This window comes from Ketobacter sp., assembly GCF_003671495.1.
GTDB lineage: Bacteria > Pseudomonadota > Gammaproteobacteria > Pseudomonadales > Ketobacteraceae > Ketobacter.
The window spans coordinates 1-57,671 of sequence record NZ_RCHN01000032.1 but is presented as its reverse complement, the minus strand read 5'-3'; the positions used below and the strand labels follow the sequence as shown (position 1 = coordinate 57,671).

49 protein-coding genes (1 of these 49 running past the window's edge) are annotated in these 57,671 nt (G+C 58.3%); 31 read left to right on the top strand and 18 right to left on the bottom strand.

The window, feature by feature from the left end; genetic code table 11:
• Window positions 1-686: the start of a PhoU domain-containing protein gene (locus tag D9N14_RS15315; RefSeq protein WP_290581242.1), read on the bottom strand. 970 nt of this gene lie to the left of the window's left edge; only the first 686 of its 1,656 coding nucleotides appear in the window; it begins with the start codon at window positions 684-686; its stop codon lies beyond the left edge, outside the window.
• Between the two features lie 202 nt (window positions 687-888).
• On the opposite strand from D9N14_RS15315, the gene D9N14_RS15310 reads away from it, so the two are divergent.
• On the top strand, window positions 889-2,082 hold the full coding sequence (locus D9N14_RS15310) for a GAK system CofD-like protein (RefSeq protein WP_290581240.1): 1,194 nt from the start codon (window positions 889-891) through the stop codon (window positions 2,080-2,082).
• A gap of 37 nt (window positions 2,083-2,119) precedes the next feature.
• On the opposite strand, the gene phoU is transcribed toward D9N14_RS15310, so the two are convergent.
• From phoU to D9N14_RS15285, 5 genes are all read right to left on the bottom strand, one after another.
• Entirely contained in the window at window positions 2,120-2,851 is a 732-nt protein-coding gene (phoU, locus tag D9N14_RS15305; RefSeq protein WP_290581238.1) for a phosphate signaling complex protein PhoU, read from the bottom strand.
• Between the two features lie 22 nt (window positions 2,852-2,873).
• Window positions 2,874-3,659: a phosphate ABC transporter ATP-binding protein PstB gene (pstB, locus tag D9N14_RS15300; protein ID WP_290581437.1), complete on the bottom strand. Its 786-nt coding sequence runs from the start codon at window positions 3,657-3,659 to the stop codon at window positions 2,874-2,876.
• A gap of 91 nt (window positions 3,660-3,750) precedes the next feature.
• Complete coding sequence (gene pstA / locus D9N14_RS15295) at window positions 3,751-5,412, bottom strand: phosphate ABC transporter permease PstA (RefSeq protein WP_290581236.1); 1,662 nt, start codon at window positions 5,410-5,412, stop codon at window positions 3,751-3,753.
• Window positions 5,413-5,426: 14 nt separating this feature from the next.
• On the bottom strand, window positions 5,427-7,694 hold the full coding sequence (locus D9N14_RS15290) for an ABC transporter permease subunit (RefSeq protein WP_290581234.1): 2,268 nt from the start codon (window positions 7,692-7,694) through the stop codon (window positions 5,427-5,429).
• 109 nt (window positions 7,695-7,803) lie between these two features.
• Window positions 7,804-8,802, bottom strand: coding sequence for a PstS family phosphate ABC transporter substrate-binding protein (locus tag D9N14_RS15285; RefSeq protein WP_290581232.1), 999 nt, complete (start codon window positions 8,800-8,802; stop codon window positions 7,804-7,806).
• Between the two features lie 218 nt (window positions 8,803-9,020).
• Here D9N14_RS15285 and D9N14_RS15280 point away from each other — a divergent pair, with 218 nt between their 5' ends.
• From D9N14_RS15280 to D9N14_RS15270, 3 genes are read left to right on the top strand one after another with little or no spacing between them, the layout of a single operon-like run.
• Window positions 9,021-9,581, top strand: a complete 561-nt coding sequence (locus D9N14_RS15280) for a TRAP transporter small permease subunit (RefSeq protein ID WP_290581230.1) — start codon at window positions 9,021-9,023, stop codon at window positions 9,579-9,581.
• Entirely contained in the window at window positions 9,578-10,948 is a 1,371-nt protein-coding gene (locus tag D9N14_RS15275) for a TRAP transporter large permease subunit (RefSeq protein WP_290581228.1), read from the top strand. Before D9N14_RS15280 ends, D9N14_RS15275 begins: the two co-directional genes overlap by 4 nt.
• A gap of 42 nt (window positions 10,949-10,990) precedes the next feature.
• On the top strand, window positions 10,991-11,401 hold the full coding sequence (locus D9N14_RS15270; RefSeq protein WP_290581435.1) for an acyl-CoA thioesterase: 411 nt from the start codon (window positions 10,991-10,993) through the stop codon (window positions 11,399-11,401).
• Between the two features lie 88 nt (window positions 11,402-11,489).
• On the opposite strand, the gene D9N14_RS15265 is transcribed toward D9N14_RS15270, so the two are convergent.
• Both D9N14_RS15265 and uvrD read right to left on the bottom strand, forming a co-directional pair.
• Complete coding sequence (locus D9N14_RS15265) at window positions 11,490-12,593, bottom strand: TRAP transporter substrate-binding protein (protein WP_290581224.1); 1,104 nt, start codon at window positions 12,591-12,593, stop codon at window positions 11,490-11,492.
• 155 nt (window positions 12,594-12,748) lie between these two features.
• Window positions 12,749-14,920 (bottom strand): DNA helicase II, encoded by a 2,172-nt coding sequence (gene uvrD, locus D9N14_RS15260; RefSeq protein ID WP_290581222.1) that lies wholly within the window; start codon window positions 14,918-14,920, stop codon window positions 12,749-12,751.
• Between the two features lie 340 nt (window positions 14,921-15,260).
• Here uvrD and D9N14_RS15255 point away from each other — a divergent pair, with 340 nt between their 5' ends.
• The 4 genes from D9N14_RS15255 (at window position 15,261) to D9N14_RS15240 (ending at window position 21,017) form a co-directional block, all read left to right on the top strand.
• A complete protein-coding gene (locus D9N14_RS15255; protein WP_317622631.1) occupies window positions 15,261-17,204 on the top strand; it encodes a DUF1302 domain-containing protein in 1,944 nt (647 codons plus the stop codon).
• A gap of 21 nt (window positions 17,205-17,225) precedes the next feature.
• Window positions 17,226-18,608 carry a DUF1329 domain-containing protein gene (locus tag D9N14_RS15250; protein WP_411267945.1) on the top strand — a complete coding sequence of 461 codons (1,383 nt, stop codon included), beginning with the start codon at window positions 17,226-17,228 and terminating at the stop codon, window positions 18,606-18,608.
• Window positions 18,609-18,932: 324 nt separating this feature from the next.
• Window positions 18,933-20,489 carry a hypothetical protein gene (locus tag D9N14_RS15245; RefSeq protein WP_290581218.1) on the top strand — a complete coding sequence of 519 codons (1,557 nt, stop codon included), beginning with the start codon at window positions 18,933-18,935 and terminating at the stop codon, window positions 20,487-20,489.
• Between the two features lie 18 nt (window positions 20,490-20,507).
• On the top strand, window positions 20,508-21,017 hold the full coding sequence (locus D9N14_RS15240; RefSeq protein WP_290581217.1) for a hypothetical protein: 510 nt from the start codon (window positions 20,508-20,510) through the stop codon (window positions 21,015-21,017).
• Between the two features lie 9 nt (window positions 21,018-21,026).
• Here the strand turns inward: D9N14_RS15240 and D9N14_RS15235 are convergent, their stop codons facing one another.
• Together D9N14_RS15235 and D9N14_RS15230 are read right to left on the bottom strand one after the other, a co-directional pair.
• Window positions 21,027-21,548: a hypothetical protein gene (locus tag D9N14_RS15235; RefSeq protein ID WP_290581215.1), complete on the bottom strand. Its 522-nt coding sequence runs from the start codon at window positions 21,546-21,548 to the stop codon at window positions 21,027-21,029.
• A 102-nt stretch (window positions 21,549-21,650) separates the two neighbouring features.
• Window positions 21,651-22,931, bottom strand: a complete 1,281-nt coding sequence (locus tag D9N14_RS15230) for a hypothetical protein (protein WP_290581213.1) — start codon at window positions 22,929-22,931, stop codon at window positions 21,651-21,653.
• Window positions 22,932-23,085: 154 nt separating this feature from the next.
• Here D9N14_RS15230 and D9N14_RS15225 point away from each other — a divergent pair, with 154 nt between their 5' ends.
• The 10 genes from D9N14_RS15225 to D9N14_RS15180 all read left to right on the top strand — a co-directional run bounded on the left by D9N14_RS15225 (window position 23,086) and on the right by D9N14_RS15180 (window position 33,545).
• Window positions 23,086-24,882, top strand: coding sequence for a diguanylate cyclase (locus tag D9N14_RS15225; protein WP_290581211.1), 1,797 nt, complete (start codon window positions 23,086-23,088; stop codon window positions 24,880-24,882).
• A 112-nt stretch (window positions 24,883-24,994) separates the two neighbouring features.
• The gene (locus D9N14_RS15220) at window positions 24,995-26,611 is read left to right on the top strand and encodes a methyl-accepting chemotaxis protein (RefSeq protein WP_290581209.1); all 1,617 of its coding nucleotides are present in this window, start codon (window positions 24,995-24,997) and stop codon (window positions 26,609-26,611) included.
• 12 nt (window positions 26,612-26,623) lie between these two features.
• Window positions 26,624-27,673 carry a cytochrome-c peroxidase gene (locus D9N14_RS15215; RefSeq protein WP_290581207.1) on the top strand — a complete coding sequence of 350 codons (1,050 nt, stop codon included), beginning with the start codon at window positions 26,624-26,626 and terminating at the stop codon, window positions 27,671-27,673.
• Between the two features lie 19 nt (window positions 27,674-27,692).
• Entirely contained in the window at window positions 27,693-28,010 is a 318-nt protein-coding gene (locus tag D9N14_RS15210; RefSeq protein ID WP_290581205.1) for a plastocyanin/azurin family copper-binding protein, read from the top strand.
• Window positions 28,011-28,014: 4 nt separating this feature from the next.
• Window positions 28,015-28,713 carry a c-type cytochrome gene (locus D9N14_RS15205; RefSeq protein ID WP_290581203.1) on the top strand — a complete coding sequence of 233 codons (699 nt, stop codon included), beginning with the start codon at window positions 28,015-28,017 and terminating at the stop codon, window positions 28,711-28,713.
• A 3-nt stretch (window positions 28,714-28,716) separates the two neighbouring features.
• Window positions 28,717-29,661 carry a protein-methionine-sulfoxide reductase catalytic subunit MsrP gene (gene msrP, locus D9N14_RS15200; protein ID WP_290581201.1) on the top strand — a complete coding sequence of 315 codons (945 nt, stop codon included), beginning with the start codon at window positions 28,717-28,719 and terminating at the stop codon, window positions 29,659-29,661.
• Window positions 29,661-30,350: a sulfite oxidase heme-binding subunit YedZ gene (locus D9N14_RS15195; RefSeq protein ID WP_290581199.1), complete on the top strand. Its 690-nt coding sequence runs from the start codon at window positions 29,661-29,663 to the stop codon at window positions 30,348-30,350. The genes msrP and D9N14_RS15195 overlap by 1 nt, the downstream gene beginning before the upstream one ends.
• A 96-nt stretch (window positions 30,351-30,446) precedes the next feature.
• Entirely contained in the window at window positions 30,447-31,610 is a 1,164-nt protein-coding gene (locus D9N14_RS15190; RefSeq protein WP_290581197.1) for an iron-containing alcohol dehydrogenase, read from the top strand.
• Between the two features lie 29 nt (window positions 31,611-31,639).
• Window positions 31,640-32,092, top strand: coding sequence for an acyl-CoA thioesterase (locus D9N14_RS15185; RefSeq protein ID WP_411267944.1), 453 nt, complete (start codon window positions 31,640-31,642; stop codon window positions 32,090-32,092).
• A gap of 19 nt (window positions 32,093-32,111) precedes the next feature.
• Window positions 32,112-33,545, top strand: coding sequence for an aldehyde dehydrogenase family protein (locus tag D9N14_RS15180; RefSeq protein WP_290581195.1), 1,434 nt, complete (start codon window positions 32,112-32,114; stop codon window positions 33,543-33,545).
• 11 nt (window positions 33,546-33,556) lie between these two features.
• Here D9N14_RS15180 and D9N14_RS15175 read toward each other — a convergent pair whose 3' ends face one another.
• Window positions 33,557-35,740 carry an ATP-binding protein gene (locus tag D9N14_RS15175; protein WP_290581193.1) on the bottom strand — a complete coding sequence of 728 codons (2,184 nt, stop codon included), beginning with the start codon at window positions 35,738-35,740 and terminating at the stop codon, window positions 33,557-33,559.
• Window positions 35,741-35,831: 91 nt separating this feature from the next.
• On the opposite strand from D9N14_RS15175, the gene D9N14_RS15170 reads away from it, so the two are divergent.
• The gene (locus D9N14_RS15170) at window positions 35,832-38,525 is read left to right on the top strand and encodes a cation-translocating P-type ATPase (protein WP_290581191.1); all 2,694 of its coding nucleotides are present in this window, start codon (window positions 35,832-35,834) and stop codon (window positions 38,523-38,525) included.
• Here D9N14_RS15170 and D9N14_RS15165 read toward each other — a convergent pair.
• Entirely contained in the window at window positions 38,514-39,146 is a 633-nt protein-coding gene (locus tag D9N14_RS15165) for a TetR family transcriptional regulator (protein WP_290581189.1), read from the bottom strand. The genes D9N14_RS15170 and D9N14_RS15165 overlap by 12 nt on opposite strands.
• Before the next feature lie 126 nt (window positions 39,147-39,272).
• Here D9N14_RS15165 and D9N14_RS15160 point away from each other — a divergent pair, with 126 nt between their 5' ends.
• From D9N14_RS15160 to D9N14_RS15140, 5 genes are all read left to right on the top strand, one after another.
• On the top strand, window positions 39,273-40,550 hold the full coding sequence (locus D9N14_RS15160) for an efflux RND transporter periplasmic adaptor subunit (protein ID WP_290581187.1): 1,278 nt from the start codon (window positions 39,273-39,275) through the stop codon (window positions 40,548-40,550).
• 2 nt (window positions 40,551-40,552) lie between these two features.
• A complete protein-coding gene (locus tag D9N14_RS15155) occupies window positions 40,553-43,669 on the top strand; it encodes an efflux RND transporter permease subunit (protein ID WP_290581185.1) in 3,117 nt (1,038 codons plus the stop codon).
• 90 nt (window positions 43,670-43,759) lie between these two features.
• On the top strand, window positions 43,760-44,515 hold the full coding sequence (locus D9N14_RS15150; RefSeq protein ID WP_290581183.1) for a dienelactone hydrolase family protein: 756 nt from the start codon (window positions 43,760-43,762) through the stop codon (window positions 44,513-44,515).
• Window positions 44,508-45,515, top strand: a complete 1,008-nt coding sequence (locus D9N14_RS15145) for a prenyltransferase (protein WP_290581181.1) — start codon at window positions 44,508-44,510, stop codon at window positions 45,513-45,515. Before D9N14_RS15150 ends, D9N14_RS15145 begins: the two co-directional genes overlap by 8 nt.
• A 176-nt stretch (window positions 45,516-45,691) precedes the next feature.
• Entirely contained in the window at window positions 45,692-46,738 is a 1,047-nt protein-coding gene (locus D9N14_RS15140) for an AraC family transcriptional regulator (protein ID WP_290581179.1), read from the top strand.
• Here the strand turns inward: D9N14_RS15140 and D9N14_RS15135 are convergent, their stop codons facing one another.
• On the bottom strand, window positions 46,739-47,176 hold the full coding sequence (locus tag D9N14_RS15135; protein ID WP_290581177.1) for a nucleoside deaminase: 438 nt from the start codon (window positions 47,174-47,176) through the stop codon (window positions 46,739-46,741).
• A 237-nt stretch (window positions 47,177-47,413) separates the two neighbouring features.
• Here D9N14_RS15135 and D9N14_RS15130 point away from each other — a divergent pair, with 237 nt between their 5' ends.
• Window positions 47,414-47,959 carry a nuclear transport factor 2 family protein gene (locus tag D9N14_RS15130; RefSeq protein ID WP_290581175.1) on the top strand — a complete coding sequence of 182 codons (546 nt, stop codon included), beginning with the start codon at window positions 47,414-47,416 and terminating at the stop codon, window positions 47,957-47,959.
• Here D9N14_RS15130 and D9N14_RS15125 read toward each other — a convergent pair.
• Entirely contained in the window at window positions 47,956-49,095 is a 1,140-nt protein-coding gene (locus D9N14_RS15125; protein WP_290581173.1) for a CaiB/BaiF CoA transferase family protein, read from the bottom strand. The two genes, D9N14_RS15130 and D9N14_RS15125, sit on opposite strands and share 4 nt — an antisense overlap.
• Before the next feature lie 35 nt (window positions 49,096-49,130).
• Complete coding sequence (locus tag D9N14_RS15120) at window positions 49,131-50,171, bottom strand: helix-turn-helix transcriptional regulator (RefSeq protein ID WP_290581171.1); 1,041 nt, start codon at window positions 50,169-50,171, stop codon at window positions 49,131-49,133.
• A gap of 159 nt (window positions 50,172-50,330) precedes the next feature.
• Between D9N14_RS15120 and D9N14_RS15115 the strand changes: the two genes are divergently transcribed.
• Window positions 50,331-51,251: a metal-dependent hydrolase gene (locus D9N14_RS15115; protein WP_290581169.1), complete on the top strand. Its 921-nt coding sequence runs from the start codon at window positions 50,331-50,333 to the stop codon at window positions 51,249-51,251.
• On the opposite strand, the gene D9N14_RS15110 is transcribed toward D9N14_RS15115, so the two are convergent.
• Complete coding sequence (locus tag D9N14_RS15110) at window positions 51,248-51,790, bottom strand: DUF4334 domain-containing protein (RefSeq protein ID WP_290581167.1); 543 nt, start codon at window positions 51,788-51,790, stop codon at window positions 51,248-51,250. The genes D9N14_RS15115 and D9N14_RS15110 overlap by 4 nt on opposite strands.
• Window positions 51,791-52,074: 284 nt before the next feature.
• On the opposite strand from D9N14_RS15110, the gene D9N14_RS15105 reads away from it, so the two are divergent.
• Both D9N14_RS15105 and D9N14_RS15100 read left to right on the top strand, forming a co-directional pair.
• Complete coding sequence (locus D9N14_RS15105) at window positions 52,075-52,545, top strand: Dps family protein (RefSeq protein ID WP_290581165.1); 471 nt, start codon at window positions 52,075-52,077, stop codon at window positions 52,543-52,545.
• Between the two features lie 152 nt (window positions 52,546-52,697).
• Entirely contained in the window at window positions 52,698-53,363 is a 666-nt protein-coding gene (locus D9N14_RS15100) for an outer membrane protein (RefSeq protein WP_290581163.1), read from the top strand.
• A gap of 59 nt (window positions 53,364-53,422) precedes the next feature.
• Here the strand turns inward: D9N14_RS15100 and D9N14_RS15095 are convergent, their stop codons facing one another.
• Window positions 53,423-54,253 carry a peroxiredoxin family protein gene (locus D9N14_RS15095; RefSeq protein WP_290581161.1) on the bottom strand — a complete coding sequence of 277 codons (831 nt, stop codon included), beginning with the start codon at window positions 54,251-54,253 and terminating at the stop codon, window positions 53,423-53,425.
• Between the two features lie 84 nt (window positions 54,254-54,337).
• A complete protein-coding gene (locus tag D9N14_RS15090) occupies window positions 54,338-55,099 on the bottom strand; it encodes a class II aldolase/adducin family protein (protein WP_317622630.1) in 762 nt (253 codons plus the stop codon).
• Window positions 55,100-55,319: 220 nt separating this feature from the next.
• Between D9N14_RS15090 and D9N14_RS15085 the strand changes: the two genes are divergently transcribed.
• The 3 genes from D9N14_RS15085 to D9N14_RS15075 form a co-directional block, all read left to right on the top strand.
• Window positions 55,320-56,402 carry an AraC family transcriptional regulator gene (locus D9N14_RS15085; RefSeq protein ID WP_290581159.1) on the top strand — a complete coding sequence of 361 codons (1,083 nt, stop codon included), beginning with the start codon at window positions 55,320-55,322 and terminating at the stop codon, window positions 56,400-56,402.
• Window positions 56,403-56,520: 118 nt separating this feature from the next.
• The gene (locus D9N14_RS15080) at window positions 56,521-57,099 is read left to right on the top strand and encodes a DUF6931 family protein (RefSeq protein WP_290581157.1); all 579 of its coding nucleotides are present in this window, start codon (window positions 56,521-56,523) and stop codon (window positions 57,097-57,099) included.
• 252 nt (window positions 57,100-57,351) lie between these two features.
• Window positions 57,352-57,671, top strand: a 320-nt coding sequence (locus D9N14_RS15075; protein ID WP_290581155.1) for a type VI secretion system tube protein Hcp, incomplete at its 3' end; no start/stop codon positions are given.

Sequence of the window (57,671 nt, the reverse complement as noted above, 5' to 3'; positions counted from 1 at the left end):
TTTTCATCCTGGGATTCAAACGTCTGCACCAATGACTGCAGCGAGAAATAACGCTCGAAATTCACCGGCTGGCCCAGGTTGGCGGAGATGATGGATTCACTGATATGGCGCAGCGCATCCCCCATCTGCTGCACACTGTGGGCAACGAACAGTATCTGCGCCAGATCCTCGGTTTGATGCTGGCTTTTAAGCGCGCCGATATAGTGTCGGTAGAGGCGGGCGTACTCTTTTTCCACCCGGTTTTCCAGTTTGCCGATGTCCAGCGCCAACTGGGTATCCCGGGCCTCGATGGCGGCATAAACCTGATTGACCCCGTGGGCGATGCGCTCCAGCGCTGGCTGAAAGCGCTGCGGTTCCAACAGTTCCGGCTGCCGCACAAAGCTCATCTGTTTGACGCATTCCCGGGCCAGCTCGGTGATGCGCTCCAGGTCCGTTGCAATGAATTCGGCACAGCGCAACTGCAGACGCTGCAATTCATTCTGTTTGCGGCTGGTCAACGTGTTGATACAACTGGTGTGAATGCGGGTTTTCAGATTGAACGAATAGCCGCTGCGATCGACGATGCGGCGGGCGTTGACCGAGGTGGGAGCCGCCAGATATTCCTGCAACGCGGTGAGCTGTGACTCCACCTCCACGCACAGAAACCTGAGATTTTCGCCCACACTTTTCGGGAGTGCCAAGGTCATGAACAGGTTCCAGGTCGTTAAACGGATCTGGCGCTGACCGCCTCCGGACGGACACGGACAACACGCACTGCATTTCTTATTCGCGGAATCAGGGTTAACATAACCACGATGCCTGCGACATTACGGTTCCGATTGTGACACAGTGCCGCGGGAAAGTCCGTATCGTGGCCACCAGAACCTGTTTACTTGGGAACCTCGCGTTTTGACTAAAATCCGGATCACCCGCACTGTTGATATTCCTGATCCCCTGCGGATCAGCCGCTACCGGAAGAACCCTGAGCTGGGGCCCAAGGTATTGTTTTTCAGCGGTGGCTCAGCCATCAACAGCCTGTGTCGCACACTCAAGGATTACACCCACAACTCCATTCATCTGGTTACGCCGTTCGACTCCGGCGGCAGCTCAGCGGAGTTGCGGCGCGCCTTCGCCATGCCCGCCATCGGCGATCTGCGCAACCGGTTGCTGGCCCTGGCCGATGAATCCCTTCTCGGCCACCCGGACGTATACCAGCTGTTTAATTTTCGCCTGCCCACCGACAAACCCCAGAAGCAATTGTGGGAGCTGCTGCAGGACATTGCCAGCGGCCGGGCTGACCTGATCGCCAACATTCCCAACCCCATGCGTCAGCTGATTCGCAACCAATTGGGGTTCTGCATCGAAGCCCTGCCGGCGCAATTCAATCTGCGCGGCGCCAGCATCGGCAACCTGATTCTGGCAGGCGGTTACCTCAACAACCACCAGCATCTGGACCCGATCATTTTCCTGTTCAGCAAGCTGGTCAACGTATTGGGCACGGTGCGCGCCATCGTCAATCGGGACCTGCATCTGGGGGCGCATCTGGAAGACGGCAGCTGCCTCATCGGCCAACATCTTTTATCGGGCAAGGAAGTGGCCCCCATCACCTCGCCCATCCAGGATATTTTTCTGAATGCACATCCCAGTGAGTATCAACCAGGCCAGGCCCAGCTGCGTAAAAAAAATCGCAAACTGATCCAGAATGCGGATCTGATCTGTTATCCACCTGGCAGCTTCTACAGCAGCCTGATGGCCAATCTGTTGCCGGAAGGGGTCGGCACGGCGATCGCTAACAACGATTGCCCCAAAATCTACATCCCCAACCTGGGCCATGATCCCGAGCAGGTGGGCATGAGCTTTGAGCAGGTTATACTGCGGTTACTGGAACAACTGAAAGCGGACAGTCCTGCCGTGAAGAGCAATGGGCATTTCCTGAATTTTGTGCTGATCGACAGTAACCGCGGCGAGTATCCCTGGCACATACCGGTTGAGCTTCTCACCAGCCTGGGCATCACTCTGGTGGATACCCACCTGGTGAGTGACCGCAGCGCGCCGTATTACGATGAGCAGTTACTGGTGTCCGCCCTACTGTCGTTTACCTGAACGGAACAGCGGGCGGAGCTGATTCTGACGGGGCGCGTTAAACCCCTTCGCCGTCGTTCACCAGGTCATTGTCATCCAGGGTGGACAACGGCAGGTGGCGAATATCCTTACCCTTCACCAGATAAATCACCTGCTCGGCAATGTTGCGGGCGTGGTCGCCGATGCGCTCCAGGGCCCGCAGGCTCCACATTACGTTCAGCGCCCGTTTGATGTAGCGGGGGTCTTCCATCATGAAGGTCACCAGCAGGCGCATGGCGGACTCATATTCAACATCGACGGATTTATCCTCCCGCACCACGTCCACCGCCTGCTCCACGTCGAAGCGGGCAAAGGCATCCAGCGACTGCCGCAACATGGCATTCACATGGTTGCCGATGTGGCGGATCTCGATGTATCCGCGGGGAATGGCGCCGTCCTCTGACAGGCGAATGGCCATCTTGGCGATTTTGTTGGCTTCGTCGCCGATGCGCTCCAGGTCGGTGTTGGCTTTGGTGGCCGCCACCAGCAAACGCAGATCGCTGGCCGCCGGCTGGCGCAGGGCGATGATGCGGGTGCACTCTTCATCAATGCGCCGCTCCATGCCGTTGACCTGCTTTTCGTTGCTGATCACTTCGCTGGCCAGTCCGCTGTCGCCTTCCACCAGCGCCTGTACCGCATCCACCACCTGTTTTTCGACCATGCCGCCCATCGCAAGAATGTGGCTTCTTACCTCTTCCAGGTCAGCATTGAACTGTTTGGAAATATGATGGGTAAATTCTTCGCTGCTCATCCACGTTCTTCCTCTGCGTGCATCAGCCGTAACGGCCGGTGATGTAGTCTTCAGTCTGTTTCTGTTCCGGATTGGTGAACAGGGTATCCGTATCCTTGTACTCGATCAGGTCACCCAGGTACATAAAGGCAGTATAGTCGGAAACCCGCGCCGCCTGCTGCATGTTGTGGGTAACAATGACGATGGTGTAACGATCTTTCAGCTCATTGATCAGCTCTTCCACCTTGAGGGTGGAGATCGGGTCCAGCGCGGAGCAGGGTTCATCCAGCAGCAACACTTCCGGCTCCACCGCGATGGTACGGGCGATCACCAGACGCTGCTGCTGACCACCGGACATGCCCAGAGCGTTGTCCTGCAGCCGGTCCTTCACCTCATCCCACAGGGCCGCGCCTTTCAGGGCCCATTCCACCCGCTCATCCAGAATCCGCTTCTTGTTGATGCCCTGGATACGCAGGCCATAGGCCACGTTTTCATAGATGGTTTTGGGGAACGGATTGGGCTTCTGGAACACCATGCCCACCCGTCGCCGCAGATCGGTGACGTCCACGGTACGATGAAAAATGTCATTGCCGTCAAACAGGATTTCGCCTTCGGTACGGCAGATGTCCACCAGATCGTTCATGCGATTGAAGCAGCGCAGAAGGGTGGATTTACCACAACCGCTGGGGCCGATGAATGCCGTCACGCGCTTTTTCGGGATCTTCATATTAATATCATGAAGCGCACGCTTGTCACCGTAGTAGAGGCGGAAATTTTTCACTTCCAGACAGACTTCTTCTTCCTCAAGCTTGTGAGGAACAAAATCCATATCCACCACTTTCTGTCCGACTTTGGGCCGGGGTCTTTCCGCTGCAGTCATGGTTGCACCTTTTCTAACATCTGAATTCGTTTCACTCATATCAATTCTCCAGTGACCGGTACTTCTCACGCAACCGGTTGCGGATCATGATGGCCGTCAGGTTCAGTATTACGATCACCAGCACCAGCAGGGCCGCGGTGGCGTAGACGAGCGGTCGCGCCGCCTCGACGTTGGGGCTCTGGAATCCCACATCATAGATGTGGAACCCGAGGTGCATGAATTTGCGTTCCAAGTGCAGGTAGGGGAAGTTGCCATCCAGAGGCAGCGACGGCGCCAGTTTCACCACCCCCACCAACATCAGGGGCGCCACTTCACCGGCCGCCCGGGCGATGGCCAGAATCAGGCCGGTCATCATGGCCGGGCTGGACATGGGCAGGATCACCTTGGTGATGGTTTCAAACTTGGTGGCCCCCAGGGCCAGAGAACCCTCGCGCAGGGATTTGGGAATGCGGGTCAAACCTTCTTCCGTGGCCACGATCACCACCGGCAGGGTCAACAGCGCCAGGGTAATGGACGCCCACATCAGGCCCGGCGTACCGAACACCGGCGAAGGCGCCGCCTCGGGATAAAACAGCGCATCCAGGCTGCCCCCCAGAAAATACACAAAGAAGCCCAGGCCAAACACGCCATACACAATGGAAGGCACCCCGGCCAGGTTGTTCACCGCCACCCGGATGGTACGGGTAAGGGGGCCCTGCTTGGCGTATTCCCGCAGGTAGACCGCGGCAATCACGCCAAACGGCGTCACGATCACCGACATCAGAATCACCATCAACACGGTACCGAAAATCGCCGGGAACACACCACCTTCGGTGTTGGCCTCCCGCGGATCATCCGACAGGAACAGCCACAGTTGATGGAAATAATCGCCGATCTTTTCGAACAGGGACATTTTATTGGGCTGCTTGTACTGCACCACGAGTTTTAGTGGGATTTCCTTTTCCACGCCGCTCATGGTGGTGGCCACCAGGCTGTCACGGCTGATCTCCACATTCAGCTGATCCAGATCCGCTTTCAAGGTCTGGTATTCGGCGTCCAGGGCGGCGCGTTCGGCGTCCAGCTCCATCCTGACGGCATCCGTAAGTTCACCTTCCAATTCCAGGCGCCGCTCCTTCAGGCGTAAGCGTTCCACCTGGTAGTTGATGGCTCCGATATCTTTGTTCTCAATATCGTGAATGGCATCCGACAGATCCAATGCCCGCTCCAGTCGGGCATCCAGCGCCGGCAACGCCTCAGCACCGGTCGCAACCACCTGGCCGTTCTCCTTCATGGCGGTGAGGTAGCCATAAAAATTACCCCACTCACGCCGCTCCACCACCATCAACTCTTCCGGAGTGGACACATTGGTGAGCTTGTCCGCCACCAACCAGCGGAAGTCGAGGCCGGTGACATCCCGGTTACCGGTCTTGATCAGCATGCGCTGCACGACTTTCACGTCTTCCGGAATGGCCACCCCAGTGCCCCGCACCCGGGAGGCCGCCACCCATTCTTCATCCGCCACCTCACCGATCAGGGTGTAGGTGGAACCGTCCGCTTCATGGTAGGTGCCTTCGATGATGGTATGGGGCCAGAAATGGGATAAGCCCCGGAACGCCACCAACAGCAGCAGACCCACCACCATGACCACGCTGATGGCCACGGCGCCGCCATTCAGCCAGACCCAGGGATCCCCTTTTCGGAACCAAAGTTTGATCGAGTTCATCGTGTTTCCCCCAACTACAGCGAGCCGTATTTTTCACGCAGACGTTGACGCACAACCTCTGCGGTGGTGTTGACCATAAAGGTGAAGATAAACAACACCAGACCCGACAGGAACAGAATGCGGAAGTGGGTGCTGTCCACCTCTGCCTCCGGCATTTCCACCGCGATATTGGCGGATAGAGTGCGCAGACCTTCGAAAATATTCATGTCCATGATCGGCGTGTTACCGGTGGCCATCAGCACAATCATGGTTTCACCCACAGCCCGGCCCAGGCCGATCATCAGGGCTGAGAAGATACCCGGACTGGCGGTGGGCATCACTACCCGCACCAGGGTTTGCCAGGGCGTGGCGCCCAGCGCCAGGGAACCCTGGGTGAGCCCTTTGGGCACCGCAAAGATCGCGTCTTCCGTGATGGAAAAAATGGTGGGGATCACCGCAAAGCCCATGGCCAGTCCCACCACCAGGGAGTTGCGCTGGTCAAAATCGATACCCAGGTCATGGGATACCCAATCCCGCATGCTGCCGTTGAAGAACGCCATTTCGATGGGATCGCTGAGCCACATGGAGAGGGCGCCGGCCAGCACCACCACCGGAATCAGAATCACCGGCACATAACCGTCGGGAACACGGGTACTGATTTCACGGGGCAAACGGGACCAGAGAAACGCCGCCGTGATAATAAAGATCGGCGTCAGCACCAGGATACTGGTTACCCCCGCCAGGTGCGCCTCCACCAGGGGGGCAAGCCACAACCCCGCCAGAAAGCCCAGGATTACCGTGGGCATGGCTTCCATCAGCTCGATGGTGGGCTTGACCTTGGTGCGCAGTGACGGTGCCATGAAATAGGCGGTATAGATCGCGCCGCAAATGGCCAGGGGCACCGCCACCAGCATGGCATAGAAGGCAGCTTTCATGGTGCCGAAGGTGAGCGGCATCAGGCTGAACTTGGGTTCAAAATCGTTGCTGGCGGACGAGCTCTGCCAGGTGAACGTGGGCTCCTCATAACGCTCGTACCACACCTTGTTCCACATGGAGTGCCAGGACACTTCCGGGTGCTCGTTATGGATATAGAAATTGCGTGGGGCTTCCTGCTGGGCTTTAAACAGCACCGAGTCACCACGGGGTGACATGGCAATCCAGCGGATCGGCTCAGCGGAAATTTTTTCGTCCTTCACCTCCCGCTCGGCGGTGGTGTTGAACAGGCCAACGTTGCCCGCAGCGTCACCGGCAATGAACCCTTTGCGACGGTGCTCGGTTTGCAGGGTAGTGATGGGAGTGCCTTCCTCCAGGGTCAGGGATCGCACCTTCACCAGGTGCGGCGCATTGGCTTCGTTATAGGTGACGAACCACTGACTGATGACCCCTTGGGTATCCGCCAGCAACAGGGAGAAGCCACCCAGCAGAAAATCGCTGACGGTGATGCGGGTATCCCCACTCACCACTTCGGCGATGTCCACCCGCATATCCGCCACCGGATTGCGCAGGTCCATCACTTCCACCCGCCGCTGGTTTTCCACCAGGAACAGCCAGCGCTGATCCAGGCTCAACAATACTTTATTCAATGTACCCGACGCCGAGGGCAGCTGCACCCGGTCGATTTCCTCCAGCTCCACTTCATCGGAGAGGAAACTTTCGGTTTTGGCAAAATCTTTCATGAACAGTTCGCCGGCGGCGTTGGCGGCAACGATCCGCACGCGATCACCGGACTCACGATAGGCCAGGTGGGCCACCGCCTCACCTTCCAGCACGCTGATGGGCTCCTCACCCAGCGGGTAGGTGATGCTGGGCACCACGGTTTTATCCTGGGTGGTGGCGCCGTATTCAATGTGGTAACTGGGTTTTTGAATCAGAACACTGCCGTCAGCAAAGCCCAGGGCAAAAGAACGGGTGCCCGGCGCATCCTTGGAAAACGCAGTGATCGGCTGATCCACCGGCAACTGCGGCTGTTCCACCAGCTCGCCGCTACGGGCGTTATAGAACACCGGGCCACGCACTTTATCCACCGCCAGTGCCACCTGGCCCTGCTCTTCCAACACGGTAAAGTAAGGGTCTTCCACCTGATAGTGGGTCAGGCTGCTGCGTTCCTCCATGGAGGCCGGCAAGAAGAGCGGCAACACTTCATAGAGCAGGTAAAAAAAGATCAGACAGATGGCGAAAATCACCCCCACGCCACCGGCGCTGATGGCCTTGGCTGCTACCTGGTCTTTCAACTTGCGATACCGTCGCATCTTGGTCAGACGCTCTGCGGACACCCCAAACAATGCTTCGCTGGTTGATTCCATGGACTCTAAACCCAATACTTTCTGATGACAAAACGGGGCCACAGTAAATTGCCTGTAGCCCCGTCCATGGTTTTCCTTCTTACTGCGTTGTTACTGCATCAGGAAGGAATTATTTTGCGGCGATTTCGGACTTGATGCCCAACTTGCCCAGAGTCTTGGCAACCAGGGAGGAAGGCAGCGGAATGTAGCCGTCCTTAACCACGATTTCCTGACCTTCTTTGGACATGATCAGTTTGACAAACTCACGCTCCAGAGGAGACAGTTCCTTGCCAGGCGCCTTGTTCACGTACACATACAGCGCACGGGACAGAGGATAGGAGCCGTCCAGGGCCGCTTCCGGGGACGCTTCTACATACTTGGTGCCTTTCTTGGCCAAAGGCAGAGCGCGTACGCTGGAAGTCTTGTAACCGATACCGGAGTAGCCCACGCCGTTCAGGGAAGTGGCAACAGACTGCACCACAGATGCAGAACCGGGCTGTTCGTTTACGCTGCTCTTGAAGTCACCTTTACACAGGGCTTCGTCTTTGAAGTAACCGTAGGTGCCGGATACGGAGTTACGGCCATACAGCTGAATGTCACGGTTGGCCCACTCACCGGTCAGACCCACCTGACCCCACTTGGTGATGTCATTGGCGCCACCACAGGTACGGGTGGAAGAGAAAATGGCATCAACCTGTTCGATGTCCAGGCCCTTGATCGGGTTGTCCTTGTTCACGAATACCGCCAGGGCGTCGATGGCAACCGGGATCGCGGTGGGCTTGTAACCGAATTTCTTCTCGAAGGCTTCGATTTCCTTGTCCTTCATCTTGCGGCTCATGGGGCCCAGGTTGGAAGTGCCTTCAGTCAGAGCCGGCGGCGCTGTGGAGGAACCGGCGGCCTGGATCTGCACGGCCACGTTGGGATACTGCTTTTTAAACTCTTCCGCCCAGAACGTCATCAGGTTAGCCAGAGTATCGGAACCAACGCTGGAGATGTTACCGGAAACGCCACCCACCTTGCTGTAGGCAGGCAGTTTAGGATCGACTTTGGCTTCAGCCTGAGCACCGGTTGCAATCAGGGCAGCACTGGCCGTCATTGCAACAGAAGCAACTAATTTCTTGAAATTCATGGATTTTCTCCGAGATTGTTGGCTTTGTATCGGGGTACTATCGCTGTCTTTGCCCCCATGACCTCGGAACTATAGGGGCAGCGTGTGACAATTATATTACAATTTCGTTTCGACCGGACGCGCCCATGGGATATTTATCCCGCAGGGATGCTTTGCCCAGGCGGGTCCCCTGCCGCTATAATGCGCCGCGACTGTTCCGGGGACATTAGCGCACCAAGATGACAACCATAATTTCCTACCTGGACCGGGTCAGTGAGGCCTTGGGGCGCCTGCTGGCCACTGCATCCATCGCCATTATGGCCATCACCTTCCTGGTGGTGGTGCTGCGCTATGGTTTCAACACCAGCGGCCTGACCATCGGCGGCGTCCGCCTCAGCGCCATCGCCCTGCAGGAAAGTGTCATGTACCTGCACGCCATCCTGTTCATGCTGGCCAGCGCCTATACCCTGAAGCACAACGCCCATGTGCGGGTGGACGTGTTCTATCGGCGTTTCAGCCCCCGTATCCGGGCCTGGGTGGACTTGCTGGGCACCTTACTGTTGCTGTTTCCCATGGCCGGCTTCATGCTCTGGTCCAGCCTGGATTTTGTGGCCTTCTCCTGGCAGATCCAGGAACGCTCCGGCGAGGCCGACGGCCTGCCCTATATCTACCTGCTGAAATCCCTGATCCCCCTGATGTGTGGCCTGTTGCTGGCCCAGGGCAGCATTGAAGCCCTGCGCAGTATCGCCATTCTCAGCGGCAAGCTGGCTCCCACCCCAGGGGAGTCCGAGTTGTTATGATTCCTTTATTAATGTTCCTGGTGGTGTGCCTGGCGCTGATGCTGGGTTACCCGGTGGCCTTTACCCTGGGTGGCGTAGCCCTGATATTTGCCGGACTCGGCGTGCTGCTGGGGGGCTTCGACCCCACCCTGTTACATGCCCTGCCCAACCGGCTTTACGGCATCATGGAAAACCAGACCCTGCTGGCGGTGCCGTTATTTGTATTGATGGGCGTGACACTGGAGAAATCGAAAGTAGCGGAAAACCTGCTCAACACCATGGGACGCCTGTTCGGCCGTTTCCCCGGTGGCCTGGGGCTGTCGGTGACCCTGGTGGGCATGCTGCTGGCCGCCAGCACCGGCATCGTCGGCGCCACCGTGGTCACCATGGGCCTGCTGGCCCTGCCCACCATGATCAAGCGGGGCTACGATCCGGCCCTGGCCACCGGCAGCATTGCCGCCACCGGTACGCTCGGGCAGATCATTCCACCCTCCATCGCCCTGGTGCTGCTGGGGGACGTGCTGTCCAACGCCTACCAACAGGCCCAGCTCAACATGGGCATTTTCAATGTGGATACCGTGTCGGTGGGGGACCTGTTCGTAGGCGCCCTGGTACCCGGATTGCTGATGGTATTGCTGTACATGGGCTACATTATCAGTCGGGCAGTGCTGAACCCCACCTGCGCACCGGCGGTGGAACCGGATGAATCCCAGCAGGGACCGCTGTTGCAGCAATGCATCAAAGGCCTGTTGCCGCCCCTGCTGTTGATCGTGGCAGTGCTGGGTTCCATCCTGGCGGGGCTGGCCACCCCCACCGAAGCCGCCGCAGTGGGTGCCGTCGGTGCCACCCTGCTGGCCCTGCTGCAGCGACAACTGACCTGGTCCAACCTGCAGGACATCATGACCTCCACCACCAAAGTCACCTGCATGGTGTTCGCCATTCTCATTGGCGCCACCCTGTTCTCGCTGGTGTTCCGTGGCTTCAATGGCGATGACCTGATTCACGAATTCATCAATAACATGCCCGGCGGTGTGTTCAGCGCCATGCTGCTGGTGATGGTGGTGATCTTTCTGCTGGGTTTCATTCTGGACTTCATCGAGATCACCTTTGTGGTGGTGCCCATTGTGGGGCCAGTGCTGCTGGCCATGGGCATTGATCCGGTCTGGTTCGGGGTGATGATCGCAGTCAACCTGCAGACCTCCTTCCTGACCCCGCCCTTTGGCTTTGCCCTGTTTTACCTGCGCGGCGTCACCCCGGACAGCATCCCCACCGGCACCATCTACCGCGGTGTGGCTCCCTTTATATTGATCCAGATTGTCACTTTGTCACTAATTGCAATTTGGCCTTCACTTGCCACATGGTTGCCAGATATAGTCTATAACTCTTAAAGACCGACCACTTTCCCCAATAACAGGAAGAACATGAACGATATCGTGGAAATCGACGAAGACAACGACGACGTACCCATGCCGGTGGGTGAATTGTCCCTGCAGACCATTGCCATGCCCGCCGACTCCAATGCGGACGGTGATATTTTCGGTGGCTGGCTGGTATCGCAGATGGACCTGGCCGGCGCCGTTTGCGCCAATCGCCTGGCCCGCGGCAGAGTGGCCACCGTCGCCATCGATTCCATGGTCTTTTTACGCCCGGTGGCAGTAGGCTCCGTGGTGAGCTGCTACACCACCGTTAAAGACATTGGCCGCAGCTCCATGACCATCGTGGTGGAAGTCTGGGCCCGGCACCACAGTGACGCCGAAGCGCGCAAAGTCACCGAAGGCCAGTTCACCTTCGTGGCCATCGACGAAAACCGCCGTACCCGCCCGGTGCCCCGCACCTCCTGAGGTCTGTTCGCCACCGCAATCAACAAGGCCGCACGAATGCGGCCTTGCGTTTTTATGGGGATGGCAACAACCTGTTTACAGCCCGCGGCTATTTCCCATCCCGGATTTTGAGAAACGCCTCTTCGGAGATGGCGGTGTAGGGCATTACATTGTCGCGGAAAGCTTTAAAGGAGGCGTACACCTTCTTCGCCATGGCATCCTCGGCAATGGTCTCCTGAATCACCTGCTCTGAGGCAACCCGCAACGCCTCCACCACATCGTCCGGCAGCTTGCGCAGTTGCACACCGTGTTTTTCCACCAGCTCTTTTAATGCGGTGTTATTGCGGGCGGTGTATTCATCCAGCATATCCTGGTTGATGGCGCGGGTGGCGTAGGTGACGATGGCCTGCAGATCCGGCGGCAGCTTGGCCCAGGCTTCCTTGTTGATGATGAACTCCAGCATGGCCCCGGGCTCATGCCAGCCGGGGTAGTAGTAATAGTCGGCGGCTTTGTACAAACCGAAGGTGAGATCATTGTAGGGGCCCACCCATTCGGTGGCGTCAATGGAGCCGGTCTGCAGGGCGGTGAACAGCTCTCCCCCGGGCAAAGTCACCGGTACCCCCCCCAGACGCTGGAATACCTCACCGGCCAGTCCGGGAATGCGCATTTTCAGCCCCTTGAGATCATCCACACTGTGGATCTCCTGTTTGAACCAGCCTGCCATCTGCACACCGGTGCTACCGCCGGCAAAGGGCACCAGATTAAACGGGGCGTACACTTCCCGCCACAATTCCAGGCCGCCGCCATAATGCAGCCAGCCATTCATCTCCTGTACGTTCAGGCCAAAGGGCACTGCGGTAAAAAACTGGGCTGCCGGGCTCTTGCCTTTCCAGTAATAGGCCGCACCATGACCCACTTCCACGGCACCGCGGGCCACCGCATCAAACACCCCCATGGCGGGCACCAACTCGCCGGCACCATGCACCTTCACCTTCAACCGCCCGCCGCTCATTTCATTGACCGCTTTGGCGAAGTTTTCCGGGGCCATGCCCAGGCCGGGATAATTGCGGGGCCAGGTGGTGACCATCTTCCATTCAAATGTTTGTTGGGGAACGGCTTGCGCCGCATCGGTGGATTCTGTGTCTTTCCCGCAAGCGGTGAGGGCGAGCAATCCTAGGGTCAGCCAGACCAGCTTCGTGAGCATCCGCGTCATCTGTAGGCTCCTGCAGATTTCTTGTTGGTGTTATCGATTGGTGTTATCGGATGGTATTCTAATTTGGTGTCGATTGTTGATCTGTTTTTTGGTGCCTGAAAGGCTCTCTATTTCAGCGCCGGGAGTCAAGCCCCGGATGCGAGCGAAAATCCCCGTTACAGCAACTCCAGGCGAGCGTACTGGGCCACCAGCCACTTCTCCCCAGCCCCGGCGAAATTGACCCGCACCCGGGCATTGGGCCCCAGGCCCTCGCAACCCATGATAACCCCGTCACCAAATTTGGGATGACGCACCGAACGCCCCAGACGATAAGGTGCATCCGGCTCCTGCACCCGGTAACCGCCGCTGGGCGCAATGGGGCGGGTGATCTTGGCCGCCGCCCGCACCTCCTGCAGGCAGTGCGGGGGGATCTCGCGGATAAACCGCGACGGTGCATGCAGGGCTTCCGAACCGTAGATGCGTCGGCTTTCCGCATGGGTGATAAAGAGTTTCTTCATGGCCCGGGTAATGCCGACGTAGGCAAGCCGGCGTTCCTCCTCCATGCGACCCAGATCCTCTGCCGACTGCATGGACGGAAACAGCCCCTCTTCCACCCCGGTCATGAACACCACGGGAAACTCCAGGCCCTTGGCGGAGTGCAGCGTCATCATCTGCACGCAGTCTTCGTCCGCCTCTGCCTGGGTGTCCCCCGCTTCCAGCGCGGCGTGATCCAGAAACGCCGCCAGTGAGGCGCCGGTTTCCTCGCCGCTGTTACCTGCACCGTTGATTTCGAATTCACGGGTGGCACTGATCAGTTCTTTGATGTTTTCCACCCGCGCCTCACCCCGGTCACCTTTCTCGTTCTGGTGATAGGGAATCAGGCCCGACGCCTCGATCACCCGCTCTGCCTGTTCCGACAAACCCAGGCCGCGGACTTCCTGGTCGAGCTGTTCCACCATGGCCATGAATTCCGCCAGGGATTTTCCCGCCTTGGTGGACAACTCCCGATGCTGCAACACCATCAGGCTGGCCTGCCACAGGGGAATCTTGAGCTCGCGGGCCGTGAGCCGGATGCGCTCCAGGGATTTTTCCCCCAGGCCCCGGGGTGGCGTATTCACCACCCGTTCGAACGCAGCGTCGTCATCCCGATGCTGGATCAGCCGCAGATACGCCAGGGCGTTTTTGATTTCCAGCCGCTCAAAAAACCGGTGGCCACCGTAAATTCGGTAAGGAATCCCGGCCCGCAGCATAGCCTCCTCCAGCACCCGCGACTGGGCATTGGAGCGATACAGGATGGCCATGTCGCTGCGCCGCATTCCCTGCTGCAAACCCTGCTGAATGCGCTCCGCCACAAAGCGGGCTTCGTCCACTTCGTTAAACCCGGCATACAGGAAAATGGGTTCGCCGTCATCACCGGAGGTCCACAGCTGTTTGCCAAGGCGATCCCGGTTGTTGGCGATGACGCCATTGGCGGCGTTCAGGATGGTGGCGGTGGAGCGGTAGTTCTGTTCCAGCCGCACCACTTCCGTCCGACCGAAGTCATCGCCGAAGGAACGAATGTTCTCGATGCGGGCACCGCGCCAGCCGTAAATGGACTGGTCGTCATCGCCCACAATGGTGATGGGTACCGTGTTGCCCGCCAGCATCTGCAGCCAGGCATACTGAATGCGGTTGGTGTCCTGAAACTCGTCCACCAGAATATGACGGAAGCGCCGTTGGTAATGGGCCAACAACTGGGGTTGCTGCAACCACAATTCGTGACTGCGCAACAACAACTCGGCAAAATCCACCATGCCACCCCGCTCACAGGCCTCCTGATATTGCCGGTAAACCGTGACCAGGGTTTTCTGATACAAATCGCCGTAATCGTCTATGTGATCCGGTCGCAAACCTTCATCTTTATTGCTGTTGATGAACGCCTGGGCCTGCTTGGGAGGCCAACGGGATTCATCCAGCTCCAGTTGCCGCATCACCCGCTTGACCAATCGCAACTGATCTTCGGAATCCAGAATCTGAAAGTTCTGCGGCAAACGGGCTTCTTCCCAATGCATACGCAGCAAACGATGCGCAAGACCGTGGAAGGTGCCCACCCACATGGAACCGCTGGGCGCCCGCAACAACCGTTCGATGCGGTGCCGCATCTCGGCGGCGGCCTTGTTGGTAAAGGTCACGGCCAGAATGCTGTGCGGCGATAAATGTTGTTCCTGAATCAACCAGGCGATGCGATGCACCAGTACCCGGGTCTTGCCGCTGCCGGCGCCGGCCAACACCAGCAAACGATCGGCCTCGGAGGTCACCGCTTGCGCCTGCGCACTGTTAAGAGACTGAACTAAAGAGGAATTTTGCATTGCCGCATTCTACTGTATTTGTTCCGGCAAGTGCCAAACATAATAAAAAACCGTCGGGGCTGGCGGTTTTCTCTATAAAACGCGCTAACTTTGACAAAAATCCATCAAATAGCGGCCATTTTGTAAAAAATGTCACAAGAAAATTTCACGTATTGTGTTTTTACGTATATATTTTTTGCTAACCAAAGTGCGAAGGTGCGTCTATCGAACTGGTATAACGATAACAATAAGAAAAACCCAATTTTGAAGCCCAAACCTTATTGTTGTCCCTCCTTTAATCGATTCCTGCACGGCTTGGTCTTCCATATAAAAATACCTACTTAAATGGAGTTCGACTCTAATGGCAATGAACAAACGTTTTAAGGTGACTGCTTTAGCCGCTGCCATAGCAGCTGCTGGGTCGGTTATACCGGCGTATGGTTTCGAATATGAAAAAGATGATTTTCGAATGCAGGTGGATACCACGGTTTCCGTAGGTGCGTCCTGGCGGGCCGATGATCGCGACTATCGGGGTGTGGGCGTAGCAAACGCAGCCGCTGCCGGCGAATCGCAAGCCCACCTGCACGGCACCAGCTCCCAGGACAACAGTAACCTGCTATGGCAAAAAGGCTCCACCTTTTCGGAAGTCGCCAAAGTCACTGTCGATATGGAGTTGAACTACAAAAACTACGGTGCGTTTGTGCGTGGTAAAGCTTTTTATGATCATCGCATTGTCAACGGCGATGGCCGCACCGACGAGCCGCCATTTTTTCCAGACAACCAACCCGCCCAAAGCGCCGGCACCAGTGCGGACATTCTGGATGCGTTCGTCTGGGGAGACTGGTGGTTGGGGGACAAGCCCCTGAACGTACGCCTGGGTAAACAGGTCATCAGCTGGGGCGAAGGCCTGTTCTTCCCCAACGGGATCAACTCCGTCAACCCGGTGGACGTCAACGCCCTGCTGGCACCCGGTTCTGAAGTCAAGGATGCGCTGATTCCGCTGAATGCATTGTATGCCTCCATTGGTTTGACTGAAGCCCTGACTCTGGAGGGTTTTGTTCTGTTTGAATGGAAAGAAACCCTGCTGCCCGAATGTGGCACGTTCTTCTCCACCACCGACCTGGCCGGCCCCAACTGCTATGGCGGCTTCTATCCCAGCGGTCTTGAAGTAGGCGCCCCGGGAGCCTCAACTGTGCACCTACCACGAGACAGCGACATGACGCCGGATGACGATGGTCAGTTCGGTATTGCGGCTCGTTACTTTGTGGATTCCATCGAAACGGAATTCGGCCTCTACTACATGAACTACCACTCCCGCCTGCCCATTGTATCCGGACACATGCCGGTACCCTCGGAACTGAACCCGGGGCTGACGGGACTGACCTTATCCCAGGTGCGAAACTTCCTGATCACTGGAAACCCGTTCGACTCAGGTACGCCTGCAGACGCTGGCAACCAGACCAACACTGCTGGCCTGTTCCCGGTCGCGGATATCGTGTCTGAGTACTCCGAAGACATCCAATTGCTGGGCGTCAGTTTCAACACCACCGTAGACTTTGGCCTGCCCGGCGGCGCCACCGCGTTCTCCGGAGAATTCAGCATGCGTAAGGATCAACCGTTCCAACTGGAAGACGGTGACACCCTGGCGGGTCTGCTGGGCTTGCCGTCACTGAGCTGTGCGGACGCCCCCACACCATACGATTGTTATACCAAGTATGAGCCGGGTGATTTTGCCTCCGGTGGTATCAAGCTGGACTACTATCAGGCGGAAATTGCCTTCATCCACTTCTTCGACCAGGTACTGGGGGCTTCCCGCTGGACTGCCATCCTGGACATCGCAGGTTCTTACGTGGATATGCCCAGTAAGGATGAAGCGCTGCTGAACAGCAGCTACAACGCGACGCTGTATCATCCTTATATCCCGGCCACTACGGTGTCCACCGGCTTGCCCTATGAAACTCTGCTGCAGCTGAGCCCTTCCCCTGCCACCAACTATGAAGATGAATATTACCCAACGAGTGGTGCCTGGGGTTACAAACTGCGCTTCAGCGGTGATTACAACAACGTCTTTGCAGGCATCAACCTGAGGCCCACCATCAGCTTCAGTCATGATGTGTACGGTACCACGCCAGGCCCAATCACCAATTTCCTGGAAGACCGCAAAGCCCTCGGCCTGGAGCTAGAAGGTGTGTATCTAAACACTTACTCCGTATCTGTAGCCTACACAGATTTCTACGGCGCCGAACCATATAACCAGATGGCTGATCGTGACTACTACACCATCAGCGCTCAAGCCTCATTCTAAGTTGTGGGGGGAAACAAGGATATGAATATGAAATCAACGCACAAATTGAAACTCCTGGCCGGCGCATTGTTGGCCACCTCTTTGGTAACAGCCCCAACCTTTGCCAAAGTACCCCAGGCAGAAGCCGATAAACTGGGCGGCAGCACCCTGACTCCCAGCGGCGCGGAAGTGGCGGGTAACGCCGACGGCACCATCCCCAAGTGGGATGGTGGCATGAAGGGCAACCCGGACTGTTACAAGGGGGGTGAATTCCTGTGTAATCCATTCCCGAACGACAAGCCCCTGTTCACCATCACAGCCGGCAACCTGGACCAGTATAAAGACAAACTGAGCCCGGGCCAGATCGCCATGTTCGAGAAATACCCGGATACCTATCGCATGCCGGTGTACCAGACCCGTCGTCCTTTTGTGATGCCTGACCGCATTGTGGCCCTGACCAAGAAAAACGCCCTGGAAGCCGAAACCGTGGGTGCCACCGGTCTGCGCGGCCTGAACCTGCAGGGGTTCCCGTTCCCGATTCCGCAAAATGGTCTGGAAGCCATCTGGAACCACATCGGCCGCTGGCGCGGTGATGCCCTGGAGCGCACCATCGGCCAGGTCACGCCCCAGGCTAACGGTGCCTACAGCATGGTCATGTTCAAGGATCAGCTGTCGATCACCAACCAGCTGACGGACTACACTCCCGGGGAAGATGACAACGTCATGTTCTACTTCAAGCAGCAGGTGACTGCGCCGGCGCGTCTGGCCGGTAACGTACTGCTGGTACATGAGACCATCGACCAGGTGAAAGAGCCCCGTCGGGCCTGGATCTATAACGCCGGCCAGCGTCGGGTACGTCGGGCACCCCAGGTGGCCTATGACGGTCCGGGTACCGCCTCAGACGGGATGCGTACCGCGGACAACTTTGACCTCTACAACGGCTCTCCCGACCGCTATGAGTGGACACTGAAAGGCAAGAAAGAGATGTATATTGCCTACAACGCCTACAAACTGGACGAGAAAGGGCTGCCTTATGACGACATGGTGAAACCCGGCCACATCAACCAGGACCTGACCCGCTATGAGCTGCATCGGGTTTGGGAAGTGGAAGGCAACCTGCGGGAAGGTACCCGTCACATCTATGCCAAACGGGTCTTCTTCCTGGATGAAGACACCTGGCTGGCGGGCGTGATCGACCACTACGACGGTCGGGGCAACCTGTGGCGGGTGGCGGAAGCGCACCAGATGTTCTACTACAACGTGGACGTCCAGGGTTACGCCATCGAGACCCTGTATGACCTGAACGCCGGTCGCTACCTGGCCCTGGGCTTCGAGAACAACGAAGCCAAAGGCACCAACTTCGACGTCAAGTTCTCCAAGACGGAATTCCAGCCTGCCGCCCTGCGCCGCAGTGGTGTTCGCTAGTCTCCTATCTTGGGTATAATGAGGGGGTGCTCTAAGCACCCCCTTTTTTATGCCTGACCGTTTTTTGTACAAACCTTTTACAGGGACGCCACAGTCTGTAACAGGCTGATATGGCACTATTAACGATGGGAAAACCCCAAACGGGTGAATTCCGTGGGGTTGCGCAGGAGAGAGAACCGTCTTATTCTGCCTTGTGAACCTGATCACATTCTGACTACACACAATCTGACTTGCCATATACTGCGAGCAACCAGGTCCGGGGCCGGAACAAGAATAAGAACGGTAGATTCGTTCAGGGAATAACTATAAGAAGTGTTGATACACATGGTGAGCTTTACTTTTTCTAACTTATTCAAGGTATTGGTACGCAATCAATACCGCTGGATCATCTTTCTGAGCTGCATGCTGTGGGGCACCGCCCACGCGGTGACACAGGCGCAAATCAACACCAGTGCGTCCACCGTCAAGCAGCTGAAACAGGAAGTCGCCAACACGGAAACCGCCATCCGCTCCCAGGAGAAAAACCTCTGGAGCCTGGACAAGCAGATTCTCGACAAGCGTAAATCCGTGCGCGAAGAACGCACAGAAGAACGCAAACTGTTTCACGAGGCCAAGCGCCAGCTGAAACTGCAGAATTTCGAGGTGGAACGGATTGAGAAAGACATCTCCCTGGTGGACTTTGATATTGATATCGTGCGTCGCGACCAGGAGCGGGACCAACAACGCCATGCCGCACTGAATGTGCTGAAGCAACGGCTGGCCCAGAGCGACTACGAAGCCCGGCAAAAAGACTACCAAAAGCAGATCGCGGACCTGGACAACAAAAAGCAGCCATTGCTGGCGGAATTGGAACGGGCCAAAACCAAACTGGCTGAACTGCAACAACAGCTCCAGACCCAGAAAGACGATGTGGATGACCACTCCATGGACGCGGACCCCCGCATCGCCTCCCTCATCAGCAAACGGGACAGTACTGCCCAGGAGCTGAACAATCTGCGTGCCCAACTGAATAATCAGCAAACCCGTTTACGCCAGGCCAACGACACCTTCAATCAACTGGTGACCCAGTTCAAGCAGGAACAAAGCGCACAGCAGAAATCCGCGCAGGCCAAAGCTGCAGTACCCAAAGCGGTAAGCGCTCCGGTGCGCCCCAAGGTGGCACTGGAAGGGGAGTTTGCCTCCTATGTGTTTGTCATCTCCGGCGACCAGGAGCCCAATATCGAAAGCACACTGCACCTGAAAAGCTGGGTGGAATCCTACGGCGCCAAGTACATCGAAGCCAACTGGAACGGTTTCGGCCAGGGTACCGGCCCCAATAACAGCCTGGGGTTCCAGGAGGCATTCCGTGAGTACGTACGCCAGATCCCCCAAAACAGCAAAATCATCCTGATCGGCCATGGCCTGGGCGGCGGTGCCGCCATCGAAGCCGCCACCCGCGTGGCCTACAGCGAGAAGCGCACCATCGATTTCCTGGCAGTACTGGACCCCATGGGCAGTGCCGGGCTGCGCGCCAATATTGTGTACGACACCCGCGGCGCCTGTGTGCGACCGGATCCCGGCAACACCATGACCAACGCCGAATACATTGCGTGCATCAAATCCGCCAAGAAGCGCATGATCACGTCCAACATCAAGTATTTCTATAACCGCTGGCAGAAAGACGCCCAGGGCCCGCTGGATTACCAGCGGCAGATTGCCAGCATCGACGCCAAAGGCAACGTGGTGAGCGTGCCCACCGCGTCCGGCCGATTCACCATTGAAAACGGCACCGAGGCGGATCAACGCCGGGTGTATTTCGCCGGTGACAAGGATGCCCATAAATTGCTGTTGGCCGAAGAAGCCAAGGTATTACCCAAACTGCTGGTTCAACACTTACGTTAAACAACGGGAGACGGTGTTATGAAAACAATAACAACAGGACTATGTTTAGCCGCTCTGCTGGGCTCCGCCACTGTCGCCATGGCGGACAGCACCATTGTCAAAGTGCCGCGGGAAAACGGTGCCGTACACCAGGAGTTCAAGAACCTGTTGAACGAGACCCTGAGTAAGTTCCGCTCCGGCATCGGCCGGGTGGAATTGGTGGGTAAAGCCGGCTCCAACACCACCTGCAACGCCAACTTCTATACCTCGGGAGAAACCACCTTTGTGACCATGGCGGTGGCGGACGGGGATTTCTACAACGAGTTTTACATCGATCACCCCCATCAGTCTTTCAAAAAGATCCTGTTCCAGAATCTGATCATGAGCGACGAGAACGTGGAACTGAAAGTGGTGCAGAGGGACGGAGGCTACTCCATCGTGACCGACGGCAAGAGCCTCAAGCTTTCCAGCAAGTCCCAGGGGGTGGAGAGCCCAACCTGCCAGTTTTCCCTGGCCCAGGCCACCCTGCACGAAGGGGAAACCGAATAGGTTTACCGGCTATTTAATGTCGTTGGGATCACCCACGAAATAGTAGGTTTTCCATTCATTGTGGAACACCGTGGGCGAGGATGCCGCCACCACCGTGATGACCGCGCTTTCGCCGGCCTTGGCGAACTCCGCTTTCACGCCCTCCCCCATATCCCGCTTGCCTTCTGTCAGCACCCACTCCGGCCCCAGGCACTGACGGGTCACAGCCTTGGCTTTGCCATAATGGTCCATGGCGGTTTCCTGGTTGGGTTCGGTCTGGGAGCAGACGTAACTGAACTTGTCAGCACTCCAGCCCCACACCTGACAGGCATCCCCCACCAGGTGATAGCGGGCTTTCCACACCTGCATGATTTTGGCATTGGATAGGGTGGTCTTCAGCTGCGGGAATCCGTGGCGATGTCCCTGCACCAGCGCCTCGATCTTCTCACAGTTGCTCATGGCCGCCACCTGGCTGTCCATGGCCGTCTCCTGGGTGGTGGTACAACCGCACAGCGCCGTTACCGCCATCACGCCCAACCATCGCTTCATCATTCGAAATTCCTTAATTCATGTGCCCGGTTTCAGATGCCTTATTTTGTATGTACCTTGTGACTCATGCGGATCGTCAAACGCTCTGCATTCCAGCCAGCCCCGCTACAGCGCCCGCACCTCCAGATCCGGCAGGGTTCGGGTGTAGGGCGCAAATTCATTGGGATCGCCCTCGAAGCCGTCGCTGATGAACATGCTCACCACAAACCCGATGAAGCCGCTCATGGGGAATTCATCGATGCCGTAGCCCACATTGGGCATCTGGCCGGGGAACACTTCCGGCGGATCATCGTTCTCCAGATCATCCTTGTACAGCAGGGACATGGGCTCATCAAAATCCCCCAGATAATCCACAAAGGCTAAAATATCCAGATTTCGCTTTGAAGTCACCCAGATCCAGTTGGAAGCGGGATTCAGGCCGGCCTTGATCATGGCCAGCTCGTTGTCGTCCACCACGCCGTCCACTGTGGCGGGGTGATCGGGCCACTCGGAGGTATAGGTGTTGGCACCCAGCAGGCGGTTGGCGTCGATGGACATGGTGAGGGTCGGGTCCACCAGCAGCTTGCGCCGCAGTTCCGGAATGATGCCACGCACGTCGTACATGATGGATTTGGGATAATGGTGGATCTGCAGGCTGAGCTGGAGGATGGAGACCCCGAACAGGTAAAGATTGAAATCCAGCTGGGTGGTGGTGCGGATGGGGCCGATGATTTCGCCGGTGGGCAGGGCAATCATCTGGTCATTGTTGAGTTCGGTATCGGTCACTGAGGTGAGGATGCCGGTGTTGAGCCGCAGCTTCATGGAATCCAGGGGTCGCTCACCCACGTAATTGACGTAGCTGAAATCATCCCATTTCAGGTGGTTTTTCTTGTTGTAACGCAAACTGTAGAAATCGGTCTCCACCAGGCCCAATTCCGCGCTGTAGCGTACATACTGTTCCTCGGAGCGCAGGCGGGAATTGCGCACCAGATAGACGAAGCGTTCCACGCCATTCACATCGCGAGTGACGATTTCTGCTGCCATTTCACCGTCGTAGGGGGCTCTTGGGTCCCGGCGCGGGCCCGCATCCTTGAACAGGAACAGGATTTTATCGGTGCCATCCATAAGGTCGGGGCTCCCCGCCATGGGCACGTGCCAGCCTTCGAAATAGATGGCACCACCGGTATTGTACTGATCGATCTGGAACGGGATGGGCTCCATCACCCCGTCCACCATGGCAGCCAGGGACAGCTCTTCCAGTTTCCAGCCCAGCACCCAGGGGATGTCTTCGCCTTCCAATGAGATCACCTTGAACGCATCAATCTGTGGCAGGGGGGGCACCAGGGCGTGGCTTTGGGCAGAGATGATCAGACTGAGCAGCACGAGGGCATATTTCGCTAAATTCATACGAACGACCTGTTTAGTTGTTATTCTTATAACCACTGCCTATTGTACACCCCCAAGACCCAAAATTAACCCCTGCCCGGCGCAGCGAATAACCGCTTCCGACAGAGGGTGCTATTCTTAAGCGTGACCTCGCTATCTATGTGTAAACCGGCTTATGCACCGATACTTTATTGGCTTTTTGTTTCTCGCGCTGCAGGTGTTGAGCGCCCACGGCTCGCCCCTGCTATTGGACGACACTGGCAATGGTATCAGTCTGAACCCGGCACTCAGCTATCTGGAGGACCCGGACAGCCGGCTGCAGCTCGATGAACTTCTCGCTCACCCGCAGCAATGGACCCAGAACGGCGAGAAAACCTTCAACAAAAGTTACAACGAATCCAGCTGGTGGCTGAAGCTGGAGATCGACAACCCCACCGAGCGCACCCAATCCCGCCTGTTAGAAATCAGTTACCCGGTGCTGGATTACATTGACGTGTACCTGTTCTCCGGCGACAACCTTATTGCCCAGCACCAGTTGGGGGACAAATACCCCTACCACAAGCGGCTGTTCGATCATCGCAATTTTATTATTCCCCTCAACTGGGAGCCGCAGCAGCACCTCACGGTGTACCTGAGGGTCAAAACCAGCAGCGCGGTGCAGGTGCCGGTGACCCTGTGGGATGAACAGTCCTTCTTTGGGTTTGATACCACCCGCACCATTCTGCAGGGCATTTTTTTCGGCACCATGATCGTAATCGCCGCCTACAACCTGCTGATCTTTTTTGTGCTGGGGGAGCGGACCTATTTACTGTACGTGGGGTATGTGCTCTGCATGCCCTTGTTCCTGGCCAGCCTGGGAGGGTACTCCTTCCGCTACCTGTGGCCCACTTTCACCCAGTGGAATGACCAGTCCATCATTGTGTTCCTGTCCGGCGTGGTGATTTTTGGTGCGTCTTTCACCCGCAGTTTTCTAAAAGTACGGAGTTACTCGCCTGCCATCGACCGGGCCCTGGTGGTGTTCTGGGGCGGCAGTATCCTGCTGGCGGTGAGCGCGTTCTTCCTCCCCTATCACTACAACATCGTTGCCCTGATCATCTGGGCGGCCGGGGCCTGCATTACCGCGCTGCTGTCCGGCTGCGTATGCTGGTACAAGGGGCAGATCACCGCCAAATACTACACCATCGCCTGGACCTCCATGTTATCCGGCGGCCTGATCCTGGCCATGAACAAGGCCGGCATCCTGCCGACCAACTTATTCACCGAATACGGCACCCACATCGGCTCGGCCCTGGAGGTGGTGCTGTTGTCTTTTGCACTGGCGGAACGCATCAATGCCGAGCGCCGGATGCGCTATGAAGCCCAGGAACACGCCCTGATCGCCACCCAGCGGGCCAATGAGGAACTGGAAGGCCGGGTGCAGGAACGCACCCGCGAATTGGAGGACCTGACCCGACAGCTGCGGGATCTGAGCAACACCGACCAACTCACCGGCCTGCATAACCGTCGTCATCTGGATTCCGTGATGCTGGAGGAATGGGAACGGGGCAAGCGTTACCAGCGCCCGCTGGCGGTCATTCTGATGGACATCGACCACTTCAAGAACGTAAACGACACCCACGGCCACCCGGTGGGGGACGACTGCCTGCAGGAAGTGGCCAAGCGGGTTCAGGCCGGGGTGCGCTGGCCTACGGATTTCGCCTCCCGTTATGGCGGTGAAGAGTTCTGCATCATTCTGCCGGAAACCGAGGTGGAGGGTGCGCTCACGGTGGCCGAGCGCATCCGCACCCTGATCGAAAGCGACCCGATTCTGACCCGCAACGGCCCCCTGCCCATCACCATCAGCGCCGGCGTTCATTCCCTGGTGCCGGACGCCAACAATACCCCACAATCTTTGTTGGAACAGGCGGACATGGCCCTGTACCAGGCCAAACAGCAGGGCCGCAACCGGGTGTGCCCACGCCAGGCAGCCTGACATCCCGCCGGGCCCTGCCGCCTTGCCCCCTGGTAATAGCCTGTACCAATCGGCTTGATAGGCAGTCCTCATCAACTATGCTGAAAAGTATCATCCATTTTGTGTAGTCGTTATGTCCTGGCTGAAGCATATTTCCTGGCGTTACAAATTGATTGCCATGTGCGTGATGCCCGCCCTGGTGGCCGTAGGCTGCGTTTTGCTGGCGGGTTTCACCCTCACCCAGCAGAATCAGGCCCTGACCCAGGCCATTGAGGAATCCCAGCAGCGTCAGCACCAGGCCAACAGCACCCTGATGGCCATCATGCGGCTGCAGCGGGATCTGCAGGCCCTGATCGCCTCCAACACCCCGGAGCTGATCCGGGAAAACGCCATCGCCACCATCAAGGCCTCCTCCACCCTGGACGAGCAGATCCAGCGCCTGGAAGAAACCATCCCCGACAGCGACGCGGTGAAAACCCTGAAGCAGGAGCTGGCGGACCTGCGGCCGCTGCAAATGAAAGTCATCGGCTATGGCAAAAAGAACCGGGATGACGATGCCAACGCGGCCTTCAAGACCATCGCGCCGCAGACGGCCCGCATCATCAGCAATGCCCAGAACATCCTGGACAACGAATTCAAAAAACTCACCGGCCTGACGGAAACCAATCGGGAACGCAACGCCACCATCATGACCAGCCTGGCCACCTGGACCCTGCTGGGTCTGTTGCTGACAGCGGTGATTGCCTGCATCCTGATTCGCCAATTGGTGTCCTCCATGGGCCGCATTCAGGATTCCATGGGTCGTTTCGCCAAGGGCGACCTCAACATTGATCTGCGTGAAAGTGGCAGCGATGAGGTCTCACGGACCTTTGAAGCCATCAACTCGGCGGTGCAAGCCACCAGCCGCATTGTGAACAACCTGCAAAGCCAGTCCGGACAACTGGATGCCAGCGCCGGGCAGGTGAATCACAGCGCCCACACCGCTGCCGCCAATGCGCAACAGGTGGCCAGCCACGTGTTGTCCATCAACGACAAGGTGTCGCAGCTGCTGCAGATCGCCAACCAGGTCAGCACCATTCTGGAGAGCAGCAGTAACGACGCCGAAGACACCGCCAAAAGCTGCGCCGAAGCCAACCTCCGCATCATTGAATCCGCCCAGCTGCAGCAACAGTTTGAATCCCAGGTGCATTCATTGTCGCGGCAAATCACCACCCTGTCGGAATCCGCCAATTCCATCACCAGCATCGCGGTCACCATTCAGAGTGTGTCAGAACAGACCAATCTGCTGGCATTGAATGCTGCCATTGAAGCCGCCCGCGCCGGTGAGCAGGGGCGGGGCTTTGCCGTGGTGGCCGATGAAGTAAGGGCACTGGCCAATCGCAGTGGGGAGGCGGTCAAGGAGATCTCCGGCCTGGCCTCCACCATGACCCATCACTTCCAACAGGTTACCGATTTACTGGAAGTGGTGAACACCGAATTGCAAAGCAATCTGGCCCTGTTCGAACACAGTGCCAACGATGTGAAGCGGGCCAACGAGCATTCTGATCATTCCCGCCAACAAATCCTGTCCGCCCTGAATATCAACCGCTCGCAATTGCAGGGTATTGATGACATTCACCATCACATCGAGCAACTACAGGAAATCAGCGATTCGGCACTGAGCAGCGCTTCGCAAATGGACGAGCTGTCCAACAACCTGTCCGCGTCCTCCAATACGCTGACGAATATGGTGTCTTTTTTCAAACAATAACAAGGAGGTTCTATGAACAACCGATACCGGGCGGCCGCCTTTGGCCTGTGGTGCACCATCATCAGTGGACTGGCGCTGGCCGACAGCGACTATGTGTACAAAGCCGGAGACCCGAGCCTGCAGGAGTGGTTGCTGCCCGCCGTTCCTTACCCGAAAAACAATGCCCCCAGTGCAGAGCGGGCCAGCCTGGGCAAGATGCTGTTTTTTGATCCGCGCTTGAGCGGTGACGGCAACATGTCCTGCGCCACCTGTCACAGTCCGTTGTTCGGCTGGTCTGACGGCCTGCCCACTGCCAAGGGCTTCAAGAGCAAGGTTCTGGGCCGCGCCTCCCCCACGGTCACCAACACCGCCTACAACCACCTGCAAATGTGGGACGGCCGCAAAAAATCCCTGGAAGACCAGGCCATTGGCCCCATGTTGTCCAGCGCGGAAATGAATGTGGACCTGTCGATGGCGCTGCGCTTTTTGCAGAACAATGCCACGTATGTGGCGGCATTTGAACGGGCTTATCCGGGCCAGGGCATTACCGATGAAACCCTGGCCATGGCCATCGCCAATTTTGAAAGAACCGTGATCAGCAACAACTCCCCCTTTGATCGCTGGATAAAGGGGGATGCAAAAGCAATGACGGCGCAGCAGGTGAATGGCTTCAAACTGTTTGTGGACCCGGCCAAAGGCAACTGTGCCGTGTGCCATTCCGCCCCCAATTTCACCGACAATGGTTTCCACAACATTGGGCTGGATTCCTGGGGAATGGAAAATCCGGACATGGGCCGCTATGCCATCAAACCCATCGGCCTGATGAAGGGGGCTTTCAAAACCCCGACCCTGCGCGACATCACCCTGACTGCACCGTATTTTCACGACGGCTCGGCCATGACGTTGAAGGACGTGGTGGATCACTATGAAACCGGCGGCACCGTGACCACCAACCTGTCCCCCAACATGAAAAAGCTCAGCCTTTCCCAACAGGAAAAAGCAGACCTGGTGGAATTCATGAAAGCGCTGACCACGCCGCCCGAACCATTTGCACTGCCCGTTCTGCCACCCAACACCTTTTGACCGGACAAGGAGTCTTACCATGCACACCCGTTTACTCTTGATCGTTCCCACCCTGTTGTTCAGCACCAATCTGCTGGCCGAGCAATTCGAAGTAGGCCAGAAGGATAAAAAATTCACCCAGGATCAGCTCACCATAAAAGTGGGTGACACCGTCAAGTTCACCAACAACGATCCGTTTTTCCACAACGTGTTCAGTCTGAGCGACGCCGAGATGTTTGATCTGGGGTCGTATCCCCAGGGCGAATCCCGTGACGTCACCTTCGAGACGGCCGGTGAAGTGGAAGTGGAATGCGCGATCCACCCGGAAATGCGGATGACCATTCAGGTACAGGAATAGACTCATGTGGATACAAGGGATTGTACTGCTCATTGCCGCGGGCCTGACGCTGTTCAGTCATTCGCTTCCGGCCCAGGCGGCTTACGATGACCCCACTCCCAGCGTAGAGCTGGGTGCCAAGGTTTACGCTGCCCGCTGCGTGCTGTGCCACGGCGGCAAGGGCATGGGTGAGGGAATACTCCCGATGCGACTGAAGGAGTATCCCAACACATCTCTGCTCACCGGGCGGGTGGCGCAGGACCGGGCCGGCGTGCTGAACGCCACCGTGCTGGGGCCCCACTACCGCGACCTGTCCCACTATATGCCACCCTTCGGCAAGGAGCTGAGCTGGAGCGAACTGGAATCCGTTTCCGATTTCGTGATGTTGCTGCGTACGGATAAAACCCGCGCCTACGCTCTGCTGGAAAATGTCGACAGCGGCCGCACGGCGGACCGTAAGTTGGGGCAACAGATTTACAGCACCCGCTGTGTGCTGTGCCATGGCCAGTTCGGTGAGGGGGATGGTCGCATGTCCAAACTGCTGAAAACGCCACCGCCGGCTGACCTGACCGCGTCGCGACTGCCGGATCAATATCTGAAGGACATCATTGTGAAAGGCGGGGAAGCGGTGGGCCGGTCCAAACACATGCCGCCCTGGGGTGATCAACTGACCGATGCAGAGATCAATTCACTGATGCTGTACCTGAAAGCCATTCGGGACTGAACAATGGGATGGCAGTATCTAATCCCACCGGCCAGTCAGATCACCGACCCGAAGGTGTTCCAGCAACGCCGCCGGTTGTTGCAGGCCCTGCCCCTGGCGGGATTGGGCCTGGCTCTGCCGCAACTGGGCCAGGGCAGCGAGGCCTGTCCGGCGCCGTCCGCAGCGCACAGCATCGTGCCGCCCATCGCCGAACCCGCCAGCCCCATTACCCCCAAAAAATACGCCACCGGCTACAACAACTATTATGAATTCTCCACCGACAAGGAAGCGGTGCGCATCCTGGCCCGCCGCCTGACCTTGTCGCCCTGGGAGCTGACCCTGTCCGGCGCCGTGGCAAAGCCCCTGACGTTGGATCTGGACGCCATTGCCAAATTGTGCCCGGTGGAACGCATCTATCGATTTCGATGCGTGGAAGGCTGGTCCATGGTGGTGCCCTGGCAGGGTGTCATGCTCAAGGATATCATCGCCCTGGCGCAACCCCTGTCCAACGCGCGTTATGTGCGGTTCCGCGCCATCGTCAATCCCAAAGAGATGATCGGCCAGCGCCATCCCACCCTGGACTGGCCCTACGAGGAAGCTCTGCGCCTGGACGAAGCCATGCACCCCCTAACCCTGCTGGCCACTGGCCTGTACGGCGCCAGCCTGCCACCGCAGAACGGCGCCCCACTGCGCTTGGTGGTGCCCTGGAAATACGGTTTCAAGAGCATCAAGGCGGTACAACACATTGAACTGCTGACGGAACAACCCACCACCACCTGGCAACGGGCCGCGCCCCGGGAATACGGCTTTTACGCCAACGTCAATCCGGAGGTGGCCCATCCCCGCTGGAGTCAGCGCCGGGAAGTACCCCTGGGCCAGAGCCGCAAACAGCCTACCCTGATGTTCAATGGTTACGCCGAACAGGTGGCGCACTTGTACCAGGGCCTCGATCTGCAGCAACACTACTGATGGCCCTGTTGCGTTGGTGCAATCAAAACGATCACTGGTTCCGCCTGGGACTGTTCCTGTTCAGCTTGATTCCGGGCCTGTTGTTGCTGCGGGATACCCTGGGGGATGGCCTGGGCTTCAATCCGTTCGAGGCCCTCATCGCCCGCACCGGCTTCTGGGCCATGTTCTACCTGCTGCTGACCCTGGCCATTACCCCCCTGCGGCGCTGGCTGGGCTTTCTCTGCAAACGGCTCCGGTTGAAATTCGGTAAGCGGCTGGCGGACTGGAATTTCCTGATCAAGTCGCGGCGCATGCTGGGCCTGTTCAGCTTTTTCTATCTGAGCTGGCATGCGGGCATCTATCTGCACCTGGAACTGGACTGGAATATGGGCTGGTGGTGGCAGGACCTGCGCGAGCGCCCCTTCCTGCAAATGGGCCTGCTGGCCTGGATACTGTCTTTACTGCTGGCCCTGACCTCGCCCCAATGGGCCCGCCGCACCCTCGGCAAACGCTGGCGACAACTGCACCGGGCCATGTACCCCCTGAGCATACTGGCGGTGGCCCATGTCCTGATGGAGGCCAAGGTGGGGGAACAGGAAGGCCTGGTCTACGCCACCCTTTGTGTCACGCTGTTGCTGCACCGTCTGCTGGTGAACACCATAAACCGCTGGCAGCGGGCCGATGATGACGGTTTAGAGGCCAAACGCTGATATTTGATGGCCTGTTTACCCAGGTTTTTGTCCCATCTGCCGCAAACGGACGTGATAAAATAGGGCAACTCCGTCAATTTTGAGGTGCCCACTCCCATGCAGGCATTCACATTCTCCACCACCAAAACCATCATCAACGAACCCGGCAGTGCCCGCCAGCTTGGCGCCCTGTGTCAACAACAGGGGGCCCGGGCGGTCATGCTGGTGACCGATGCCGGCATCATCAAGGCCGGGCTGCTGGAACGGGTGTTGCCCAGCTTCGAGGCCGTCGGCGTGCAGGTGCAGGTCTATGACGCGGTGGAACCGGACCCGGCGGACAGCACCGTGCTGGAAGCAGTCAGCGCCGCCCGCGCCCTGGGGGCCGACCTGGTGGTGGGGTTCGGCGGCGGCAGTTCCATGGACGTGGCCAAACTGGTGGCCATCCTCGCCCACCCCCAGTGCAACCAGTCCCTGGCGGACATGTACGGGGTGGGCAATGCCAAGGAGCCGCGCCTGCCCCTGATCCAGGTGCCCACCACCGCCGGCACCGGTTCTGAAGTCACCCCCATTGCCATCGTCACCACCGGTGAAACCACCAAGGCCGGTGTGGTATCGCCGGTGTTGCAACCGGACATCGCCCTGCTGGATGCGGAACTCACCGTGGGCCTGCCGGCCCATGTCACCGCCGCCACCGGCATCGACGCCATGGTGCACGCCATTGAAGCCTACACGTCTGTGCACAAGAAAAATCCGCTGTCGGATATGCTGGCCAAGGAAGCATTGCGTCTGTTGTCACGCAATATTCTCACTGCCGTGCGCATCGGCACCGATGTGGAAGCCCGCAGCAATATGCTGCTGGGTGCCCTGTTGGCGGGGCAAGCGTTTGCCAATGCACCGGTGGCCGCAGTGCACGCCCTGGCCTACCCCCTGGGAGGACACTTCCACATACCCCATGGCCTCAGCAACTCGCTGGTGTTGCCCCACGTCATGCGCTTCAATGCTCCCAGCGCGAAGTCACTTTATGCTGAGCTGGCACCGATCATCATGGGTGAGGATTTTGTCGCAGGCGGTGATGACGTGGTCACCGACAAATTGATTCAATGGATTGAAACCCTGATTGCAAAAGTGTCCCTGCCCAATCGTTTGCGGGATTGCGACGTGCCGGAGGATTTCATCGCCACCCTGGCATCCGATGCCATGGCACAACAACGGCTGTTGGTGAATAATCCACGGCAAGTAACCGAGCAGGATGCATTCGCCATTTACCAGGCCGCCTGGTAATTCATTTTATTGAACAAAGAAGTAATGACATGAGCGACAACAAAGCCATCGACAAACCCATTGCCCGCAGCGATTACAAACTTTTTTATCCCATCACCACCCGCTGGATGGACAACGATATTTATGGTCACGTGAACAACGTAACCTATTATTCCTACTTTGATTCTGCCGTAAACCGTTACCTGATCGAAAAAGGCGGTCTGGATATTCAGAATGCACCGGTGGTAGGGTATGTGGTAAATTCCAGCTGCAGCTACCTTTCCGGCATCGCCTACCCCGATGAGATCGAAGCGGGTTTACGGGTCAATAAATTAGGCAACAGTTCCGTCACCTACGGCGTCGGTATTTTCAAACAGGGTGAAGACACCGCTTGCGCGTTCGGAGATTTTATTCACGTGTTTGTGAACCGGGCCGAGAACAAGTCTGTACCCATACCGGCGGAGATTCGCAGCGCACTGGAACAACTTGTGATGGCACCTTAAAGACCAAGGCAGAAACCCCATGCTGAAAAAAGAATACCCCTATTACCTGGCCAACGAGGCGGTGTACGCCAACCAGGATTTGAAAATCTACGACAAGTACAGCGGCGAACTGGCAGCGGTTGCCCCCCTGGCCACACCGGATGTACTGGATCAGGCCATCGGCGCCGCCTGTGATGCCGCCGAGGCCATGGCCAAGATGCCCATGTTTGAACGGCAGGCGGTGCTGGAGCATTGCGTTACCCGTTTCCGCGAACGCTTTGATGAGCTGGCCTATGCCCTGTGTGTGGAAGCCGGCAAACCCATCAACGACGCCAAGGGCGAAGTCACGCGCCTGATCGACACCTTTAAGATCGCGGCCGAAGAAACCGCACGCCAATACGGCGAAACCATTCCCCTGGACATCAGCGCCCGTGCCAAAGGCTACAGCGGCATGACCAAGCGGGTGCCCATCGGCCCCTGTGCGTTCATCAGCCCGTTTAATTTTCCGTTGAATCTGGCGGCCCATAAAGTCGCACCGGCCATCGCCGCCGGCTGCCCCTTTGTGTTGAAGCCCGCCAGCCTCACCCCCATCGGCGCCATCCTGATCGGCGAAATCCTCGCGGAAACCAATTTGCCGAAAGGCGCGTTTTCCATTCTGCCCTGCCGCCGTGACAGCGCCGACCTGCTCACCGAAGACGACCGTTTGAAACTGTTGAGTTTTACCGGCTCCCCCGATGTGGGTTGGCAGTTGAAAGCCCGCGCCGGCAAAAAACCGGTGGTGCTGGAACTGGGCGGCAACGCCGCCTGTGTAGTGGACAAAGACTGGGACCTGGAAGACGCCGTGGCGCGCATTATTTTTGGTGCGTTCTATCAATCCGGCCAAAGCTGCATTGGCGTGCAACGGATTTACGTACACCGCGATGTGTACGCCACGTTCAAAGAAAAACTGGTGGCAAAAACCAAGGCGCTGAAGAGTGGTGATCCCAAAGATCCGCAAACGTTCATTGGCCCCATGATCAGCGAAGCGGAAGCCTCGCGCCTGCACGGCTGGATCAACGACGCGGTGGCCGCCGGTGCCACCCTGTTGTGTGGCGGTGATCGCGAAGGCACCATGCTGCAGGCCACGCTGTTGGAGAACGTGGATTCCTCCCAGGCCGTGTGTGCAGAAGAAGCCTTCGGCCCGGTGGCCGTGCTGGCGCCGTTCGATGATTTCGATGTGGTGATCAAGGACATCAACAACAGCCGCTTCGGTTTGCAGGCCGGTATCTTCACCCGGGATCTGTATCAGGCACAAAAAGCCTGGGACGAACTGGAAGTGGGCGGCGTGGTGATTGGCGACATTCCCTCCTGGCGCGTGGATCACATGCCCTACGGTGGCGTTAAAGACAGTGGCCTGGGCCGCGAAGGCATCCGCTGGGCCATGGAAGACATGACGGAACTGCGCCTCATGGTCATCCGCAATCCGTTCCAGTAATCAACCTTCAATCAGCCTTCCCTGGGTTGCGCGCTCTGTGCTGTAGCAGAGCGCGCCGCCTTCAAAATTTTTTCCCGCAACACATTCATTTCCACCGGCTTGGAAATATGATCGTCCATGCCCGCCGCCAGGCAACTGTCGATGTGTTCCTTCATGGCATGGGCGGTCAGGGCAATGATCGGTGTTCGAACCCAGTTTTCCGCTTGTTCCTGTTGCCGGATACGGCGGGTGGCAGCCTCGCCGTCCATCACCGGCATTTCGCAATCCATCAGGATCACATCAAACTCATCGTGGGCCTGGGCATATTCGGCGCAGGCCTGGCGGCCGTTCTGTGCCACCTGATAACGGGCACCCAACTTGTCCAACATGCTGGTGATCACTTTCTGGTTGATGTCGTTGTCTTCGGCCACCAACACCGAGCAGCCTGACAACTCCGACCGCAATGCGCTCATTTGCGCGGCGGGATGGTGTTCATCGAGCAGCCCCAGGGCCTGGGCCAGGGGTTTTCTGAACTGAAACGCACACACCGGTTTGGTCATCACGCTGAAACTGTAGCTTGGATACTCCTCTGAACACAGCACCAGACATTCAATCCCGTGGGAACGACACAAAGACTGCAACTGCTCCACCACCAGGGGGTCCAGATCGCTGTTGCTGTCCAGGTCCAGCACCACCACATCACAACCGTGGTCCGCGGTGGACAAGCGGGTGATGGCCTGGCTCACCTGACGTTCGTTCTCCACCTGGATACCCCAGTGCTGCAGATGCCGACTCAACTCCATGCCGTAATGACTGGGGCGCCCGGTGAGCAACAGGCACACGCCGTTAAAACGCGGCAGGGGCTCCACGGTCTCCACTGCCGCAGCGGTTTCATAGTAGATGGTGAAACTGAAGGTGGAGCCCTGCCGTGGCGCGCTGTCCACTGTGATGTCCCCACCCATCAGCTCGATCAGGGATTTGGAAATACTCAAACCCAGACCACTGCCACCGTATTCCCGGGTGATGGAGCTGTCCGCCTGTTGGAACGGTTTGAACAGTTTGGCCTGCTGCACCTGGGAGATGCCAATACCGGTATCCAGAATGGTGAACGCCAGCTCGCCGCCATCGAGGGTGTCCGGGCCTTTTTCCACTTTCACTTCCACCCGCCCCACCCGGGTGAATTTGAAGGCGTTGCCGATCAGGTTCAATAACACCTGACGCAAGCGTGAGGGATCACCTTTCACATGGGTCGGCACATCCGGGTCCACACACACCACAAACTCGATGCTGTTTTTGTCGGCGGTGGATTTGAAAATGGTGGCGATCTCGGCACAGAGGGCATACACATCAAAGTCGGTTTTTTCCAGGGTGACGCGACCGGCTTCGATTTTGGAATAATCCAGGATGTCGTTGATCACATTCAACAGCGAGCGGCTGGAGTAGGAAATCACATCCACAAAGTTTTTCTGTTCCTTGCTCAGGGAAGTGGTCTGCAGCATTTCCGCCATGCCAATCACCCCGTTCATGGGGGTGCGGATTTCATGGCTCATGGTGGCAATGAAACGGCTTTTGGCCTGGCTCTGCAAATCCGCCTGCTGCACTTTGATGCTGGACTCACGCTCAATGATTTTGGCGCTTTTCCAGGTGCGGTAGCGGTAACTGTTCATGAGAAAAATAAAGAAGGTCACAATCATGGACGCCACCACCACATCGTTGACGGTGTAGCGCACCCGGGTCTGGGTCAGATCCACCCCCACATAGCTTGCCGAAACCAGTAACGCCAATAACCCCAGCGCCAGGCTGGACAGGGCGTAGGGCACCCGCAATGGCGCCATCGGGATCAAACAGGTCACCAGCACAAAGCCAGAGACATAGGTGGGGTCCACGGCGGTCAATCCGGTGATGGCACCACAGGCACCGGTCAGGTACCAACCCCACAGCACCAGCAGAATCTGATTGCGTTCCCGAAAATAGCGTACACGTCGCAGCATCAACACGATGACACTCACCACCACCAGCCCCCAGCGCAACATCACAATGGCGCCCTGCTCCGGATGCAACAGGGTATCCACCGGAATGTAGCTGAGCCAAGTGAGGGACATGGCACAACTGAACAACAGCACCCAACCGGCATGGTGGTGCAGTTCATCATTGAAGGTTGCCGACAGGGAATCGCGCCCCATTCCGAACAACGCTGAGTGTTTAAACCGTTTCATCCATTCCATTGCTTAATACATCCCAAATTGCCATGATGACTGCGCGTTCAGAAACACCCTCCTGTTCCAACCAGACGGATTACCATTGTACATGGGGAAACTGCATTCTCACACTTTGACCGACGCCTTTGCCCGACTCAGCTCCGGTCCCGAAGGCCTCAGCGCGGAGACCGCCGCGCAACGCTTGCAGGAGTTCGGGCCCAACCGCATGCCCGAGGTCAAACCCCGCCCGTCCTGGCACCGACTCCTGGCCCAGTTCAATAACGTATTGATCTACGTGTTGCTGGCGAGCGCGACGCTCTCCCTGCTGCTGCAGCATTATGTGGATGCCGCGGTGATCTACGCCGTGGTGCTGGTCAACGCCCTCATCGGTTTCATCCAGGAAGGCAAAGCCGAGGCGGCACTGCGGGCCATTCACCGCATGGTGCGCACGGAGTGCCGGGTGTGGCGCAACGGCCACATTGTCAGCCTGGACAGCGAACAGCTGGTGCCCGGCGACGTGATTCTGCTGCAATCCGGCGACCGGGTAGCGGCGGATGTGCGACTGTTTGAAATCAAGGATTTACACTGCGACGAATCGGCTCTCACCGGCGAATCCCAGCCCGTCAGCAAGCGCGACGCCGCGTTGGCAGAGACCACGGTTCTGGCCGAGCGCAGCAACATGGCGTTCATGGGCACCCTGGTCACCTACGGCAGCGCCCAGGGCCTGGTGAGCGACACCGGCCGCAATACCGAACTGGGCAACATCGGTGAACTGGTGAAACAGGCGGAGGTGCCGCAAACACCCCTGACCCGGCGCCTGCACCAGTTTGCCCGCCAGCTGACCTATCTGATCCTGGGGTTGTCCGGGGTATTGATGCTGTTCGGCGTCTGGGTACGTCACTATGATCTGCTGGCCATGTTCCAGGCGGCGGTGGGAATCGCGGTGGCGGCCGTACCGGAAGGGTTACCGGCGGTGGTCACCATCACTCTGGCGGTGGGCGTGCAGAAGATGGCCCGCCACCGGGCCCTGGTGCGCAAACTGCCCTCGGTGGAAGTGCTGGGTTCGGTGTCGGTGATCTGTTCCGACAAAACCGGCACCCTCACCCGCAATGAAATGACCGCTACCCAGGTTGTCTTCGCCGACCAGGCACTGACGGTGACCGGCACGGGTTACGGCGATAACGGTAACGTGCAGGCCGGCGCGCAGGCCTGGCGCTGTGGCGATCACCCCCAGCTGGACTGTCTCAGCCGCATTGCCCTGCTCTGCAACACGGCGTCGGTCACCAAACAGGAGAACCTCTGGCAATTGAGCGGCGACCCCACGGAAGGCGCCTTGGTGAGCCTGGCCCTGAAAGCCGGATTGACGCCGGAGCAGGTGCGCCAAACCTGGCACCGACATGATCTGCTGCCGTTTGAATCCGAACGCCGCTACATGGCCACCCTGCAACACGATCACACCGGCCAGCACGAGATCCTGGTGAAGGGCGGCCCGGATCGGTTGCTGCCGTTTTGCCATCAGCAGCTGGAGCAGGCCGGGCCCCAGCCCCTGGACCCGGCGTTCTGGAATCAGGCCATCGAATCCCTGGCCAAAGACGGACTCAGAGTGATGGCCCTGGCCTATAAACCGGTGCCGGAGATGACTGAACTGCAGTATGCCGATGCGGAGTCCGGCCTGATTCTGGTGGGCCTGGTGGGCATTACCGATCCCCCGCGGGAGGAAGCCATCGCCGCCATCCGCCAGTGTCAAAGCGCGGGTATCCGCGTCAAGATGATCACCGGGGACAACCCACACACAGCCGGGGCCATCGCCCGCCAGCTGGGTCTGCAGGCCAACCGGGTGATGACCGGAGCGGAGCTGGATCAGATCGATCCGGAGCAGTTTCCGCAACGGGTGCAGGAATGCGATGTCTACGCCCGTACCAGCCCGGAACACAAGCTGCGCATCGTGCAGGCCCTGCAACAACAGCAGCAGGTGGTGGCCATGACCGGCGATGGCGTCAACGATGCCCCGGCCCTGCGCAAAGCGGACATCGGCATCGCCATGGGCCGCAAGGGCACCGACGCCGCCAAGGACGCCAGCGACATCGTGCTCACCGACGACAATTTTGCCACCCTGGTGCAGGCGGTGCGGGAAGGCCGTACTGTGTACGACAACATCGTCAAAGCCATCCTCTTCATTCTGCCCACCAGCCTGGCGGAAGCCAGCGTCATCAGCGTGGCCATCCTGCTGGGGCTGGTGCTGCCCATCACCCCGGCGCAGATCCTGTGGGTGAACATGATCACCGCCATTACCCTGGCCCTGGCCCTGAGTTTTGAGCCGGCGGAGCCCCACATCATGAGCCTGGGCCCACGCCCGCCGCAACAGGGGTTGATGACCGCAGCGGTGTTGCAGCGTCTGCTGATCGTGGGTGCGCTGGGCAGCGTGCTGGTGTTTGGATTGTTTTACTGGTCACTGCAACAGGGTGACAGCGTGGAGCAGGCCCGCACCCTGGCGGTAAACGCCCTGGTGTTCTACGAAATTTTTTATCTGTTCAACTGCCGCAGCCATCGCCCCCTGTGGCAACACAGCCAGCCCCTGGGCGGCTGGCCAGTCTGGCTGGCGGTGAGCGCGGTGGTGATCCTGCAGATGCTGTTTAACTACCTGCCGGGTTTCAAGGAGTTGTTCCAGTCCCAGGGGTTGAGTCCACAACAGTGGTTATGGGTGATTGGCGGGGCCGGCGGTATTATGGTGCTGGTGGAGTTGGGCAAAGCCGCCGCGTTGCATTTGAGGAAACACGAGCGGCGGCGCAATTCAGTCCCGTAACGCTGTGCTGGATCCCAGCATGTCGAAGAAGCCATCCATCATACGCATGCCATCGCGATGCAGGTCGAACGACTCCGGTTCCAACAGCCAACTGCGCATGATGCCTTTGGTGTAGGAAAGATAGGCATTCACCGCCAGCGGCACATTGGTGGACGCAGGCAACTGCCCCAGACGCACGGCATTGGCAAAGGTGCGCTCGAAGCGCTCCCGGAACGCTTCCCGCACCCGGGCATCCCGATCGATGATCGGCCCCAGCTGCTCCACAAACTCACACTTGTTAAAGAGAATATCGAACACCCGATGGTGGTGCAGGTCAGTGGCCACTTTCAGGAAAAAGTAGTCCACGGTTTTGCGCAGCTCCCCCATGGGGTCGGCCACCCCATCTTCAGCCCCCGCCGCAATCATGGTTTCCATGGGCAACCGCACCCGCTCGCACATGGCTTCAAACAGATCCGCCTTGTTTTTGAAATGCCAGTAAATGGCGCCCCGGGTGACGCCGGCAGCCGAGGCAATGTCCGCCAGGGTGGTGCCCGATACTCCTTTCTGGTTAAACACGCACTCAGCCGTATCCAGCAGGAGGTTGCGGGTCTCCAACGCTTCTTCTTTGGTTTTTTTCACCATGACTCGTTTACTTTTGTCTATACTCTATATCAATTATACATACATGAATGTATGATTAAAGCGTATATAAATTAATCACGCCAGTTTCGTTCCAACCTGAATTCCCAATAATTGAGGTTTATCAAGATGTTGTCCTCGTTGATGTCGTCCTCGTCATGCTTCCCCCGGTTGCGGTTGTCTTCGCCCCGCGGGCGCGCCACCGCCACCCTGCTGACCGCCGCCCTGCTGCTGTGGGGCTGTAATGACTCCGAAAGCGGTGCCCCGGGACCCGCCGGCATGCAAATGCCCCCCGCCGAAGTGCTGGTGGAGGTGGTGACGCCCCGTCACCTGGTGGTGAAAACCACCTTGCCGGGCCGGGTGCAGGCGCTGCGCACAGCCGAAGTACGGGCCCGGGTGGAAGGCATTATCCAGGAACGCCGCTTCACCGAAGGCACCGAGGTGGACTCCGGTGAGCTGTTGTTCCAGATTGATCCCAGCACCCTGCAGGCGGACCTGGATGCGGCCGAAGCCCGGCTGGCCCGGGCCAAGGCGGATCTGACCCAGGCCACCCTCAAGCAGAAGCGGTTCGCCAACCTGTTGAAACGCAAAGCGGTCAGCCAGCAGGATTACGATGAGGCCTTCGCCCTGGCCAAGCAGGCGGAAGCCGACGTGGCCGCCGCCCAGGCCGCCGTGGCCCGCTCCCGGATCGACCTGGAATACGCCAGCGTACGGGCGCCCATCACCGGCCGCATCGGCCGCGCCCTGGTGTCCGAAGGTGCCCTGGTGGGCAACAGCGGCGCCACCCACCTGGCCACCATCGAGCAGCTGGACCCGATTTATGTGAATTTTACCCAGTCCAGCAGCGAATTGCTGCGTTTACGACGGGGCAGTGAAGGCCAGGACCTGTCGGTGGAAGACCCCCACGTGACCGTTTTGCTGGAAGACGGCAGTGAATACCCCCACGGCGGCAAGCTGCTGTTCTCCGAAATGACCGTGGACCCGGGCACCGGCGAGATCCTGCTGCGGGCCCAGTTACCCAACCCGGAACGGCTGTTGCTGCCGGGGATGTTCGTGCGGGTAAGCCTGGATCAGGCAGAGTATAAGCAAGCACTTACGATCTCCCAACGGGCTTTGATCCGGACTGCCCAAGGGGATATGGTGATGTCGGTACTGCCGGACGGCAAGGTGGTCCCGCTGCCGGTGAAAACCGACCGGGCCCAGGGCGATCGCTGGATCATCAAGAGCGGTCTGCAGGGCGGCGAGCAGGTGATCATCGAGGGCCTGCAGAAGGCTCGCCCCGGCGCCACGGTGAAAGCCGTGGTGGCGGAATCCACCAGTACGGATAACAGCAGCTCTGACGGTGCCCCAGACAGAACCCCTGACAGAACCCCTGAAATGGCGGCTTCCACTGACGGGGTGAAGTAACCATGGCGCACTTCTTTATCAACCGGCCCATCTTCGCCTGTGTGCTGGCCCTGCTGATCATGCTGGGGGGCGCCCTCACGGTGATGGACATGCCGGTGGCCCAGTACCCCAATATCGCGCCCCCTTCGGTGCGGGTGAGTGCCACCTACCCCGGTGCCAACGCCAAAATCCTGGAGGAAACCGTCACCGCGGTGGTGGAGCAGGAGATGAACGGCATCGAGGGCCTGTTGTCCCTGAGCTCCGAAAGCAGCTCCAACGGCACAGCCAACATCACCATTACCTTTGAGCCCGGCATCGACTTTGCCATTGCCCAGGTGGAAGTGAACAACCGGGTGAAACGGGTGGAGGCACGGCTGCCGGAACCGGTACGCCGCCAGGGTCTGCGGGTGGAAAAAGCCACCCGCAATTTCCTCATGATCCTGACCGTCAGTTCCAGCAACGGCAATATGGATTCCATCGCCCTGGGTAACTATGCCAACAGTTACCTGCTGGATGAGCTGCGCCGCATCAAAGGAGTGGGTGAAGCCGAAGTGTTCGGCACCGAGTATGCCATGCGCATCTGGCTGGACCCCATCAAGCTCACCGCCTTCGCCCTCACCCCCAGCGACGTGGCGGCCGCCATCCAATCCCAGAATGTGCAGGTGGCTGCCGGTGAACTGGGGGGCCTGCCGGCACCCGTGGGCCAGATGCTGAACGCCACGGTGGTCACCGACAGCCGCCTCAACACGCCGGAACAGTTTGAACAGATCCTGCTGAAAGTGAACTCCAACGGTTCCAAGGTGATGTTGGCGGACGTGGCCCGGGTAGAACTGGGGGGTGAATCCTACGCCTCCACCGCCTACGTCAACGGGCAACCGGCCGCGGCCATCGGCATCAAGCTTTCCCCCACCGGCAATGCGGTGGAGACCTCCGCCCTGGTGAAGGAACGCATGGCTCAACTGGCAGCGTTCTTTCCTGCCGGGATGGAATGGGATAACCCCTACGACACCACCGACTTTGTGCGGATTTCCATTTCTGAAGTGGTGCAGACCCTGTTCGAGGCGGTGCTGCTGGTGTTCCTGGTGATGTTCCTGTTCCTGCAAAACCTGCGCGCCACCCTGATTCCCACCCTGGTGGTGCCGGTGGCGGTACTGGGGGCCTTCATCGGCATGGGCCTGTTCGGTTTTTCCATCAACGTGCTGACGTTGTTCGGTCTGGTGCTGGCCATCGGCATTCTGGTGGACGACGCCATCGTGGTGGTGGAAAACGTGGAACGCATCATGCGCGAGGAAGGGCTCTCGCCCAAGGCCGCCACCCAGAAAGCCATGACCCAGATCACCGGCGCCATCGTCGGCATCACCGTGGTGCTGGTGGCCGTGTTCATCCCCATGGCGTTTTTCAGCGGCTCCGTGGGCGCCATCTACCGGCAGTTCTCCCTGGCACTGATTACGTCCATTCTGTTCTCGGCGTTCCTGGCCTTGAGCCTGACCCCGGCGCTGTGCGCCACCTTGCTGAAGCACGATCACGCCCCTCATCAACGGGGCTTCTTCGCCTGGTTCAACCGCACTTTTGACCGCTTTACCGGCCGCTATGAAACCGGGGTGGGTTACCTGCTCAAGCGCGGCGGCCGGGTGATGCTGATCTATCTGATCCTGGTGGGTGGCGTCACCTTCTTCGCCTTCCGCCTGCCCACCTCCTTCCTGCCCCAGGAAGACCAGGGCTACTTCATCACCATCGTGCAACTGCCCGCCGGGGCCACCCAGGAGCGCACCACCCGCGTGCTGCGTTCCATGGAAAATTATTTCCTGCAGAACGACCCCAACGTGGAAAAAATTGTCGCCATTGCCGGCTTCAGTTTTTTCGGCAGCGGGCAGAACGCCGGCATCGCCTTCGTGCGCCTGAAACCCTGGGATGAACGCCGCCGGCCGGACCAGCAAGTGGACGCCATCATCGGTCGCGCCTGGGGCGCCCTCGCCGGGGTGCGCGACGCCATTATCTTCCCCCTCAACCCGCCGTCGATCCCGGAACTGGGCACCGCCACCGGTTTTGAATTCCAGCTGAAGGACGTGGGTGGCCAGGGCCATGAAAAACTCACCGAAGCCCGTAACATCATGCTGGGCATGGCCATGCAGAACAACAAACTGCAGGGAGTGCGCCCGGAAGGCATGGAAGACAATCCGCAACTGCGGGTGGACGTGGATCGGGAAAAAGCTCGCGCCCTGGGCATCGACATCAGCGAGATCAACAGCACCCTGAGCATCGCCCTGGGTTCCGCCTACATCAACGACTTTGTGAATCAGGGCCAGGTGCAGAAAGTGATTCTGCAGGCGGATGCCAGCGCCCGCATGTTGCCGGAGGACATCAAGCAACTGCGGGTGCGCAATCAGGCCGGGGAAATGGTGCCGTTTTCCGCCTTTGCCGATCTCCAGTGGACCATGGGATCCCCCCGCCTGACCCGCTACAACGGCGTGCCCTCCATGAAGATCGGTGGCCAGGCGGCGCCCGGCATCAGTTCCGGTGAAGCCATGCTGGAAATGGAAAGTATGGCGGCCCGGCTGCCGCCCGGGTTCAGCTTTGAATGGTCCGGCGCCTCCTATGAGGAGATCTTGTCCGAAGCCCAGGCACCGGCCCTGTTCATGCTGTCGCTGCTGGTGGTGTACCTGTCCCTGGCGGCCCTCTATGAAAGCTGGAGCATTCCCATTGCCGTGGTGCTGGCGGTGCCGTTGGGCATACTGGGTTCGCTGGCGGCGGTGTACATGCGCGGCCTGCCCAACGATGTGTTCTTCAAAGTGGGGCTGATCACCATCATCGGTCTGGCGGCCAAGAACGCCATCCTGATTGTGGAATTCGCCAAGGACGAGGAACACAAAGGCACCTCATTGCTGCAGGCCACCATCAACGCCTGCCGCATGCGCCTGCGCCCGATCCTGATGACCTCACTGGCGTTCACCTTCGGCGTGCTGCCCCTGGCCATCAGCACCGGCGCCGGGGCGGCCAGTCGCCAGGCCATCGGCACCGGGGTAATCGGCGGCATGATTGCCGCCACCGTGCTGGCGGTGGTGTTCGTACCGGTGTTTTACCAGATGGTACGGCGCTGGCTGTCGCGCACCCGGCTCGGGCCCGAGGCCGCCGACGAATAACCGGCGACTCATAAATCGGCGCTGCCAACTGGCAGCGTCATGTGTTTTCAGTATGATGGTGTTACCCTGCATCCAATCGGGAGACATCACATGCGCATTCCATCACACTGGTTCGGCAGTGTTCTGCTGTTCATCACCACCTTGAGTTATGGTCAGGCCATCACGTATCAGGTGGATGGCCAGCCCTACGAGGGCTACTACGTCACCCCGACCACCGCCACGCCCCAGGCCAAGGCGCCGCTGGTGATTCTGCTGCACGATTGGGATGGCCTCACCGACTATGAAATCAAGCGGGCCGAGATGCTGCAGCAGGCAGGCTACGCCGTGTTTGCCGCCGACCTGTTCGGCCAAGGCGTGCGCCCCACCAAAGTGGAAGACAAACAGCAGCACACCGGTGCACTGTATAAAGATCGCGCCAAACTGCGACGCCTGGTGCAGGCCGCGGTGGACACCGCCAAAGCCCAGGGGGCCGCCACCGACAATCAGGTGGTGATGGGGTATTGCTTTGGCGGGGCTGCCGTTCTGGAACACGCCCGCGCCGGTGCCGACAGCAAAGGCTTCGTCACCTTTCACGGCGGGCTCAGCACACCCGGTGGGCAGAGTTACGCCCATACCCAGGGAAGCATTCTGGTGTTTCACGGCAGCGCCGACAGCATGATCACCCTCAACGACCTGGCCCAGCTGGGCAATGAACTGGAACAGAACAAGATTCCCCACGAACTGATTACCTACGGTGGGGCACCGCACGCCTTTACGGTGTTCGGCTCCGATCGCTACCGCGCCCAGGCCGACCAGCAATCCTGGACCCGGTTTCTGCAATATCTGAACGAGACTCTGCATGACTAATGTCCAGATCTGGGGCAAGGCCCTCACCGGCATGCCCCGCCTCACCGACGAGCAATGGCAACAACTGGACCCGTTCGGCCGCTGGCTGATCTGCGTGCGGGCCTCAGTGTTGTTGATGACCTTCAGTTCGTCGGTGCTCGCCGGCCTGCTGGCGCTGTATTTCAATACCCTGCACTGGGGTCTCTGGTGCCTGGTGACCCTAGGGCTGTGCCTGGCCCATGCCACCAACAACCTGATCAACGACGCCACTGACTACTGGCGCGGCATCGACAAGGACGAATACTTCCGCAACCAATACGGCGTGCAGCCCCTGGCCCGTGGCCTGGTGTCCAGCGCAGAGATGATCTTCCTCATCGGATGTACCGGGCTGGCGGCCCTGGCCGTGGGTCTGCTGTTGCTGTGGTGGCGGGGGGAACTGGTGTTGCAGCTGTTGTTGGCCGGCTGTTTTTTTGTCCTGTTCTATACCTGGCCCCTGAAAAAGTGGGGGCTGGGGGAACCGGCGGTACTGCTGGTGTGGGGCCCCCTGATGGTGGGGGGTGGTTACTACGTGATTACCGGCCAGTGGTCCTGGCTGGTGGCCCTGATCTCCCTGGCCTATGCCCTTGGTCCCACCTGCGTTCTGTTCGGTAAACACATCGACAAACTGGCCGCCGATGCCGCCAAAGGCGTGCGCACCCTGCCGGTGATATTGGGGGACAGTCAGGCCCGGCGTTGGGTTCAGATCATGCTGGTGTCCCAGTACGCCATCGTGCTGGTGCTGGTGCTCAGCGGCAGTCTGCCCTGGCCCACACTGCTGGTGTTGCTGGGCCTGAAATCCGCCCGCCGCCTGTGGCACGTCTACAGCCAGACCACCCCGGACAGCAAACCCGAGCGCTACCCGGAATCGGTGTGGCCCCTGTGGTTCTCTGCCTACGCATTCGCCCACACCCGGCTGTTTGGTGGCTGGCTGTTTTTGGGGTTGGTGCTGGGCTGGATTTGGGATGTGATCCAGGGCGGTTAGGGAATCCGCTGCGGGCTGAACAGACAAAAACCTACTGTTTCTGGCCAGATTGAAGCGCGTTCTGGCCTGCTCACCACCCCATTGGCCTGATTTTCCAAGCACGCGATGCCATAACCGATTACAACTGAGCCGTGCCCCATTGATTCAGCGAGTTTGATTAAGAGAGGTCGGCTGCCGTGGACAGGAACACCCCCACCATCTTGCCGGAGTACATCGCCACCACCTTGCGTTACCCCCTGCACCTGGGGCTGGACCTGAAACAGATCGAGCACCACGCCGGGGTGGACCTGAGCAACCTGGACACCCGCCGCCAACCCTTCTCCCTGGAGGACGTCATTCGCCTGGTGCAGGCCAACACCCACCTCAGCGGCCTGCCCCATTACGGTCTGGCCAATGGCCACTTCACCAGTCTCAGTTGCCACGGCATGGCGGGCCTGTCTGCCATGTACCAATCCACTTATGCCGACTGCCTGCAAACCGGCAGCCGCCTGTGCAACCTGCTGTTCCCGCCGCTGACCATGCATTACTTTGAAACCGAAGATCAAGTGGGAGTACGGTTGTATGAATGCCTGTCCCTGGCCCCCTGCACCCCGTTCTTCATGGAATGGATCATGACCAACTTCCACAACATCCTGCAGTTTTTACTGGGGCAGGAACATCAGCCGGACTACATTGCCTTTCCCTACCAAGCGCCGGAGTATCAGCACACCTATCACCGCTACCTGAAGTGCCCGCTGTATTTTGACGTGGAGCATGCGGAATTCGTGGTGGATAAAACCCTGGCCCAATCCCCCCTGCCATTGGCCGATCGCAAGATTGCCGATACCGTGGAACAACGCTTTATCGAAACCCTACCCCGGGAAGAAGTGTACGTGGACCGTCAGGTGCGCGCCCTGCTGGCTCAACACATGGGTGAGTTACTGACCTTTGAAGAAGTCGCCGCCCGCCTGCAGATGGGCACCCGCACCCTGCGCCGTCACCTGCAGAAAATGGACACGTCATTTGTGGATATCATGAACGACCTGCGCCGGGAAACCGCCATCTCACAACTGCTCAACAGCAACCGCTCCATCACCGACATCGCCACCAGTTTGAGCTTCTCCGACAGCTCGGCATTCAGCAAGGCGTTCAAACGCTGGACCGGGCAATCGCCGCGGGAATTTCGGCTAAGTTTTGGATCAGAGGTTGGTTGGAACACAACCGCATTGTTCATGGAGAACTAGTCATTCCCCAATATCCTCATTCCACAAGCCGGGGTTCTCATCAATAAAGCGCTTCATCAAGTCAATACACTCTTTGTCGTTGATCACCTCCACCACCACACCCCGACTGCGTAAATACTCCTCCGGCCCTTTAAAATTAACATTCTCCCCGACTACGATTTTCGGGATTTTATAGAGCAAAGAGGTGCCGCTGCACATATCACATGGCGACAGCGTCGAATACAGAACACAGTTTTTATAGTCTTTCTCCGTGAGCCTTCCAGCCCGTTCAATGCAATCCATTTCCGCATGCAGAATGGCACTGCCCTGCTGCATTCTTCTGTTGTGACCTTTGGCAATGATCTCGCCATTCAGAACCAGAACCGAGCCTATGGGTATCCCTCCCTCTTTCAGGCCCTGGTACGCTTCATCCAATGCTGCTTTCAAATACTTATCCATTTCATTCACCTTGAGTTCTCATACTTCCAATCAGGTTGGAGCCTATGCGAGAAGGGCGTTTTGTCATGGTTGCACAAAACTGACTGAATTACTTCAACTATCCAAGGGCCGAATCCATGCCCCAGATTCACCCATTCCTACTGCAAAACCCCCACCATGACAACACCCAGATCAACGAAGCCAGACGCACCACCGCTCCCTAACATCCCTACAAACCCCACTCCAAGAGCCAACCCGATGACGCCTACCACTGAACAACAGCTACAGGCCCTGCTGGACAAACACGCCATCCACGAGCTTATCCACGCCTATTGCAACGCCGCCGACCGCCGTGATCTCGACAAGATGAGGGCGCTGTATCACGCCGATGCCCTGGACGACCATGGTGGTTTCTTTCAGGGACTGGCCCTGGAGTTCATCGACCAACTGCCGCAGATTCAGGCGCCCATGGAGATCCTGCACCACAACGTCACCACCGTGAACCTCAAGCTCGATGGCCACTACGCTGAGGGAGAGGTGTATGTGTTGGCGTTTCACAAGGTAAAGACGGAGGCTGAGCCTTTTGATCTGTTGATCGGTGGCCGTTATCTGGATAAATACGAAAAGCGTGCTGGGGTCTGGAAGTTTTCCCATCGCGCCGTGGTGGCGGACTGGGTGAATGTGCACAACCCCTCCATTGTGGATCTGCACAGCCCCATGGTGGAAGGATCAAAGCTCGGCCGCGCCGATGTCGATGATCCTTCCTATGGGTTCTTCAGCTTGTTCAAACGGGGTGAGCGTTAAAGCTGCGCCACCGCACCGGATGCCAGCAGATCGTCCACTTCCGCCTCATCAAAGCCAAACGCCAGCAGCGTTTCTTTGGTGTGGGTTCCCGGTGTGCGCATGGGTTGTGGTGTGCCGCTGGGGGTACGTGAGAACCTGGGGGTAGGTGCGTGCTGCACCACACCTTCCACCTCGATAAAGCTGTTGCGGGCTACATTATGAGGGTGGCTGGGGGCCTCCGCCAAACCCAGTACCGGGGCAAAGCACACATCGCTGCCTTCCATGATCTCGCACCATTCATCGCGGGTTTTGCTTTTGAACACCGCCTCCATTTTCTGCTTTTGTTGCGGCCACAACGCAGGATTCATTTGCACACCAAAATCCTCCAGTGACAGCTGGGCTTTTTCTTTCAGCAGTTCATAAAACTGGGGCTCGATGGAGCCGATGGAGATGTATTTGCCGTCTTGGGTTTCATACACATCATAAAAGTGGGCCCCGGTATCCAACATATGGGTGCCGCGATTATCGCTGAACAGACCATTGGCTTTTAAACCATAAAACATGGCCATCAGGGCAGCAGAGCCTTCGTGCATGGAGCAATCAATCACCTGGCCTTTGCCGGAACGCTGCGCTTCCAACAGTGCGCATACAATGCCGTAGGCCATCATCATGCCGCCGCCGCCAAAATCCCCAAACAGATTCAACGGTGGCATGGGCTTTTCACCCGCGCGCCCCACCGCATGCAAGGCACCGGAAATGGAGATGTAATTGATGTCGTGGCCGGCGCTTTTCGCCAACGGACCATCCTGTCCCCAACCGGTCATGCGGCCGTACACCAGTTTTTCATTGCGCGCCAGACATTGTTCCGGGCCCACACCCAAGCGCTCCGCCACGCCCGGACGATACCCTTCAAAAATGGCGTCGGCCTGTTCGCACAGTTTTAAAATCGTGTCGACACCTTCCGGGCTTTTCAGATTCACCGCAATGCTTTTACGATTGCGGAACAAAATGTCGTGGCCACCGGCGGCGGACGGATTGCCACCGGGGCGATCCACACGAATCACTTCCGCACCCATGTCCGCCAGCATCATGCCGCAGAACGGTCCCGGCCCGATACCGGCCAATTCAATTACTTTAAAACCCTGTAACGGTCCCATCGATATTCCCTCTGTTGTCATTAATATTGAATGGTTCAGCTGGACTGGCGATACGCACGGGGCGTTAGCCCGGTCCAACGTTTAAATGCGGTGGAGAAATTCCCCACATCGCGATAACCCAACTGGTAGGCGATTTCCGAAATATCCAGTTCGGTTTCCTGCAACAATTGCATGGCCCGCTGCTTCTGTTCCTGCTCCAGCAGTTCGCGAAAACTGGTGTCATCGTCCTGTAGCCGACGCTTTAAGGTGCGCGAGGAAAGATGAAAGCGGCGCGCCACTTCTTCCTGGGTGGGCAACGCTTTGCCCTTGGCGGAATGTTGCAGATGCCGGCGGATGCGATCGGCAAACCGTTCCTGCTGTGGAAACAGTTCCTGATATTCCAACTCACATTGCTGGCGGGCCAGCTCCGCCGCCGCCGGGTCAGCCAATTGCGGCACCGCGTGGAATAACTCAATGGGCGCCCGCACACAACAGCGGGGGCAATCATACCGCACCGGCACCGGCAGGCGCTCGCGAAAGCGCGCATAATAGGGCGGTTCCGGCCCGGTCATTTCCACCCGGGTGTGTTGCAGAGTGCGCCCCAGCAGTTGTTCCGACATGATGGTCACGCCGATCAGAATGGCTTCGGTCATGAAGGTGCGGATGGGTGCATCCATTTCCAGGGTCGGGTCCAGGGACACCACCATTTCCTCCGCATCCGTGGCAAACGCCGCCTTGAAGAACGGCGCCCGCAGGGCAATAAAACGCGACATGGCCTCCAGCGCCGCACCGATGGTAGGGCTGGTCATGGCCACCAGCCCCACCGACCCGTGCAGGGTCACCTTCAACGCCTGGGCATAGGCCATGCCCAGACCCATGTCCCCGGCCAGGGCGGTGCCCCGTTGCGCCGCCACATGGCCCATTTTCATGGTGATGCGGCTGTCCGGACGCAGCAGCTCGCTGCGGGTCACCCCCAGGTCGTGGATGATGTCCTGTTCGTCCAGGCCGAACTGTTTGATCACGTCGCACAGCAACAGCAGGTAGATGCCCGGAATCCCCTGAAACAGCCCATCCGGCTTATCGTGGCCTAAAGTCAAAGTTAATTGGCCCTCCCACAAAGGACAAAAACAGAATTCTATACGAGCATTAGACCATAGTTTTTTTGCTGGCCCATGTCACCCATTTTTGATTTTGGGCCAAAGTGGTTTTGGACAACTGCGGTAATGGTCCCGTTTTATTAAGAGAGGCAGTCAATCATGTGGAATCCCGTTCGTGCACTCCGCTCCACCATCAAATCCACTCCCGACACGGTGACCATCATTCCGCAGCGGATGAACTTTGAATTCAGGAACACTCCCAGGCATTGGTTCGATAACGAACCGGTGCAGACCCACCTGCTGAACGCCCTGTCGCTGACGTTTCCCGATGGCGAACGCTTTTTTGTGGATTCGGTGCGTCACTTCCGCAAGCAGGCCACCAGCCAGAAACAACAACAGGAAATTTCCGGCTTCATAGGCCAGGAGGCCATGCATTCGCTGGAGCACGACACCTTCAACAAGATGCTGGCGGCCACCGGCTATCAAGAAGAGGCAGAGGGCGGCCAGAACCTGGCCCAGAAAATCATCGCCGGCGGACGCAAGCGCCTGAGCCCCAAGGAACAGTTGGCAGCCACCGCGGCGCTGGAACACATCACGGCCATTATGGCCCAGTGGTTGTTATCCGATCCCAGCGTATTGGAAAAGATTGATCCCAGTGTGCGTCAACTGTGGTTCTGGCACGCCATAGAGGAAACCGAGCACAAGGCGGTGGCCTTTGACCTGTTGCAGCAAGTGACCGACGGGGATTACCTGACCCGGGTGCGGGTGATGGCCCCGGCCACCTGGTTTTTGATGGCGTACTGCTTTGTTTACACCGGTGCGTTTTTGAAGAAAGACGGCCTGCACAACAAGCCCCTGGTGATCGCCAAGGGCCTGTGGGCGCTGGCCAAGCCCGGGGGCTTGTTTGCCAGTGTGGTGCCTGCCTGGTTCCAGTATTTCAAACCCGGTTTCCACCCCTGGGATGACGACGACAGCGCCGAAATCGCCCAGTGGCGAGCCTCCCTGAGTGCCGCACTCGAAACCCTGCAGCAGTCATCCGCGCAGACAGCGACAGGGCCTGCAGGGGCAGCAGCGGCTTAAGCACGCTCCAGCACAAAAAAGAACGGCCGGTAGTTCTCCGCCTTCAGGTCCATCACCCCCAGCACGGTGTTGTCGTCCACTTTACGGAACACATCGTTGATGGCCTTCTGGTCATACACCATGGTGGCACTCACCTTGCCCCGGTATTCCGTCATGCGCAACCGGGCGCGGGATTTTCCGGTTTTCAGTACGCGGGTGCCCAGGTCGAACATCAGTCGGCCCAGGGCGCTCATGGACAGGCGGCTGCGACCGGCGTATTTCATGGGGAACCAGAGGGGATTGAGCTTCACGATATCCCCATTGCGGCGCTGAAACACCAGCGGGTGCACATCCTCGCTGCTCTCAAATATTTTGCCGTACCAGTTAAAATTTTCCATCAGCCCATCCATACGATGATGGGTGGGAAACCCCTTGCCCCGCCAGGTGCCCAGCATGAACGACACATCCACCGGCTCCAGCTCGTCAAAGAACGCCAGGGCCTGATCGGTGTGCACCGGTCCGGATTGCAGCAGATCCTGAAACTTAACCGCACAATTCATCCTCTTATCTCCCCAGTTATGAATGTCGGAACACCGCTATCCGGCTTTGAACAGCTTAGCACTGCCTGCACTGGCCAGATAAGTGACTGGTGGTACTTTATCAGGTGTCACCGGGTAACACACTGACCGAATCTGCCTTGGCGATTGACCAATTTATTCCAAGGCACCCGTCCGGGCGATTGACAGCGTCTATTTTGGGCATTGCCAAATTCAATTAGAAAGAGATTTTCAATTAGTTATAATTATCAACGTTGCATTCCAAACGTATTCAAAAGGAGCCCGCTATGAGCACGATCAACATTGGTATCAAGGAATCCGATCGCATCCAAATTGCCGAAGGCCTGAAGCGCCTGTTGGCTGACACGTACACGCTCTACCTGCAGACCCACAATTTTCACTGGAATGTCACCGGTCCCCAGTTCCGCGAACTGCATCTGATGTTCGAGGAACATTACACTGAAATGGCCGTGGCGGTGGATGACATCGCGGAACGAATTCGCACCCTGGACGTGGTGGCGCCGGGCACCTATAAAGCCCTCGCCAGCCTGTCCTCTATCCAGGAGGTGGATCACGTTCCCAGTGGCGAAGAAATGGTGGATATACTCACCCAGGGTCATGAGCAGGTGGTACGCACTTGCCGCGAGGCGCTGAAAATGGCCAACGAGGCCGACGACGAATCCACCGCGGCCCTGGTGTCTGACCGCATGCGCATTCACGAGAAAACCGCCTGGATGCTGCGCGCCCTGAACCGCTGATACCCAAACCCGCAACCCCCAAGCAAACCTACAACGCACCCGAACTCCCCCAACCCTTGCAAACCTGACGTCGCCGGAGCATCACGCTCCGGCTTTTTTTCTGCTACCATCGATGGCCAAAACGACCATCAGGGACAAGGCAGGGGAATATCATGTTTAAAGCGGCGGTAGCACTGATCATCGTGTTGGTATCGGGAGCGGCCTGGGCCTCAGAAGGGGACTCCACCCGACGACCTTACAGCACCGAGTTTTCCTTCAACCTGAATTATCTGGAGTCCGATACCTTCGACGGTCCCAACGGCTCCTACCTGGACATGAGCGACGACGTGGGCCTGGGCTTCGCCTACCTCTATAACTACGATTCCCATTGGGCGTTCGGTGGCAGCATCAACTGGGCATCCCCAAACTATAAAGCCTTTGTCAAAGCGGAAGAAGGCGCTGAGGATTTCACCTATAAAAACGAGCTGGAAATGTTCACCCTCAACTTCGACATGGTGTACTACTTTCTGCAGCAGCCGTTCACGCCCTTTGTTACCGGCACCCTGGGTTGGGCCAACATCGACACCAACATCGCCTCCGGCCGCTCTTACGATTATTGCTGGTGGGATTACTGGGGCGGTTACTACTGCACCAGCTATCGACCCACCAAATCCGAAAGTGGGTTGAACTATGGTGTGGGACTGGGTTTGCGTTGGGATTTCAACCGGGATTGGGCCTTGAAGGGCACTTACCGCTGGTCGGAAGTGGATATCGATGTGGCCGGTGAAAACCCCACCTTCACCAGTTGGCGACTGGAGTTCGCCCGCAAACTTTATTAATCCGGCACTCACCTGTTCAGGTCTGACGCGGCATTCCACTCTCTCGTGGTAGCGTCAGCTTACAGGCCGGCGCGCGCCAGCACCTGCAGGAACGCATCCGGCTCCGGCCGCATCCGGTAATTATCGGTCTGATCGGCATACAGAATACGGTGCTCTCCGTCGGTAATGATCACCGTTGGCATGACCGTATCGCTGTCGTACCCCAAGGCCTCCAAGCCGGCGGGCAAACCGGCGAGGGCTTCAATTCCCAGGGTTTTCGCCGCCTGTAAATCCACGTCCACTAAAAACTGCATGGGCACATCGAACTTCTGCGCCAGGGCCGCGGTGTTGGCGTGGGATTGCGGGCTGATCATCAACAAGGCCACGCCTTTTGCCGCCAGTTGCGCATACTGGTCGGCCACCTCTCGAATCTGCGCCATACACAAAGGGCACCAGTTACCGCGATAAAACAACAGCAGTAACGGCCCTTCGATCTGGTTCACCTGCAGGGTTTCCCCCTGCGCATTCTGCAATGCAATATCAGGCAGCTTAGCGCCGGGTTGTAACTGCGCACTGTCGCGGCCAACAAACACGGAATACCAGCGAATGTACAACACTGCGCCCAGCAGTCCCACGCCCAACACCCAGCACCAGATTTCCGGCACCGCTGCGCCCTGCATCAGCAAACCGACTGTGGACAATACCGGCCCCAACCACATCACCACCGACGCCCGGCCGGTGCGCGCCACGTTGAACGCAAACACCCAGCCAAAAAAGCCCAGCCCAGGGGCCAGTGCCAGCACCACCCACCACCACTCTGCGTGTGCCGACTGCAGCCACAGTGCACGCACCAGGCCCAGGGTCAGCAAACTGAGATACAAGGAAATAAACAGGGACTTCAAACGGTTCATTGGGTAAGCCTCCTCGTGCTTTCCGATTGGATGCACGAGGCCACAGATTGTTTCAGCGCACCCCGTTCCATCCCGGTGTTGCCACTAATCAGCGTAACCGGGATTGCGCCGGTCCAGGCGCCGCAACAACGCCGGCCAGGCCAGCGCGCCACCGGCCTGGCGGGTCACGGCCTGAGCCTGGGCCTGGGCGGTTTCAATGATGCGTGGATCAATGCCAATCAACTCACCACCACCGGATTGTGCCCGCACCTGAATCATACAGGCGGCCTCAAACAGGTACATGAACAGAAAGGCATCGGCGATGTTGCCCGCTGCCGTCAGCAGGCCGTGGTTACGCAGCATCAAAAACGACTTGTCCCCCAGGTCGGCCACCAGACGGGGCTTTTCATCGTCGCGCAGGGCCACCCCCTCGTAATCGTGATAGGCCAGGGAGGCCAGCACAAAGATCGACTGTTGCGAGATGGGCAGCACCCCCTCCTTCTGTGCCGACACCGCCACTCCGTTCAGGCTGTGGGTGTGCAGCACGCACTTGGCGTCCTCCCGTGCAGCATGAATCGCGCTGTGGATGGTGAACCCCGCCGGGTTGATGTCGTACTCGCTATCCATCACCTGGTTGCCCTGCAGGTCCACCTTAACCAGGCTGGAGGCGGTGATTTCCTCGAACAACAGGCCATAGGGATTGATCAGGAAATGGTGCTCAGGGCCCGGCACCCGGGCCGAGATATGGGTGAAGATCAGGTCGTCCCAACCGAACTGGGCCACCAGCCGATAGCAGGCCGCCAGATCCACCCGTTGTTGCCATTCCTCTGCGCTGACCTGGTTTCGAATTGCCGCTGAATGCATCATGCTGTCGCTAACCTCTTGATGAATTTGAGTTATTTTTCAGTATCGCCAAACAATGAGTCATTTACAAAAAATGACTCGTAATTTGATTTCGAACCCCCTATCATGGGCCAACCCAAGATAAAGAGTGGCCCCAATCCACTCACAAGGACCTTAACCAGCAAGGACAAGCACCCGGTAGTACTCCTTGATTCACCCAAAACAACAATGAAGGGGAAACACCATGACGGCATTCGAAGATCAGGCAATCTATCCCAGTGCGGAACTGTTCCTTATCAAGCAGTTTATGAAACGGGAAGGCTTTCATCCACGGCAGTGGCTGTTGGGCACCGGCCTGAAAGAGGAACACATTCTCAATCCGGAGACCCTGGTCTCCCTGCGGCAGTTCGACATCATCTATCACAACATCTTCCGCATCACCAATCGGCCGGACGTGGCGCTGGCCCTGGGTTCCAGCCTGAACCTGTCCCGCTGGGGTGTGCTGTCGGTGGCCATGATCTGTTCCCAGACCCTGGGCTCCGCCCTGGAGACCGGCAATCGTTTCCGCAGCATCGTCCGCAGCCGCTTCAAACTGACCCCGCATTTCCGCAAGGATGTCACCGAGATTGTGATTGAACGGCAGGAAGGCATGAGCTTCCCGCTGTCATCGAGTTTTTCCCATGAATTGTTGATCGCCTCCATGCAGACCATGATTCGGTCCCTGGTGAAAGAACGCAATGTGTTTGCCGAAATCCAGCTGAACTACGCACCGCCGCCCCACTACCAGGATTACGAGAAATTCTTTGACTGCCCTTATTCCTTCAATCGGGAAAAGAGCATGCTGGTGATCCCCAACGAACTGATGCACCGCCCCCTGCCCACCGGCAACCCCATCACCGAGCAGCAGGCCATCGCCGTGTGCAAGCTGGAGGCGGAACGGGTGGCGCAGGTACAGAAAGGGGATCTGACCTGGATGCTGCGCTCTGAGATCAGCAAACAGGAAGGCCCGCTGCCGAGCTTGGATGATATTGCCGACCGCCTGCATGTCACCCCACGCACCCTGCGCCGCAAACTGCAGGAAGCCGGCACCAGCTATCGCCGCATATGCCACGAACATCAGCTGCAACTGGCGCTGCATTACCTGGCGGACCCCAAACTGAAATCCAGCGCGGTGGCCCACAAATGCGGTTTCAAAGATGCCGCCAGCTTCCGCGAGGCGTTCAAACGCTGGACCGACATGACCCCGCAGGAACACCGCAAACGCAGCCGCGCCACCCACGTCACCCTGCCCATCGGCTCGCTGCTGCCCCGCTCCGCAGCGGCCTGATACCGAGCCTGGCGGCGGGATGGCTGCTGCGTCCCGCCGCCACTGCCCAGACCTTCACCTTCCGCAACAGTGTGCTATAGTCCTGCATAATCCAAAAAACTCAAGCGGGAACAATCACATGGCACAACTGGTAAAAATTCAGGCGCAACAGGCCAGTGAGATTCTCAAGCATTTCGAGCTGAGTGAAGACGCCGTTGAGTTCGCTGAGAAAGGGGCTCTGCCGCCCGCCGACTTTATTGATCAGCTGCTACAGTCCAACTTCTATTTTGACGCCGTTAAGTTCCTGGCCCACGCCCTGCCGAAACGGGAAGCCATCTGGTGGGCGTGTCTGGCGGTGAAGAAGACTCTGCCGGCGGACGCTCCAGCCCCCCAACAGGCTGCCCTCAATGCAGCGGAGCAATGGGCGATTCAGCCCACCGAGGAAAACCGCCAGCTGGCCAAAGCCTGGAGTGAAAAGACCCAGCAGAAATCCGCCGCCAGTTGGGCCGCCACCGCTGCCTTCTGGAGTGGGGGCAGCATGGCCAAACCCGGCGAACCGGACATGCCTGCGCCCCCGTTTCTATACGCCCATGCGGTGGCCGGCGCCATCTCCATGGCCGCCTTCAGCCCCGAGCCGGATAACGCCGCCGAGCAGTACCAGCGGTTTATCCGGCAGGCACTGGATCTCGCCGCCGGTGGCCGGGGCGAGGTGGCCTGAACAGAGGTGGCCTGAACACCACCCTGTCACTGCAGAGAACAGTGACATGTCAGTTCCCCCCAGGGACACAGCAGCCTGCTTCCGCTCCCCTGTCCAGATTCGGCTGCTCCTCACTGAAACTCCACTTTATTCAACAAAAACAACAACATAAAAACTTGGCACAGTAGTTGATTAGTAAGAGTCAAGCAACACAGAAACGCAGTAACCAATACACAAACCGACTCAAATCAAGCACTCTCAGGAGAGAACACCATGGCTATCTACATGAACTACAACAAACTGGCGATCAAAGGCAACGTCACCGCAAAAGGTTATGAAAACTGGATCGAGCTGGACTCTGTCAGCCTGGGCTGCGGCCGCGGCATCACCATGGAAGTGGGCAACATGGCCAACCGCGAAGCCACCCGCCCCTCCATCAGCGAAGTAAGCGCCACCAAGATGATGGACAACGCCTCCGGCGGCCTGTTCAAGGAATCCCTCACCGGCGTGGAAGGGGTCGAAGTACAGATCCACATCGTTCAGACCGGTGCCAAGCAAGTGGAAAAATACGCCGCTTACACCCTGTCTGACGT

Excerpts from the sequence above, each read along its gene's own strand:
- D9N14_RS15235 (WP_290581215.1), bottom strand. The coding sequence starts at position 21,548 with ATGATGAAGCGATGGTTGGGCGTGATGGCGGTAACGGCGCTGTGCGGT.
- D9N14_RS15190 (WP_290581197.1), top strand. The coding sequence starts at position 30,447 with ATGCAGGCATTCACATTCTCCACCACCAAAACCATCATCAACGAACCC.
- D9N14_RS15085 (WP_290581159.1), top strand. The coding sequence starts at position 55,320 with ATGACGGCATTCGAAGATCAGGCAATCTATCCCAGTGCGGAACTGTTC.
- pstB (WP_290581437.1), bottom strand. The coding sequence starts at position 3,659 with ATGGATTTTGTTCCTCACAAGCTTGAGGAAGAAGAAGTCTGTCTGGAA.
- D9N14_RS15220 (WP_290581209.1), top strand. The coding sequence starts at position 24,995 with ATGTCCTGGCTGAAGCATATTTCCTGGCGTTACAAATTGATTGCCATG.
- D9N14_RS15160 (WP_290581187.1), top strand. The coding sequence starts at position 39,273 with ATGTTGTCCTCGTTGATGTCGTCCTCGTCATGCTTCCCCCGGTTGCGG.
- D9N14_RS15250 (WP_411267945.1), top strand. The coding sequence starts at position 17,226 with ATGAATATGAAATCAACGCACAAATTGAAACTCCTGGCCGGCGCATTG.
- D9N14_RS15090 (WP_317622630.1), bottom strand. The coding sequence starts at position 55,099 with ATGATGCATTCAGCGGCAATTCGAAACCAGGTCAGCGCAGAGGAATGG.
- D9N14_RS15285 (WP_290581232.1), bottom strand. The coding sequence starts at position 8,802 with ATGAATTTCAAGAAATTAGTTGCTTCTGTTGCAATGACGGCCAGTGCT.
- D9N14_RS15240 (WP_290581217.1), top strand. The coding sequence starts at position 20,508 with ATGAAAACAATAACAACAGGACTATGTTTAGCCGCTCTGCTGGGCTCC.
- D9N14_RS15155 (WP_290581185.1), top strand. The coding sequence starts at position 40,553 with ATGGCGCACTTCTTTATCAACCGGCCCATCTTCGCCTGTGTGCTGGCC.
- phoU (WP_290581238.1), bottom strand. The coding sequence starts at position 2,851 with ATGAGCAGCGAAGAATTTACCCATCATATTTCCAAACAGTTCAATGCT.
- D9N14_RS15170 (WP_290581191.1), top strand. The coding sequence starts at position 35,832 with ATGGGGAAACTGCATTCTCACACTTTGACCGACGCCTTTGCCCGACTC.
- uvrD (WP_290581222.1), bottom strand. The coding sequence starts at position 14,920 with ATGCAAAATTCCTCTTTAGTTCAGTCTCTTAACAGTGCGCAGGCGCAA.
- D9N14_RS15180 (WP_290581195.1), top strand. The coding sequence starts at position 32,112 with ATGCTGAAAAAAGAATACCCCTATTACCTGGCCAACGAGGCGGTGTAC.
- D9N14_RS15135 (WP_290581177.1), bottom strand. The coding sequence starts at position 47,176 with ATGGATAAGTATTTGAAAGCAGCATTGGATGAAGCGTACCAGGGCCTG.
- D9N14_RS15165 (WP_290581189.1), bottom strand. The coding sequence starts at position 39,146 with ATGGTGAAAAAAACCAAAGAAGAAGCGTTGGAGACCCGCAACCTCCTG.
- D9N14_RS15290 (WP_290581234.1), bottom strand. The coding sequence starts at position 7,694 with ATGGAATCAACCAGCGAAGCATTGTTTGGGGTGTCCGCAGAGCGTCTG.
- D9N14_RS15150 (WP_290581183.1), top strand. The coding sequence starts at position 43,760 with ATGCGCATTCCATCACACTGGTTCGGCAGTGTTCTGCTGTTCATCACC.
- D9N14_RS15215 (WP_290581207.1), top strand. The coding sequence starts at position 26,624 with ATGAACAACCGATACCGGGCGGCCGCCTTTGGCCTGTGGTGCACCATC.
- D9N14_RS15185 (WP_411267944.1), top strand. The coding sequence starts at position 31,640 with ATGAGCGACAACAAAGCCATCGACAAACCCATTGCCCGCAGCGATTAC.
- D9N14_RS15230 (WP_290581213.1), bottom strand. The coding sequence starts at position 22,931 with ATGAATTTAGCGAAATATGCCCTCGTGCTGCTCAGTCTGATCATCTCT.
- D9N14_RS15225 (WP_290581211.1), top strand. The coding sequence starts at position 23,086 with ATGCACCGATACTTTATTGGCTTTTTGTTTCTCGCGCTGCAGGTGTTG.
- D9N14_RS15265 (WP_290581224.1), bottom strand. The coding sequence starts at position 12,593 with ATGACGCGGATGCTCACGAAGCTGGTCTGGCTGACCCTAGGATTGCTC.
- D9N14_RS15130 (WP_290581175.1), top strand. The coding sequence starts at position 47,414 with ATGACGCCTACCACTGAACAACAGCTACAGGCCCTGCTGGACAAACAC.
- D9N14_RS15105 (WP_290581165.1), top strand. The coding sequence starts at position 52,075 with ATGAGCACGATCAACATTGGTATCAAGGAATCCGATCGCATCCAAATT.
- D9N14_RS15125 (WP_290581173.1), bottom strand. The coding sequence starts at position 49,095 with ATGGGACCGTTACAGGGTTTTAAAGTAATTGAATTGGCCGGTATCGGG.
- D9N14_RS15275 (WP_290581228.1), top strand. The coding sequence starts at position 9,578 with ATGATTCCTTTATTAATGTTCCTGGTGGTGTGCCTGGCGCTGATGCTG.
- D9N14_RS15100 (WP_290581163.1), top strand. The coding sequence starts at position 52,698 with ATGTTTAAAGCGGCGGTAGCACTGATCATCGTGTTGGTATCGGGAGCG.
- D9N14_RS15280 (WP_290581230.1), top strand. The coding sequence starts at position 9,021 with ATGACAACCATAATTTCCTACCTGGACCGGGTCAGTGAGGCCTTGGGG.
- D9N14_RS15255 (WP_317622631.1), top strand. The coding sequence starts at position 15,261 with ATGGCAATGAACAAACGTTTTAAGGTGACTGCTTTAGCCGCTGCCATA.
- D9N14_RS15245 (WP_290581218.1), top strand. The coding sequence starts at position 18,933 with ATGGTGAGCTTTACTTTTTCTAACTTATTCAAGGTATTGGTACGCAAT.
- D9N14_RS15205 (WP_290581203.1), top strand. The coding sequence starts at position 28,015 with ATGTGGATACAAGGGATTGTACTGCTCATTGCCGCGGGCCTGACGCTG.
- D9N14_RS15195 (WP_290581199.1), top strand. The coding sequence starts at position 29,661 with ATGGCCCTGTTGCGTTGGTGCAATCAAAACGATCACTGGTTCCGCCTG.
- D9N14_RS15080 (WP_290581157.1), top strand. The coding sequence starts at position 56,521 with ATGGCACAACTGGTAAAAATTCAGGCGCAACAGGCCAGTGAGATTCTC.
- D9N14_RS15095 (WP_290581161.1), bottom strand. The coding sequence starts at position 54,253 with ATGAACCGTTTGAAGTCCCTGTTTATTTCCTTGTATCTCAGTTTGCTG.
- pstA (WP_290581236.1), bottom strand. The coding sequence starts at position 5,412 with ATGAACTCGATCAAACTTTGGTTCCGAAAAGGGGATCCCTGGGTCTGG.
- D9N14_RS15110 (WP_290581167.1), bottom strand. The coding sequence starts at position 51,790 with ATGAATTGTGCGGTTAAGTTTCAGGATCTGCTGCAATCCGGACCGGTG.
- D9N14_RS15175 (WP_290581193.1), bottom strand. The coding sequence starts at position 35,740 with ATGAAACGGTTTAAACACTCAGCGTTGTTCGGAATGGGGCGCGATTCC.
- D9N14_RS15145 (WP_290581181.1), top strand. The coding sequence starts at position 44,508 with ATGACTAATGTCCAGATCTGGGGCAAGGCCCTCACCGGCATGCCCCGC.
- D9N14_RS15115 (WP_290581169.1), top strand. The coding sequence starts at position 50,331 with ATGTGGAATCCCGTTCGTGCACTCCGCTCCACCATCAAATCCACTCCC.
- D9N14_RS15210 (WP_290581205.1), top strand. The coding sequence starts at position 27,693 with ATGCACACCCGTTTACTCTTGATCGTTCCCACCCTGTTGTTCAGCACC.
- msrP (WP_290581201.1), top strand. The coding sequence starts at position 28,717 with ATGGGATGGCAGTATCTAATCCCACCGGCCAGTCAGATCACCGACCCG.